This window comes from Polaromonas sp., assembly GCF_012927485.1.
Classification (GTDB): domain Bacteria; phylum Pseudomonadota; class Gammaproteobacteria; order Burkholderiales; family Burkholderiaceae_C; genus Polaromonas.
In genome coordinates this window covers 57,260-111,703 of record NZ_JABBPC010000020.1, presented here as the reverse complement: position 1 = coordinate 111,703, position 54,444 = coordinate 57,260, and the positions used below count along the sequence as shown (strand labels likewise).

General features: G+C 57.1%; 62 protein-coding genes (2 of these 62 only partly in view). 20 read left to right on the top strand and 42 right to left on the bottom strand.

Annotated features, from left to right (window positions below; genetic code table 11):
• Positions 1-263, bottom strand: partial view of an oxidative damage protection protein gene (locus tag HHJ16_RS08620; RefSeq protein WP_293642190.1) — the 5' portion only. Its footprint begins 10 nt before the window's first position; 263 of the gene's 273 nt are visible here — the first part of the coding sequence; the start codon lies at positions 261-263; its stop codon lies beyond the left edge, outside the window.
• A gap of 466 nt (positions 264-729) precedes the next feature.
• On the opposite strand from HHJ16_RS08620, the gene HHJ16_RS08615 reads away from it, so the two are divergent.
• The 4 genes from HHJ16_RS08615 (at position 730) to HHJ16_RS08600 (ending at position 2,426) form a co-directional block, all read left to right on the top strand.
• The gene (locus HHJ16_RS08615) at positions 730-1,062 is read left to right on the top strand and encodes a hypothetical protein (RefSeq protein ID WP_293642189.1); all 333 of its coding nucleotides are present in this window, start codon (positions 730-732) and stop codon (positions 1,060-1,062) included.
• Between the two features lie 19 nt (positions 1,063-1,081).
• Complete coding sequence (locus HHJ16_RS08610) at positions 1,082-1,324, top strand: hypothetical protein (protein WP_293642188.1); 243 nt, start codon at positions 1,082-1,084, stop codon at positions 1,322-1,324.
• A 108-nt stretch (positions 1,325-1,432) separates the two neighbouring features.
• The gene (locus tag HHJ16_RS08605) at positions 1,433-1,981 is read left to right on the top strand and encodes a thioredoxin domain-containing protein (RefSeq protein ID WP_293642187.1); all 549 of its coding nucleotides are present in this window, start codon (positions 1,433-1,435) and stop codon (positions 1,979-1,981) included.
• 124 nt (positions 1,982-2,105) lie between these two features.
• Complete coding sequence (locus HHJ16_RS08600; protein WP_293642186.1) at positions 2,106-2,426, top strand: DUF6172 family protein; 321 nt, start codon at positions 2,106-2,108, stop codon at positions 2,424-2,426.
• A 25-nt stretch (positions 2,427-2,451) separates the two neighbouring features.
• On the opposite strand, the gene HHJ16_RS08595 is transcribed toward HHJ16_RS08600, so the two are convergent.
• Complete coding sequence (locus tag HHJ16_RS08595) at positions 2,452-3,720, bottom strand: DEAD/DEAH box helicase (RefSeq protein ID WP_293642185.1); 1,269 nt, start codon at positions 3,718-3,720, stop codon at positions 2,452-2,454.
• A 563-nt stretch (positions 3,721-4,283) separates the two neighbouring features.
• Between HHJ16_RS08595 and trxC the strand changes: the two genes are divergently transcribed.
• On the top strand, positions 4,284-4,721 hold the full coding sequence (trxC, locus tag HHJ16_RS08590) for a thioredoxin TrxC (RefSeq protein WP_293642184.1): 438 nt from the start codon (positions 4,284-4,286) through the stop codon (positions 4,719-4,721).
• Positions 4,722-4,746: 25 nt separating this feature from the next.
• Here the strand turns inward: trxC and HHJ16_RS08585 are convergent, their stop codons facing one another.
• The 7 genes from HHJ16_RS08585 to HHJ16_RS08555 all read right to left on the bottom strand — a co-directional run bounded on the left by HHJ16_RS08585 (position 4,747) and on the right by HHJ16_RS08555 (position 11,360).
• Positions 4,747-5,250: a disulfide bond formation protein B gene (locus tag HHJ16_RS08585; RefSeq protein WP_293642183.1), complete on the bottom strand. Its 504-nt coding sequence runs from the start codon at positions 5,248-5,250 to the stop codon at positions 4,747-4,749.
• Positions 5,250-6,350, bottom strand: a complete 1,101-nt coding sequence (locus HHJ16_RS08580; protein WP_293642182.1) for a sulfate ABC transporter ATP-binding protein — start codon at positions 6,348-6,350, stop codon at positions 5,250-5,252. The genes HHJ16_RS08585 and HHJ16_RS08580 overlap by 1 nt, the downstream gene beginning before the upstream one ends.
• Before the next feature lie 10 nt (positions 6,351-6,360).
• Positions 6,361-7,284, bottom strand: coding sequence for a sulfate ABC transporter permease subunit CysW (gene cysW / locus HHJ16_RS08575; RefSeq protein ID WP_293642181.1), 924 nt, complete (start codon positions 7,282-7,284; stop codon positions 6,361-6,363).
• Positions 7,281-8,177 (bottom strand): sulfate ABC transporter permease subunit CysT, encoded by an 897-nt coding sequence (gene cysT / locus HHJ16_RS08570; RefSeq protein WP_293642180.1) that lies wholly within the window; start codon positions 8,175-8,177, stop codon positions 7,281-7,283. The genes cysW and cysT overlap by 4 nt, the downstream gene beginning before the upstream one ends.
• 3 nt (positions 8,178-8,180) lie before the next feature.
• Positions 8,181-9,173: a sulfate ABC transporter substrate-binding protein gene (locus HHJ16_RS08565; RefSeq protein ID WP_293642179.1), complete on the bottom strand. Its 993-nt coding sequence runs from the start codon at positions 9,171-9,173 to the stop codon at positions 8,181-8,183.
• Between the two features lie 120 nt (positions 9,174-9,293).
• Entirely contained in the window at positions 9,294-9,935 is a 642-nt protein-coding gene (locus HHJ16_RS08560) for a peroxiredoxin (RefSeq protein WP_293642178.1), read from the bottom strand.
• Positions 9,936-10,325: 390 nt separating this feature from the next.
• The gene (locus HHJ16_RS08555; protein ID WP_293642177.1) at positions 10,326-11,360 is read right to left on the bottom strand and encodes an NADP-dependent oxidoreductase; all 1,035 of its coding nucleotides are present in this window, start codon (positions 11,358-11,360) and stop codon (positions 10,326-10,328) included.
• Between the two features lie 166 nt (positions 11,361-11,526).
• Between HHJ16_RS08555 and maiA the strand changes: the two genes are divergently transcribed.
• Entirely contained in the window at positions 11,527-12,165 is a 639-nt protein-coding gene (gene maiA, locus HHJ16_RS08550) for a maleylacetoacetate isomerase (protein WP_293642176.1), read from the top strand.
• An 18-nt stretch (positions 12,166-12,183) separates the two neighbouring features.
• Entirely contained in the window at positions 12,184-12,996 is an 813-nt protein-coding gene (gene pgeF / locus HHJ16_RS08545; RefSeq protein ID WP_293642175.1) for a peptidoglycan editing factor PgeF, read from the top strand.
• Here pgeF and HHJ16_RS08540 read toward each other — a convergent pair.
• Positions 12,904-13,272, bottom strand: a complete 369-nt coding sequence (locus HHJ16_RS08540) for a hypothetical protein (protein ID WP_293642174.1) — start codon at positions 13,270-13,272, stop codon at positions 12,904-12,906. The two genes, pgeF and HHJ16_RS08540, sit on opposite strands and share 93 nt — an antisense overlap.
• A 98-nt stretch (positions 13,273-13,370) precedes the next feature.
• On the opposite strand from HHJ16_RS08540, the gene phaC reads away from it, so the two are divergent.
• The 3 genes from phaC to phbB all read left to right on the top strand — a co-directional run bounded on the left by phaC (position 13,371) and on the right by phbB (position 17,290).
• Entirely contained in the window at positions 13,371-15,134 is a 1,764-nt protein-coding gene (gene phaC, locus HHJ16_RS08535; protein WP_293642173.1) for a class I poly(R)-hydroxyalkanoic acid synthase, read from the top strand.
• A gap of 124 nt (positions 15,135-15,258) precedes the next feature.
• Positions 15,259-16,437 (top strand): acetyl-CoA C-acetyltransferase, encoded by a 1,179-nt coding sequence (locus HHJ16_RS08530; RefSeq protein ID WP_293642172.1) that lies wholly within the window; start codon positions 15,259-15,261, stop codon positions 16,435-16,437.
• A gap of 115 nt (positions 16,438-16,552) precedes the next feature.
• A complete protein-coding gene (gene phbB, locus HHJ16_RS08525; protein ID WP_293642171.1) occupies positions 16,553-17,290 on the top strand; it encodes an acetoacetyl-CoA reductase in 738 nt (245 codons plus the stop codon).
• A 239-nt stretch (positions 17,291-17,529) separates the two neighbouring features.
• Here the strand turns inward: phbB and HHJ16_RS08520 are convergent, their stop codons facing one another.
• Positions 17,530-18,111, bottom strand: coding sequence for a DUF3455 domain-containing protein (locus HHJ16_RS08520; protein ID WP_293642170.1), 582 nt, complete (start codon positions 18,109-18,111; stop codon positions 17,530-17,532).
• A 121-nt stretch (positions 18,112-18,232) separates the two neighbouring features.
• Complete coding sequence (locus tag HHJ16_RS08515) at positions 18,233-18,880, bottom strand: DUF924 family protein (RefSeq protein ID WP_293642169.1); 648 nt, start codon at positions 18,878-18,880, stop codon at positions 18,233-18,235.
• Between HHJ16_RS08515 and HHJ16_RS08510 the strand changes: the two genes are divergently transcribed.
• Together HHJ16_RS08510 and HHJ16_RS08505 are read left to right on the top strand one after the other, a co-directional pair.
• Positions 18,879-19,079 carry a hypothetical protein gene (locus tag HHJ16_RS08510; RefSeq protein ID WP_293642168.1) on the top strand — a complete coding sequence of 67 codons (201 nt, stop codon included), beginning with the start codon at positions 18,879-18,881 and terminating at the stop codon, positions 19,077-19,079. The two genes, HHJ16_RS08515 and HHJ16_RS08510, sit on opposite strands and share 2 nt — an antisense overlap.
• Positions 19,080-19,219: 140 nt before the next feature.
• Positions 19,220-20,053 (top strand): undecaprenyl-diphosphate phosphatase, encoded by an 834-nt coding sequence (locus HHJ16_RS08505; protein ID WP_293642167.1) that lies wholly within the window; start codon positions 19,220-19,222, stop codon positions 20,051-20,053.
• A 23-nt stretch (positions 20,054-20,076) separates the two neighbouring features.
• On the opposite strand, the gene HHJ16_RS08500 is transcribed toward HHJ16_RS08505, so the two are convergent.
• From HHJ16_RS08500 to HHJ16_RS08445, 12 genes are all read right to left on the bottom strand, one after another.
• Positions 20,077-20,910: an alpha/beta hydrolase gene (locus HHJ16_RS08500; protein WP_293642166.1), complete on the bottom strand. Its 834-nt coding sequence runs from the start codon at positions 20,908-20,910 to the stop codon at positions 20,077-20,079.
• Positions 20,911-20,982: 72 nt separating this feature from the next.
• A complete protein-coding gene (locus HHJ16_RS08495; protein ID WP_293642165.1) occupies positions 20,983-21,810 on the bottom strand; it encodes a proteasome-type protease in 828 nt (275 codons plus the stop codon).
• A 29-nt stretch (positions 21,811-21,839) separates the two neighbouring features.
• Positions 21,840-24,452: a DNA mismatch repair protein MutS gene (gene mutS / locus HHJ16_RS08490; RefSeq protein ID WP_293642164.1), complete on the bottom strand. Its 2,613-nt coding sequence runs from the start codon at positions 24,450-24,452 to the stop codon at positions 21,840-21,842.
• 349 nt (positions 24,453-24,801) lie between these two features.
• Positions 24,802-25,362 (bottom strand): carboxymuconolactone decarboxylase family protein, encoded by a 561-nt coding sequence (locus tag HHJ16_RS08485; protein WP_293642163.1) that lies wholly within the window; start codon positions 25,360-25,362, stop codon positions 24,802-24,804.
• Positions 25,363-25,522: 160 nt separating this feature from the next.
• Positions 25,523-26,356, bottom strand: a complete 834-nt coding sequence (locus HHJ16_RS08480) for an AraC family transcriptional regulator (protein ID WP_293642162.1) — start codon at positions 26,354-26,356, stop codon at positions 25,523-25,525.
• 122 nt (positions 26,357-26,478) lie between these two features.
• The gene (locus tag HHJ16_RS08475; RefSeq protein ID WP_293642161.1) at positions 26,479-26,730 is read right to left on the bottom strand and encodes a GDCCVxC domain-containing (seleno)protein; all 252 of its coding nucleotides are present in this window, start codon (positions 26,728-26,730) and stop codon (positions 26,479-26,481) included.
• A gap of 20 nt (positions 26,731-26,750) precedes the next feature.
• Entirely contained in the window at positions 26,751-27,308 is a 558-nt protein-coding gene (locus HHJ16_RS08470) for an RNA polymerase sigma factor (protein ID WP_293642160.1), read from the bottom strand.
• A gap of 3 nt (positions 27,309-27,311) precedes the next feature.
• On the bottom strand, positions 27,312-27,521 hold the full coding sequence (locus HHJ16_RS08465) for a DUF2892 domain-containing protein (protein ID WP_293642159.1): 210 nt from the start codon (positions 27,519-27,521) through the stop codon (positions 27,312-27,314).
• Between the two features lie 98 nt (positions 27,522-27,619).
• Positions 27,620-28,141 carry a hypothetical protein gene (locus tag HHJ16_RS08460; protein ID WP_293642158.1) on the bottom strand — a complete coding sequence of 174 codons (522 nt, stop codon included), beginning with the start codon at positions 28,139-28,141 and terminating at the stop codon, positions 27,620-27,622.
• 37 nt (positions 28,142-28,178) lie between these two features.
• Positions 28,179-28,907 (bottom strand): cytochrome c biogenesis CcdA family protein, encoded by a 729-nt coding sequence (locus HHJ16_RS08455; RefSeq protein WP_293642157.1) that lies wholly within the window; start codon positions 28,905-28,907, stop codon positions 28,179-28,181.
• Positions 28,907-29,293 carry a thioredoxin family protein gene (locus HHJ16_RS08450; RefSeq protein ID WP_293642156.1) on the bottom strand — a complete coding sequence of 129 codons (387 nt, stop codon included), beginning with the start codon at positions 29,291-29,293 and terminating at the stop codon, positions 28,907-28,909. Before HHJ16_RS08450 ends, HHJ16_RS08455 begins: the two co-directional genes overlap by 1 nt.
• Positions 29,294-29,320: 27 nt before the next feature.
• Positions 29,321-29,740, bottom strand: coding sequence for a cytochrome c peroxidase (locus HHJ16_RS08445; protein WP_293642155.1), 420 nt, complete (start codon positions 29,738-29,740; stop codon positions 29,321-29,323).
• 524 nt (positions 29,741-30,264) lie between these two features.
• Here HHJ16_RS08445 and HHJ16_RS08440 point away from each other — a divergent pair.
• Positions 30,265-30,936, top strand: a complete 672-nt coding sequence (locus HHJ16_RS08440; RefSeq protein WP_293642154.1) for a hypothetical protein — start codon at positions 30,265-30,267, stop codon at positions 30,934-30,936.
• A 438-nt stretch (positions 30,937-31,374) separates the two neighbouring features.
• Here the strand turns inward: HHJ16_RS08440 and HHJ16_RS08435 are convergent, their stop codons facing one another.
• Positions 31,375-31,980 carry a hypothetical protein gene (locus tag HHJ16_RS08435; RefSeq protein ID WP_293642153.1) on the bottom strand — a complete coding sequence of 202 codons (606 nt, stop codon included), beginning with the start codon at positions 31,978-31,980 and terminating at the stop codon, positions 31,375-31,377.
• Positions 31,981-32,550: 570 nt separating this feature from the next.
• On the opposite strand from HHJ16_RS08435, the gene HHJ16_RS08430 reads away from it, so the two are divergent.
• Entirely contained in the window at positions 32,551-32,928 is a 378-nt protein-coding gene (locus HHJ16_RS08430; RefSeq protein WP_293642152.1) for a hypothetical protein, read from the top strand.
• The gene (locus HHJ16_RS08425) at positions 32,925-33,098 is read left to right on the top strand and encodes a hypothetical protein (protein ID WP_293642151.1); all 174 of its coding nucleotides are present in this window, start codon (positions 32,925-32,927) and stop codon (positions 33,096-33,098) included. Before HHJ16_RS08430 ends, HHJ16_RS08425 begins: the two co-directional genes overlap by 4 nt.
• 466 nt (positions 33,099-33,564) lie before the next feature.
• On the opposite strand, the gene HHJ16_RS08420 is transcribed toward HHJ16_RS08425, so the two are convergent.
• The 3 genes from HHJ16_RS08420 to HHJ16_RS08410 all read right to left on the bottom strand — a co-directional run bounded on the left by HHJ16_RS08420 (position 33,565) and on the right by HHJ16_RS08410 (position 36,703).
• Complete coding sequence (locus HHJ16_RS08420; protein ID WP_293642150.1) at positions 33,565-35,229, bottom strand: NRAMP family divalent metal transporter; 1,665 nt, start codon at positions 35,227-35,229, stop codon at positions 33,565-33,567.
• 153 nt (positions 35,230-35,382) lie between these two features.
• Positions 35,383-35,568, bottom strand: a complete 186-nt coding sequence (locus HHJ16_RS08415) for a hypothetical protein (RefSeq protein ID WP_293642149.1) — start codon at positions 35,566-35,568, stop codon at positions 35,383-35,385.
• Positions 35,569-36,169: 601 nt separating this feature from the next.
• Positions 36,170-36,703, bottom strand: a complete 534-nt coding sequence (locus tag HHJ16_RS08410; RefSeq protein ID WP_293642148.1) for a GAF domain-containing protein — start codon at positions 36,701-36,703, stop codon at positions 36,170-36,172.
• Positions 36,704-37,328: 625 nt separating this feature from the next.
• Here HHJ16_RS08410 and HHJ16_RS08405 point away from each other — a divergent pair.
• The 3 genes from HHJ16_RS08405 to HHJ16_RS08395 are packed head-to-tail and all read left to right on the top strand — an operon-like array spanning position 37,329 to position 40,337.
• Positions 37,329-38,681: an NAD(P)/FAD-dependent oxidoreductase gene (locus tag HHJ16_RS08405; protein ID WP_293642147.1), complete on the top strand. Its 1,353-nt coding sequence runs from the start codon at positions 37,329-37,331 to the stop codon at positions 38,679-38,681.
• Between the two features lie 23 nt (positions 38,682-38,704).
• Positions 38,705-39,520, top strand: coding sequence for a lysophospholipid acyltransferase family protein (locus HHJ16_RS08400; RefSeq protein WP_293642146.1), 816 nt, complete (start codon positions 38,705-38,707; stop codon positions 39,518-39,520).
• A 43-nt stretch (positions 39,521-39,563) separates the two neighbouring features.
• Complete coding sequence (locus tag HHJ16_RS08395) at positions 39,564-40,337, top strand: glycosyltransferase family 2 protein (protein WP_293642145.1); 774 nt, start codon at positions 39,564-39,566, stop codon at positions 40,335-40,337.
• Positions 40,338-40,411: 74 nt separating this feature from the next.
• On the opposite strand, the gene fabG is transcribed toward HHJ16_RS08395, so the two are convergent.
• The 14 genes from fabG to HHJ16_RS08330 form a co-directional block, all read right to left on the bottom strand.
• Positions 40,412-41,131, bottom strand: a complete 720-nt coding sequence (gene fabG, locus HHJ16_RS08390) for a 3-oxoacyl-ACP reductase FabG (protein ID WP_293642144.1) — start codon at positions 41,129-41,131, stop codon at positions 40,412-40,414.
• Positions 41,128-41,547, bottom strand: coding sequence for a 3-hydroxylacyl-ACP dehydratase (locus tag HHJ16_RS08385; protein ID WP_293642215.1), 420 nt, complete (start codon positions 41,545-41,547; stop codon positions 41,128-41,130). Before HHJ16_RS08385 ends, fabG begins: the two co-directional genes overlap by 4 nt.
• A gap of 41 nt (positions 41,548-41,588) precedes the next feature.
• Positions 41,589-42,386: a beta-ketoacyl synthase chain length factor gene (locus HHJ16_RS08380; protein ID WP_293642143.1), complete on the bottom strand. Its 798-nt coding sequence runs from the start codon at positions 42,384-42,386 to the stop codon at positions 41,589-41,591.
• Between the two features lies 1 nt (position 42,387).
• On the bottom strand, positions 42,388-43,593 hold the full coding sequence (locus HHJ16_RS08375) for a beta-ketoacyl-[acyl-carrier-protein] synthase family protein (RefSeq protein WP_293642142.1): 1,206 nt from the start codon (positions 43,591-43,593) through the stop codon (positions 42,388-42,390).
• A 64-nt stretch (positions 43,594-43,657) separates the two neighbouring features.
• A complete protein-coding gene (locus HHJ16_RS08370) occupies positions 43,658-44,350 on the bottom strand; it encodes a phosphatase PAP2 family protein (protein WP_293642141.1) in 693 nt (230 codons plus the stop codon).
• The gene (locus HHJ16_RS08365; RefSeq protein WP_293642140.1) at positions 44,347-45,150 is read right to left on the bottom strand and encodes a polysaccharide deacetylase family protein; all 804 of its coding nucleotides are present in this window, start codon (positions 45,148-45,150) and stop codon (positions 44,347-44,349) included. Before HHJ16_RS08365 ends, HHJ16_RS08370 begins: the two co-directional genes overlap by 4 nt.
• A complete protein-coding gene (locus HHJ16_RS08360; protein ID WP_293642139.1) occupies positions 45,143-47,488 on the bottom strand; it encodes an MMPL family transporter in 2,346 nt (781 codons plus the stop codon). The genes HHJ16_RS08365 and HHJ16_RS08360 overlap by 8 nt, the downstream gene beginning before the upstream one ends.
• Positions 47,488-48,105 carry a LolA-related protein gene (locus HHJ16_RS08355; protein ID WP_293642214.1) on the bottom strand — a complete coding sequence of 206 codons (618 nt, stop codon included), beginning with the start codon at positions 48,103-48,105 and terminating at the stop codon, positions 47,488-47,490. The genes HHJ16_RS08360 and HHJ16_RS08355 overlap by 1 nt, the downstream gene beginning before the upstream one ends.
• 29 nt (positions 48,106-48,134) lie before the next feature.
• Positions 48,135-49,106 (bottom strand): acyl-CoA synthetase, encoded by a 972-nt coding sequence (locus HHJ16_RS08350; protein ID WP_293642138.1) that lies wholly within the window; start codon positions 49,104-49,106, stop codon positions 48,135-48,137.
• On the bottom strand, positions 49,103-49,426 hold the full coding sequence (locus tag HHJ16_RS16885; protein ID WP_366557479.1) for a 3-hydroxyacyl-ACP dehydratase: 324 nt from the start codon (positions 49,424-49,426) through the stop codon (positions 49,103-49,105). Before HHJ16_RS16885 ends, HHJ16_RS08350 begins: the two co-directional genes overlap by 4 nt.
• Positions 49,416-50,777 (bottom strand): AMP-binding protein, encoded by a 1,362-nt coding sequence (locus HHJ16_RS08345; RefSeq protein ID WP_366557478.1) that lies wholly within the window; start codon positions 50,775-50,777, stop codon positions 49,416-49,418. Before HHJ16_RS08345 ends, HHJ16_RS16885 begins: the two co-directional genes overlap by 11 nt.
• Entirely contained in the window at positions 50,774-51,400 is a 627-nt protein-coding gene (locus HHJ16_RS08340; protein ID WP_293642137.1) for a hypothetical protein, read from the bottom strand. The genes HHJ16_RS08345 and HHJ16_RS08340 overlap by 4 nt, the downstream gene beginning before the upstream one ends.
• 41 nt (positions 51,401-51,441) lie before the next feature.
• On the bottom strand, positions 51,442-51,738 hold the full coding sequence (locus HHJ16_RS08335; RefSeq protein WP_293642136.1) for a phosphopantetheine-binding protein: 297 nt from the start codon (positions 51,736-51,738) through the stop codon (positions 51,442-51,444).
• Positions 51,739-51,875: 137 nt separating this feature from the next.
• The gene (locus HHJ16_RS08330; protein ID WP_293642213.1) at positions 51,876-52,844 is read right to left on the bottom strand and encodes an inositol monophosphatase family protein; all 969 of its coding nucleotides are present in this window, start codon (positions 52,842-52,844) and stop codon (positions 51,876-51,878) included.
• Between the two features lie 144 nt (positions 52,845-52,988).
• Between HHJ16_RS08330 and HHJ16_RS08325 the strand changes: the two genes are divergently transcribed.
• Together HHJ16_RS08325 and cysE are read left to right on the top strand one after the other, a co-directional pair.
• Positions 52,989-53,804, top strand: coding sequence for an RNA methyltransferase (locus tag HHJ16_RS08325; RefSeq protein ID WP_293642135.1), 816 nt, complete (start codon positions 52,989-52,991; stop codon positions 53,802-53,804).
• A gap of 9 nt (positions 53,805-53,813) precedes the next feature.
• Positions 53,814-54,444 carry the 5' portion of a serine O-acetyltransferase gene (gene cysE, locus HHJ16_RS08320; protein WP_293642134.1) on the top strand. 149 nt of this gene lie beyond the right edge of the window, so 631 of the gene's 780 nt are visible here — the first part of the coding sequence; the start codon lies at positions 53,814-53,816; the stop codon falls past the right edge of the window.

Here is a 54,444-nt window from a genome sequence, read left to right as displayed (position 1 = left end):
GGAGGCACGTAGCCTTGCACCACATCGGCGCCGTCACCAAAAAAGTGCTTTTCCATCTGCCGCGCCAAGTACTGGCGCGCGCGCGCATCCGCCAGATTGAGTCGGTTTTCATTCACCAGCATGGTTTGCTGTTTCATCCAGTCAGCCCAGGCCTCTTTACTGACCTCTTCCCACAGGCGTTTGCCCAGTGGACCGGGATACGGCGGAAAGTCCAGACCTTCCGCTTCTTTGCCGAGTTTGATGCATTTAACGAGGCGTGCCATGTGTGTTGTACTTCCGTGAAAATGAGGTTTTAGGTGTTTTCAATATAAAGAACTGAAGTTTTATTCGTTCTTTTCTTGGGTGGACGATTCAAGAATCCCACGGTGAATGACTTCCCCGTAAGTGCAAAAGAAAAAACTAGATCGAGAAAGTCAATCCTGACCACACACCGCCATTTTATGAAGGTTTCCAGTCCCCGAGCCTGTGCTGATGTTATGGCAGGGTTTGCGCGGAAGAACGAGCCCCTGGCAGGTGCAAAAGATCTCTCCAGACACGAGACAAACACGAAAACCGTTTTGGCGGTAAAATACCGTTCCAAGCATAGAGAGTAAGCGCAACTAGCTATAGAAATTATAGCGGTTATTGCTGCCAAGCCGGGCTGAAAGCAGGCTCGGTATGACCGTAACGATAGCAAGCTTCCCGCTCCTAAGTGCTTGTATTTTGGGAAAAAAGCCCCAGATCCTGTTTATGAATGCCATCAAACCACACTCTCACAAAACTGATCTGACAGTGACCCACGTACTGGCCGAGTTGCTGGAACGGCTGGAGCGCAGTGCCGAACCGGTCGGCGCAGAACAGTATCGCTCTGTGGTCCTGCACCTAGTCAACGAGCTAGGCGAGGTTGAGTCCGGCAAGGCGCTGGGTGCCTTGCTGGATACCCATCCGGCCGCCGCAGAGTTGTACGAAAACGTCAATTATGAGTATGCGGGTCTTTGCCGCTCGGCACTGGATGTATCTCTTGCTGCAGAGCGGCAGGCTAAAGAGGCCATCGACAAGGCCATGAATCGTTCAACCACTTAATCCAAGGAAGATCCAAATTATGGCAAGAGCTGATGCAAAAACCGCCGTCCTCGCCGACGGCCTGCGCTACAAATCAAAGGTATCAGGTTCGCCGTTTGCTGCAACCACTTCTTTTGGCGCAGCCACCATGTCGTGTTTTATGTGCGGCAAACATCGCGCCCGCTCCCTGATGGGCACGCGAAAGGTGTTGGGCAAGTCCCAAGCCGTGTGCTCGCCTTCCTGCAAAGCGCTGGATGAAGCGCTGGAAAATCCCGCTGGCTAATCGTTAGAGCCGGATTTACCGATCCTGGTTGTGACCGATTGATTCCAATGCGGCCAAAGCGCATACTTTGTTGACTGCCTCTAAAAGTACAGTTGAAAGGTAATCTTCATGACCGCTCCCGCCAAGCAGGAACCCCTGCTAAAGCCTGACGAGGCCACTGATCACATTCGTGGCCCCGCGTCCGCCCGTGTCACACTCCTTGAGTACGGCGACTTCGAGTGCCCATCCTGCCTTCAAGCCTATGTGGCGTTGAAGGTCATGCTTCCGCATTTTGGCAGTCAAGTGCGGTTTGTCTTTCGACACTTTCCATTACGGGAGGCGCATCCTCATGCTGAACTTGCGGCCGAAGCAGCGGAAGCCGCGGGCGCCCAAGGTAAATTCTGGCCGATGTACGAGCTACTTTTTACCCATCAACAACATCTCAAGGAAAAGCAGTTGCTGGACTATGCGGGGCAGGTAGGACTGGATATGCCGAGTTACCAGAACGCGATGAGCGACCACGTTTACTTGCAGCGCGTGCAGGAGCACCTGCTCGGCGGGCACCATCTGGGCTTGCGCTCGACACCAGCGTTTTATGTCAACGGCGTGCTTACGGATGTTTCGTTTGGCTTGCAGCATTTGCACGAGGCGATAGAAAAGGCGCTGGCGGGCAGCTAGCGGCCGCGTGCACCGCCGGACGCGGGCTTGGCTTGATAATCGAGTGCTTCCGAATCACCTCTGCAAGGGGTGCGATCGCAGACACCAGCCCGCACTGACCCCTCAAACACTTTAGGATTTCTCCGTGAGAAAAACGTATCGATTGAATATTGAAGGCAAGAATCGTGACCGCTTGCTGGAAGCCAGTAAACACGATATCCGCAAGTACGTTAAACGGGAACGCAGCCGGGCGTTGCCGGCAGGCGCTGACTTCTGGGACTTCGATTGCAAGTTCGGCACCAGCGAAGCCACAGCGGAGGTGGTCCATTTCGCCGCGCTCATCGGCTTAATCGACACGCTAGCCCAGGATGGTGGTGAGCAATTTTATGTCGAGGTTGTGACCAAACACGGCCAGCGGACAGCCAGGCCGCGCGAGGTTGCTGACAGCGAAGTGGATAGTGACTAGGGCCCAGCATAGGACGCTCGGCGACCTACCCTTTGTGCTGTAGTTGGTCGCGGGCCGCAGCTTCGCGCAGTTTGTCTTTTTTACTTGGACGTTTGCCCTTGATGCCACCATTCGATGCAGGCGCGCCCAAAAAATTCTCGGTGTCAACAGGTTCAAAACCAGCAATTTGTTCTCGTGGCACGCTGATGTGCTGCCGCTTTTCGATCAGCCGAAAGTGAGCTGAAGTGTCGGCACTCAAGAAGCTGACAGCCACGCCGCTTTCGCCCGCCCGTCCCGTTCGTCCAATGCGATGCGTATAGTCAACGGCGGAGCGCGGGAGGTCGTAGTTCACCACCACGGGCAGTTGTGCAATGTCAAGGCCGCGGGCGGCAACATCGGTAGCCACCACTACCTGCAAGATTTCCAGCTTGAAGTCCTGCAAAACTTGGTTTCTTTTTCCTTGGCTCAGCTCGCCATGAAAAGGCTCCGCCTCAATGTCGGCTTTGCGTAGCTTGTCGGCCACTATTTCGGCGGCATGCTTGGTCGCTACAAATACCAGCACTCGGCTCCAGCCTTCGCTTTGTATCAAATGGCGCAGTAACTGGGTTCGCCGTGGAGCATCGACTTCAATAGCTCGCTGCACGATATCCGGGACAGTTTGCGGCTCCGCCCGTACTTCAATTCGGAGAGGGGTGCGCAGCATGCTTTCCGCCAGCGACTCAATGGCAGGCGGAAATGTGGCCGAGAAGAACAGGTTTTGGCGCAGCACCGGCAATAACCCAATAATGCGGCCCAACTCCTCACCGAAACCCAAGTCCAGCAGGCGGTCGGCTTCGTCCAGCACCAGCGTGTTGACTGTCGCGATATTCAGGGCGTTGTGGTCGATCAGATCCAACAGACGGCCTGGTGTGCCCACCACAATGTCGGCACCACCGCGCAGGTTCATCATTTGCGGATTAATGGACACGCCGCCAAACACTACGGCAACCTTCACCCGTTGTGGCAAATATTTGGACAGGCTGACGATGGATTCCCCTACCTGCGCCGCTAGCTCGCGCGTCGGCACCACGACCAGCCCGGAGACGCGTCGCGGTGCTTGTGTCGGCAGCTCCGCCAGTCGTTGCAGCATAGGCAAGGCAAAGGCGGCTGTTTTGCCAGAACCCGTTTGAGCCGAACCCACCACATCGCGCCCGTCCAGAATCGCGGGAATTGCCGCCGACTGAATGGCGGTGGGTGCGAGGTAGCCTTTTTCAGCAAAGACGCGCAGCAAGGCGGGTAATAACGCGGGCGAAAAGCCCAATGAAGAAAATGGCATAAGCGGGGGCTTTGAAAAAAGGTGAAGTGAGCGCGCTTCAAGACCGTGAACGCGATGGCACAAGCAAACTGGGCAATCGTTGTCTGATAGAGAATGCGTAAGTTGCGAGATGAGCCGCACTCCTGCCAGAATCTGTAATTTTAAGCCCCGAGCTTGATGCTCGCTACCGGCCCGAAGAATCTGCGGGGGCGAAAAATTTGAAGGTGAGGAATTCCCGCCGCTAACGCTAGGCGCAGAAAACAGATCGAGTGGTACGGTTTGGTGGTGCGGCATTCGGCGGGCGAACTTCACGGCGTAGAGTCTGACACGGCGTTACAGGCCTTGCCTGATAGCTACACGGCCGCGACGGAGTTGCATGAGAATGTGGTGTCCACCAACGTTCTGGACCGGGCGGTGAGCCCTGAGTGTCGAGTCAAGAAAGCGATGAGCGCGCCATGCGCCAACCCTATAAAGGATTTTTCAATGATCAAGGCTGAATCGAAAACTGCTGTCATCCTGGGCGGGATGCGACGCAACACTCAAACAAGCTGCCCGATGACTTCAGGTTTGACCCGGGATGCGCGATGACTGATTCTTTGCATATTGTCTGCCCGCACTGCCACACCACGAACCGCGTGAAACGCGCCGACTTGGCGAATACACCCGATTGCGGCAGCTGCCACCGGCCCTTATTTACGAAACATCCAATAGGGCTTGATGAAGCGGCGTTTGAACGCCACATTTCGCGCAATCAGATCCCGGTGCTAGTCGATTTCTGGGCGCCGTGGTGCGGCCCGTGCCTGCAAATGGCACCCGCTTACGAGCAGGCTGCGGCTCAGCTGGAGCCAGAGGTTCGCGTTGCCAAGGTAAATACCGAAGAAGCCAAAAGTCTGGGCGCCAAGTTCAATATTCGCAGTATTCCCACGCTGGCCCTCTTTATCGGTGGCCGCGAAGTGGCGCGCCAGGCCGGTGCCATGGGCGCAGCAGACATCGTGCGCTGGACGCGTTCGCACTTGCCTTGAAGCGTGCGGGAGTCGGAGCGGCTGGCTATCGCTTCTGCGTAAGGAGCACTATTTGGCTCAATGCAATCAGGCCGATTACGACAAAGCACACGAAAGACCAGTTGGCAATAGAGCCGCCCAAAAAGGTCCAATCCACTTTGATGCAATCGCCGCTGCCCTTGAAAATCATGGGAATGGCGCGCTGCAGCGGAAAAGTTTCGATCATTCCGTAAAAGTCCCTGCCACAGGATGCAAATTCAGGGGGGTACCACTGTAGCCAGCTTTGGCGGGCCGCCACAAACCCACCAAAGCCCGACAGCAACACCAGCAGGCCAGAACCTGCGATCAACGCTGATTTTTTATTCGTCATGGCGGTAACGCCTGAAACAAGGGCAATCAGCACCAACGCGTAACGCTGCACGATGCACATGGGGCAGGGCTCAAGACCCGCCACATGCTGTAAATACAGTCCAAAAGCCAGCAGTGCCACGCAGGCTAAAGCGACCAGTGCCAACACGCGACGCGGCGCACCTAATAAATTTAAAAGCATCAAATTCCTTCCCCAGCATCAATAAACACGCGGGCTTTGCGCGGCGTCAGTACTAGCATATCGCCCTCGCTCAGACCCATTTCCCTATATTGTTGCGCAGGAATTTGCGCTTCAATTAATCGATCATCAATCGAATTGTCCGGCTGTTGGTAAGGTTCGGAAGGAATAAGTTCCAGTCTGGCAATGGGCCCGATCACAATCGCACGGCTGAGCTGTGCGTTGATGCCCTGCGCCCCTGGAGAATACCGCTCCACCTTGAAGTCGTGCGGGCGCACGTAGGCAAAGGCTTTGGCGTTTTGCGCACCGCTGTTCTCAGGGGAATCCAGCCGCAGGCCTTCGATAAGCACCTCTCCCTCATGAGCCCGGGCATGAAACAAGTTCACGTCACCCAGAAAGCCATAGACAAACGGGCTGGCCGGATGGTCCCACACCTGCTGAGGAGAACCGATCTGCTCCACCTTGCCTGCGTTCATCAGCACCACGCGGTCGGCCACTTCCAGGGCTTCCTCCTGGTCGTGGGTCACAAAAATGCTGGTGACATGGAGGTCGTCATGCAAACGGCGTAACCAGCGGCGCAGTTCCTTTCGCACCTTGGCGTCGAGCGCGCCAAAAGGTTCGTCAAGCAACAGGACCCTGGGCTCTACGGCCAACGCACGGGCCAAAGCAATCCGCTGGCGCTGGCCACCGGAAAGCTGGGAAGGAAACCGGTCGGCCAACCAGTCCAACTGCACCAGGTTGAGCAGCGAATGCACTTTCTCCTTGATCTGCTTTTCACTTGGGCGCTGTCCACGGGGCTTGACGCGCAAGCCGAAAGCGACGTTCTCAAACACCGTCATATGCCGAAAGAGCGCGTAATGCTGGAACACAAAACCGACGTGTCGCTCACGCACATGCACATCCGTAGTGTCTTGCCCATTGAACAGGATGCTGCCCTGATCTGGTGTTTCCAGGCCGGCGATGATGCGCAGCAGCGTGGTCTTGCCGCAGCCTGACGGCCCAAGCAACGCGACAAGTTCGCCTGCTTCAATATCCAGGCTCACGTCACTTAGCGCTTGAAAGTGGCCGAAGTTTTTGCTGACGTTCCGAATTTCGATACCCATGATGGTTCCTTTAGTGGGCAATCGCAACGGGGCTGTGCACGGCCGGTTGCGGCCGCTCTGGCGGCACAGCCGCCGCAGCTTTCATTTCAGCTTCTTGGCGCCATTCAGCCACTGCCTTGATGACTAGCGTGACCAGCGCCAGAATGGCCAACAGCGACGCCACGGCAAAGGCCGCGACTGACTGGTAGTCGTTGTACAAAATCTCCACGTGCAGAGGTAAGGTGTTAGTTTGTCCGCGAATGTGGCCTGAGACCACTGACACCGCGCCAAATTCACCCATGGCGCGCGCGTTGCACAAGATCACGCCGTAAATCAGGCCCCATTTGATGTTGGGTAGGGTGACATGCCAAAAAGTCTGCCAGCCTGTGGCGCCCAGCACAATGGCGGCTTGCTCTTCGTCATTGCCTTGCGCCTCCATCAGCGGAATAAGCTCCCGGGCGATGAAGGGAAAGGTCACAAACACAGTCGCCAGCACAATGCCCGGAACGGCAAAAATAATCTTGATGTCATGCGCTTGTAACCATGGCCCAAACCAGCCCTGCGCGCCGAACAGCAGCACATACATCAGGCCGGCTACAACCGGTGAGATCGAAAATGGCAGATCGACCAATGTGGTCAGGAACGACTTGCCGCGAAACTCGTACTTGGCGATAGCCCAGGCCGCCGCCACACCAAACACCAGATTGAGCGGCACAGAAATTACTGCAGCAAGCAACGTAAGCTGGATCGCCGACCAGGCGTCGGGTTCTTTCAGGGCGGCTAGATAAGCGCCGAAGCCTTTGCGCAAGGCTTCGGTGAATACGGCTGCTAGAGGGAGCACCAGAAATAGCAGCGCAAAAAGAAGCGCGACTGCAATCAATGCATAGCGCACCCAAGGCGCCTCGGTCGTTCCGGCCTTCCCATGGCCCATTGGTGGTGACGACGAACCACTCATGCCACAGATCCGGTTTTGCGGCGCTGCCAAGCTTGCAATGCGTTGATGACTAACAGCAGAAGGAAGGACATTACCAGCAGCACCACCGCCACCGCCGTAGCCCCCGCGAAGTCGTACTGCTCCAGTTTGCCGATGATGATGAGCGGCGTGATTTCAGAGATCATGGGCATATTGCCAGCAATGAAGATTACCGAGCCATACTCGCCGATGGCGCGTGCAAACGCCATCGCAAAGCCTGTCAGCAAGGCCGGCGCAATGTGTGGAAAAATCACCTTGGTAAAGATCTGCAAACGCGTGGCGCCTAACGAAGAGGCTGCTTCCTCCAGTTCTTTTTCGGCATCTTCAAGCACGGGCTGAACGGTGCGCACCACAAATGGCAAACCAATAAATATCAATGCGATCACGATGCCTGCAGGCGTGAACGCCAGTTTGATGCCCAACGGTTCCAGATACTGGCCGATCCAGCCATTCCCTGCCAGCAGCGCCGTGAGGGAGATGCCGGCGACGGCGGTCGGCAGCGCAAACGGCAAGTCCACCAGCGCGTCCAGCATCTTTTTACCGGGAAACTTGTAGCGCACGAGCACCCACGCCAAGAGCAGGCCAAATACGAGGTTGACCAGCGCGGCGATCAGCGACGCACCAAATGTGAGGCGATAAGACGCCAGCACACGCGGCGACGTGACAGCCAACCAGAATTGCTCCCAAGTAAGGGTGAAGGTTTTGAAAAAGAGCGCCGAGATCGGGATCAGAACAATCAGGCTGAGGTACAACACCGTGTAGCCCAGCGTAAGCCTGAAGCCGGGCAGCACGCGTTTTGTCGGTCTTTTAGCGGCTTTACCACCCAAGCCCGCTGGCGCCGTATGAGGCGGCGCACCAGAAGACAGAGTCGTCATGCCTTACTTGACGGTATAGAGCTTGTCGAATTGCCCGCCGTCGTTAAAGTGGACTTTCTGGGCTTCGCTCAACGAGCCGAACATCTCTTGTACGGTAAAAAGCTGTACAGGTTTAAACGTGCTGGCATATTTTTTTAGTACCGACTGGGAACGCGGCCGCATCGCGTGTTTGGCCGCGATTTCCTGGCCTTCATCCGAGTAGAGGTAATCCAGGTAAGCTTTGGCCAAAGCCGCCGTGCCTTTTTTGGCAACGGTGCGCTCCACGACTGCCACGGGATTTTCAGCCAGAATACTGATGGACGGGTAGACCGCATCCACCTTGCCTTCGCCAAATTCTTTGTTGACCGACACCACTTCAGATTCGAACGTGATCAGCACATCGCCAATATTGCGCTGTAGGAAAGTGGTGGTCGCATCGCGACCTCCCTTGCCCAGAACGGGCACGTTTTTGTACAACTTACCCACAAACTGGGCGGCCTGGAGGTCGCTAGCGCCTTTCTTCTTGGCATAACCCCAGGCCGCAAGATAGGTGTAGCGACCATTGCCGCCCGTTTTTGGGTTGACCACAATCACCTGAATACCGGGCTTAATCAAATCGTCCCAGTCCTTGATGCTTTTGGGATTGCCCTTGCGCACCAAAAACAACATGGTCGATGTGGTGGGCGAGGCATTATCCGGAAAGCGCTTGGCCCAGTCTTTGGCCACCACCCCAGCGTTAGCCAGAAACTCTACATCGGTAGAGGTGTTCATGGTCACCACATCCGCGTCCAGTCCGTCGGCCACAGAGCGTGCCACTGCGCTTGATCCGGCGTGAGACTGGTCGATCTTCACATCCTTGCCAGTCGTTTTCTTGTAATGGGCAATGAAGGCTGCGTTGTAGTCTTTGTAAAACTCGCGCGCCACGTCATACGATCCGTTGAGTAACGTTTGTGCGGAAGCGATGCTGCCGGTGACTAGAACAAGCGCTGCAAACGCGGTCTTTAATTTTGAGGTCATGTAGATTGAAAGTTGGAGACCAGGATGACTGGATGCTGCGTGATGCAGCACGGCCCCGCGCCGGGCCACTATTCGCGCTGCCCAAGTTCAAATGAGTAGCCGGGTGTCTATGCGCTGCAATTACTTATTAGGTTGAGGCGTTATGCGCAGATAGGGGCGCACTGTCTTGAAGCCTTTGGGAAAGCGCTGTGCAAGTTCAGCCGGATCCTGAATGCTGGGCACGATGACCACGTCGTCTCCGTCTTTCCAGTTGGCGGGCGTAGCGACTTTGTGGCTGTCGGTCAGTTGTAGCGAGTCGATCACGCGCAGAATCTCGTCGAAATTGCGGCCTGTGCTGGCAGGGTAAGTAAACGTCGTGCGAATCACCTTCTTCGGGTCGATGATGAATACGCTGCGTACGGTGGCGGTTGTAGATGCCTTGGGGTGAATCATGTCGTAGAGATTGCTGACGGTCTTGTCGGCATCCGCCAGGATAGGGAAGTTGACCGTGGTATTTTGCGTCTCGTTGATGTCGGCGATCCACTGGCCATGTTTGTCGAGCGGGTCTACGCTGACAGCTATTGGTTTGACATTGCGTTTGGCGAATTCACTGCTCAACGCTGCCGTCTTGCCGAGTTCAGTGGTGCAAACTGGCGTGAAATCGGCGGGATGGGAAAACAGGACTACCCAAGAATCACCGGCCCATTTATGGAACGAAATTTTGCCAGCGGTGGAGTCCTGCGTGAAGTCGGGGGCGGTGTCGCCGAGTCTTAAAGTCGCCATGAATTACTCCTTGAATTACTGAGGATAAAGGGAACTACTTCATTGTGAATGAGTAATTGTTAAAACTCAAAAGAATATATCGCTCTTAATTTATCTCGATAAGCGAATAAAGCGCAAAGCAAGGGGAGAAAGTCGATTTTTGACCTTAGCTCATCGCAGTACTCGGGCGTCGAAAGACCAGGAAGAAGCTATGCTTTTAATAGCAAACTAGACCGTTTTTAACGGGCTTCTGCCTAGTGATTTTTCTGGGTGAACCTCTACTGAATAATCCTGCGCTGGTCGAACTGCTCTGGGGCATCAAGCAGGCGGGCACCCGCTTCGGCGCGGCAGTCTAGTTTCATCACGCTGGTCTGGCTGCCGTAAATCAGCAAAAGAAAGTAGCGTGAAAATTTACTCTCGGCCCACCTGCAATACCAGCTTGCCAAAGTTCTCGCCATTGAAGAGTTTAAGCAGGGTCTCCGGGAATTTTTCCAGGCCATCCACCACGTCTTCCTTGCTTTTCATGGTGCCGTCTTTTAAGTAGCCTGCCATTTCTGCCACGCCGAGAGGGTAGCGGTCTGCGTAGTCGAATACCACAATGCCTTCCATGCGTGCCCGGTTTACCAGCAGCGACAGATAGTTGGCAGGCCCTTTCACCGGTGCGGTGTTGTTGTACTGGCTAATGGCGCCACAAATGATGACGCGTGCGCCTCTGGTAATTTTGGCCAACACCAGATCGAGAATCTCGCCGCCTACGTTGTCGAAGTAAATATCGACCCCCTTCGGGCATTGCTCTTTGAGTCCCGCCCGGACGTCACCGTTTTTATAGTCGATGCAGGCATCAAAACCCAGTTCCTTGACGACCCAATCGCACTTTGCTTTGCCGCCGGCGATACCGACCACACGGCAACCTTTGAGTTTGGCGATCTGCCCCACGGTCTGACCGACCGCACCAGCCGCGCCCGACACCACCACGGTTTCACCGGCTTTCGGTCGGCCCACTTCCAGTAAGCCAAAGTAACCCGTCATGCCAGGCATGCCCAGCACGTTGAGCCACGGCGTCAGACCAAGGCTTGGGTCAATCTTGAATATTCCGCTGCGCTTGATGGCCTCCTCCGGGATCAGGCAATATTCCTGCACATCTAGTCCTGCATTGACATAGTCACCCACGGCAAAGTCCGGATTGCGCGACGCCATCACTCTGCCCACACCGCCTGCCCGCATGACAGCGCCGATCGCCACCGGCTCGATATAGCTCTTGCCTTCGTTCATCCAGCCGCGCATGGCCGGATCGAGTGAAAGGTACAAGGTTTTAACCAATACGCCGCCGGGGCCGGGTTCGGCCACCGACTCACTGGTGAAGTTCCAGTTGGCGCGGGTGGGCAAGCCTACAGGGCGGCTAGCCAGGCGGACTTGATGGTTGGTCAATGCGGTGAGGACGCTCATGGGATGTCTCCGGGAATTGGGGTGTTGTCGAATGTCGGGATGGTAGCGGCGCCGACCTTGGCGGTCAGTCGCAAAGGCGATTCGGCGCGGCGTGATTGCGAGTGGCGCTAGCCAACAAAGGGCTTCGGGGCGCAATTCCTAGACTGTTTCAGTTTATGCTTTCGCCATGAAGCTGCACAACTATTTCCGGTCTTCCGCGTCTTTTCGGGTCCGAATAGCGCTTGAGCTCAAAGGGCTAAGCTACGAGTACATTCCCGTGCACCTCGCGAAGGGTGACCACACTAAAGAGCCCTACGCTACTTTGGCGGCTGACAGGCTGGTGCCGCTGCTCGAGGTAGACGGTGAAAAGCTGTCTCAATCCATGGCCATCATTGAATATCTTGACGAAAAGCACCCCGAGCCGGCCTTGTTGCCCGCCACTGCGATGGGTCGCGCCAAAGTGCGGGCGCTGGCCCAGACGATTGCCTGCGAACTTCACCCGCTCAACAACTTGCGCGTGCTCAAGTATTTGGTGAACGAACTCAAGGTTGCGCAAGAGGCGAAAAACATTTGGTACCGCCATTGGTGCCGCAACGGGCTGGAGGCCTTTGAGCGTCAGCTCAGCCAGCTTCCTGCCGCCCGTTATTGTTACGGCGACATCCCCACCCTGGCGGACTGCTGTCTGGTGCCGCAAATCTTCAACGCCCGGCGTTTCAATGCGGACCTTGACGGGCTGCCGCGCACCATGGCCTGCTTTAACGCTTGCATGACACTGCCCGCTTTCCAGAATGCGGAGCCCTCTGCCTGCCCAGACTATGAAGCGTGAAAAGCCAGGGTTTGTGTTGTGAACGCTAATTGGCTCACTCCGGACTGGCCCGCCCCTAAAAGCGTTCGGGCGGTGTTCACAACCCGAGTTGGCGGCGTGTCTGATGGGCCGTACGAGAGCCTGAATCTGGGCGATCATGTGGGTGACTCGGCCGGACAGGTGGCTGAAAATCGCGCCATACTGCAGCGTTCAATCGGGATCAAACCGGTCTTCCTCAAACAGGTACACGGTAGCGAAGTGCTCCTGCTTAACGCTGATTCCTCCAATAATCAGTCAGCCGACGCCTGCGTCACAGTGCAGCGCGGTCTCGCGTGCACCATCCTGGTGGCAGATTGCCTGCCGGTACTTTTAACCACTGAGGACGGCGCTGTGGTGGCCGCCGCGCATGCTGGTTGGCGCGGTCTGGCGGGCGTCGGCGGGGAAAGTGGCGAGAGTGTTCTGACGTCTGTTTACAAGTCATTTAAGGCTCAGGCAAGAATATACCGGGGACACTTAACGGTTAAAACAATCGCTTGGATGGGGCCTTGCATCGGGCCCTCGGCCTTTGAGGTCGGCCCCGAAGTCAAGGCGGCGTTTGAGACGGCACAACCCGGTGCAGAGCGCTTTTTTGTAGAAATTGGAGGCGGCAAGTACTTGGCTAATTTGCCGGCATTGGCCAGAATGCGCCTGCAGGCCCTCGGCATTACACAGATCTACGGCAACGATGGCAGCGCGTCCTGGTGCACCGTGAGCAACCCTTCAAAGTTTTTTTCCCACCGGCGCGACGCCGGCGTCAGCGGCAACGGCTTCGGGACCACGGGGCGACTGGCTGCCTGCATCTGGCTGGCCTGACGGGGCTTCACCCGCTGGTTCGATTGCGCCCGAGGCCTGCGCGGCCTCGATGCTCCCCTCATTTGCCGCTCGTTTGGCAACTTCCGCGGCCTCGCGTTTCTTGATCGCCTTGCTGCGTGCGGGTGCTCGCATTAGGTAAACCACCAATGCCACAGGCCCCGCGCCATAGAGTACAAAGGTGACCAGCGCCCCCAGCACCGTTCCGTTGCTGTTAGTGGCTTCGGCAACGCTCATCATGAGCACAACGTAGATCCAGGCAATAACGATCAAATACATAAAACTCTCGGCCTTGTCAGGAATTAAAAAGTAAATCCCACGATACTGAAGGTGAATGTCAACAGTCACCAAGGTTCTCAACGATTGAGGAAGTAATTATGAATTCTGACGCAAACTGGGCGCAAGCGGCCCAACGCATGCAAGAAACCTTCGGTGCGGGCTTGCAGCAAGCCATGGGATCTCTTGGAATGGCGGGACAACCCGTCGGATTTCCTCCAATGGAACTTCCCAAGCTGACCCAATTTAACCAGGCTCATCCACCGATCCGGTTCGATGCAGACAAACTTAAGGCCCTTCAGAACCGTTACATCGAAGACGCCACGGCTTTGTGGAATCAGGGACTTCAGGCCAGCGCAGCAGCACCGGCAATTTCTGACCGTCGATTTTCCGCTGAGGCCTGGAAGGTCAATCCGGTTTCGAAGTTTTCGGCCTCCGCTTACCTGTTGAACGCCCGCACCCTGATGGGCTTGGCCGACGCAGTTGAGGGCGATGACAAAACCCGAGCCCGTGTGCAATTTGCGGTAGAGCAGTGGATGGCGGCTTCAGCGCCGAGTAATTTTCTGGCGTTAAACGCCGAGGCCCAGCAAAAGGCCATTGACAGCAAGGGGGAAAGCATCGCCAAGGGGCTTGTTAACCTGATGCACGACATGAAACAGGGTCATGTGTCAATGACGGATGAGAGCCTATTTGAGGTAGGAAAAAACGTCGCTACTACCGAAGGTGCGGTGGTGTTTGAAAATGAATTTTTTCAGTTGCTGGAATACAAGCCCCTTGGGTCAGGGCCAGTGGTCAAAGTCTATGAAAGGCCTTTTTTACTCGTTCCGCCTTGCATCAACAAGTTCTACATCCTGGACCTGCAGCCCGAGAATTCCTTGATCCGCTATGCAGCAGCCCAAGGACACCGTACGTTCGTGGTGAGTTGGCGCAACCCGGATGAGTCCATGGCTGACAAGACCTGGGACGATTACATTGAGAACGCTGCGATCAAGGCGATTGCGGTCGTGCGAGAAATCACGGGTGCCGAAACCATCAACGCATTGGGTTTTTGCGTGGGGGGCACGATTTTGGGAACGGCCTTGTCGGTACTGGCAGCGCGCGGTGAAAAGCCCGTCGCGAGTGTCACCTTGCTGACGTCGCTGCTTGACTTTACCGACACCGGAATACTGGATATTTTTATTGACGAAACTTCCGTCAAATTCCGTGAGGAAGAGATGGGAAAGGGCGGTTTGCTGAAGGGTCGAGACCTCTCCTCCACCTTTAGCTTCTTACGCCCCAACGATCTGGTCTGGAATTATGTGGTCGGCAATTACCTGAAAGGCGAGACGCCACCGCCGTTCGATCTCCTCTACTGGAACAGCGATTCCACCAACCTGCCAGGACCGTTTTACGCCTGGTACCTGCGCAACACCTACTTCGAAAACAACTTGATCAAGCCCGGGAAAACAGTAGTCTGTGGCGAAAAGGTTGATTTGGGAAAGATTGATATTCCGGTCTATATCTACGGCTCGCGTGAAGACCACATCGTGCCGATTGGCGGCGCCTATGCGTCCACCCAGCAGTTGCCGGGAAAGAAGCGTTTTGTGATGGGGGCTTCGGGCCACATCGCCGGTGTGATCAACCCACCAGCTAAAAATAAACGCAGTTATTGGACCAACGACAAGCTGCCGCAAGGCAAGTTTCCCGCAGCGCACGCGGACTGGCTTAAAGGTGCGACAGAACACCCCGGCAGCTGGTGGACCGATTGGTCTGGCTGGCTCAAATCACACGCAGGCAAGCAAATTGCCGCCCCTAAAGGCTATGGCAGTCGTCACTACAAACCCATCGAGGCAGCACCCGGCCGTTACGTCAAGGTAAAAGCCTGAAGCGTTTTCAATGATTTATGGGGCTCAGGTATCGAAAAGGCCCTCGCAGACGTTCCCCCTTTGATACCTCCGGGAGAACGTTACAACAGGACGTCACGAAAAGCCGTGACAACAAGGAGACATTGTGGAAGACATCGTTATCGTTTCGGCCGGCCGCACCGCCGTTGGGAAATTTGGCGGCTCATTGGCGAAAATACCGGCGACTCAACTGGGTGCTGCTGTGATAAAGGCCGTGCTTGAGCGCTCTGGTCTGAACGCTGAGCAGATCGGCGAAGTCATCATGGGCCAGGTGCTTGCCGCAGGCGTCGGCCAAAACCCCGCCCGACAGACCGTGATCAAGGCGGGCTTCCCACATGGCATTCCAGGGTTGACGATCAATGCGGTTTGCGGCTCCGGGCTCAAGTCCGTCATGCTCGCGGCGCAGGCTGTGGCGACCGGAGACAGCGAAATTGTGATCGCCGGTGGGCAGGAAAACATGAGCGCCTCCCCTCACGTGTTGAACGGCTCGCGAGAAGGCCAGCGCATGGGCGACTGGAAGCTGGTCGACACCATGATCGTGGACGGCCTCTGGGATGTCTACAACCAGTACCACATGGGCATCACGGCAGAAAACGTCGCGAAGAAGTACGGTATTGACCGTGCAGCCCAAGACGCTCTGGCGTTGTCCAGCCAGACCAAGGCCGCTGCTGCGCAGGATGCGGGCAAGTTCAAAGACGAGATTATTCCTATTCATCTGCCGCAGAAAAAAGGTGATCCGGTGGTGTTTGCGGCCGACGAGTTCATCAACCGCAAAACCAGTGCGGAGGGTCTGGCTGGCCTGCGCCCGGCGTTTGACAAAGCCGGTAGCGTCACGGCAGGCAATGCGTCGGGCCTCAACGACGGCGCTGCCGCCGTTATGGTCATGACGGCTAAAAAAGCGGCGGCGCTCGGCCTCAAGCCTTTGGCGCGTATTGCCAGTTATGCCACCGCGGGGCTGGACCCCGCTTATATGGGCATGGGGCCGGTACCGGCTTCGACCAAAGCACTGGAACGCGCCGGCTGGAAAGCGCAGGACCTTGATTTGCTTGAAATCAACGAGGCGTTTGCTGCGCAGGCTTGCGCGGTGAATAGTGAAATGGGGTGGGATACCAGCAAGGTGAATGTCAATGGCGGCGCGATCGCTATCGGCCATCCGATCGGCGCGTCCGGTTGTCGCATCCTGGTGACGTTGCTGCACGAGATGGTGCGCCGTGATGCCAAGAAAGGCATTGCCAGCCTGTGCATTGGCGGCGGTATGGGGGTTGCCCTCACACTGGAACGCTAAATTTCAGATAGATTCATGGGGGAATAGCTATCTGCGCTCGTCCGTCGTGCGAAGGCAGCTATTGAATCAGTAGCAAAACGGGCTTCAAAAGAATTACCAAATCAAGGAGATAGCAATGACAACACGAGTAGCTTATGTAACCGGTGGTATGGGTGGCATTGGAACCGCGATTTGCCAGCGGCTGGCCAAAGACGGGTTCACCGTGGTGGCGGGCTGTGGTCCAACGCGGGACTTCAGCAAGTGGATCGATGAGCAGAAGGCCTTGGGTTATACATTCCACGCTTCGGTTGGAAATGTAGGTGATTGGAATTCAACGGTGGCGGCGTTCGACAAGGTGAAGGCAGAGTACGGTCCGGTCAGCGTGCTGGTCAACAACGCCGGCATCACGCGTGATGGCCAGTTTCGCAAAATGAACAAGGCTGACTGGGATGCCGTGATTTCGACCAATCTCGACAGTATGTTCAATGTGACCAAGCAGGTCATTGAAGGCATGATCGAAGCGGGCTTCGGGCGCATCATCAACATATCCTCGGTCAATGGTCAAAAGGGCCAGTTTGGACAGGTGAATTATTCCACTGCCAAGGCCGGACTGCACGGTTTCACCATGTCGTTGGCGCAGGAAGTTGCGAGTAAAGGCGTGACGGTAAACACGGTGAGCCCGGGCTATATCGGTACGGACATGGTCAAGGCTATTCGCCCCGACGTGCTCGAGAAAATCGTTTCGGGTGTTCCTGCCAAGCGGTTGGGCTTCCCGGAAGAAATCGCTTCCATTATTTCCTGGATTGCTTCCGAAGAAGGCGGCTATGCGACGGGTGCAGATTTTTCGCTCAACGGTGGCCTGCACATGGGTTGAGTGCCAGTAAATGAGTGCACGTTAGAGACTACGTGCAGCAGAAAGCCCGCTTCGGCGGGCTTTCTTTATAGCTGTGACTGTAAGCCCCAACTTATCACTCATCAACTTAACTGGTGCCATCACACGGACAAATGAAAAAACAAAAAAAATCCCGCGTATCGGATGGGCGGGATTTTCTACCGTGGCTGCTTGACAGCAATGGATGAGCGCGGTTTTCAAGCGCGCATGAGGTGGCGACCTTAGCCGGCCTTCCAAAAAATATAGTCAGCCTGGTAAGGCAGAGTCAGTTTGTCACCAATATCTGCTTGCGTGCAGGCCTTGCTCAGGTCTTGTCCACCCTTGGTTTTGATGCGCTGAATGTAGGTGACGTTTTGCAACTCACCAGCCGTCGGGCCGGGTGTACCCTTCGACAATTGGTAGGCCAAGTTGGTGGCGCCAGGGCGTGGTCCTGTAGCGACTTGCTCGCCCACCACACTGGAGCCATCCATGTGGGTCCAGGTAGCAGGGGGGCCGGAATATTTGATAACCTGTTTACCCGTTCGGTCGACCAGATCGGCCTCTGGACTCATCAATACCCAGCCGACGGAACCTGCGTTGGCTCTGCATTCGTACTTGAGCAGGCCGGTCGCGGTGGTTTCAAGCGTCACAACGTTTCCTGGCGGCACCTGAATTTGATCGTCCAGCCGGTCTTGGCTGTATTCCTTGGGGGGCCGTTTGACACCGGAACAGGCAGCCATCAAGGCGGCTGTACCGGTGATTATTGCGAGTGCGATTGCAGCGCTTTTGACGTACGCCCAGCGTGTGCTGTGTGTGCTTTTCATCGGTTCCTCCGGTTGGCCTTATAAACCCCAAGTACAAACGGAAACCAACTGCGAAACTGTAGGACGCGGCGCTAACTCCTTGACGGAGCGCTCCATCGGCCAACTCTAACGCCACCTCGTATCATTGCCCGAAGCGCGGACCGCCCAGCAGAAACTCATCTTCCTCTGGTGTGCTGATTCTTCCGAGGACCTCGTTTCGGTAGGGGAAACGACCGAAACGGGCAATGATGTCCCGGTGCTGGCGGGCAAAGTCAAGGTTGCCGTGTAGGCGCTGCTTCAGCATTTCGGGTGCATCTGCGACCAATTGGGCAAAGCGGGCGACGCATTCCTCTTGCAGCGACCGATCTTCGGCATGCATCAGCGGCATGTAGGTAAACACACGCCCGACCCAAGGCAACTGCAAGTCCTCTTGGCGGGCCAGCGTCTGCAGCACCAGCCGCTGGGCGCGCGCATCGCCCTCGAAGGCTTGCCCAGTTGCGCGGAACACATTGCGGGTAAATTGGTCCAACAGGATTACCAGCGCCAACTGGCTGTGCGGCTGGCGCTCCCAATTTTGCAGCGCGCCGCCCACTGCTTGCCGCACCTGTGCACCAAACTTCGTCTTGATCTCCTGGTCAAGGGCGGCGCCTCCGCCGAACCAGCGTTTTCCGAGGTCTTGCGTAGGCCAGCCTAGCGCCATACCGTCGCCGAGCCAGAAATCAAGAATATCGACAGGGGTCGTTTGCGTGTTGGTGTGCAGCGGACGTGGGTTTGGGTCTGGCTGGATCATGACGTGCCAAGCTTATCAGCGGTCTGAACGCATCTGCAACTCCCAAACACGCCTGCTGCGTCGTCAGCGCCGCAGCCAAGGCAGCAAGCGTTTTGCGGCGCAAGGCGAAGTGCTTCACGGTGGCAAGGGGTTTGATATACGGCTGGCGCACTGTATGCCTTCCACCGCCACACGCGGTACCGGGCCCAACCTTTTCTAACTAAATGCGGAGGCTGAAGAGTTTTACCGATACTGACTGGTGACTTCCAGTTTTCGTTGAAATCAGCAGGCACCAGGGCGGCCCACTTTGGGAAGGCACAGGCTTCAAGGGGATAATCAGCGCCAATTTAAGGAGCCAGCGTGGATATTGCACTGTTGATCAAAGCCGTCATCATGGGCATCGTTGAGGGATTGACCGAGTTTCTCCCCATTTCCTCGACTGGGCACCTGATCCTGGCGGGCGCGCTGTTGGGTTTTGATGATGACAAGGCCAAGGTGTTCGACATCGCCATCCAGACCGGCGCCATCTTTGCGGTCATTTTGGTGTACTGGCAAAAAATCCGTGCGACGCTAATTGCTTTGCCGACCGAGCAGCAAGCGCGGCAATTTTCGCTTAATGTGTTGGTGGCGTTTGTGCCGGCCGTTGTGTTGGGGTTGTTGTTTGGCAAGGCTATCAAGGCGCATCTGTTCACACCCGTGGTGGTAGCCAGCGCCTTCATCATTGGTGGCTTTATCATTTTGTGGGCGGAGAGACGCCAGCAGCGCAACCCGGCTGTCGCACGCATTCACACGGTCGAGGCCATGACGGCGATGGACGCGCTGAAGGTGGGATTGGCACAGTGTCTGGCCATGATCCCAGGCACGAGTCGCAGCGGCGCCACCATCATTGGCGGCATGTTGCTGGGTTTGTCACGCAAGGCGGCTACCGATTTCTCGTTCTATCTGGCGATTCCCACGCTCATCGGCGCCGGGGTTTACAGCCTGTACAAGGAACGCGCGCTGCTGTCCCTCGCTGACCTGCCGTTGTTCGGAATCGGGTTGCTGTTTTCTTTTGTCAGCGCATGGCTGTGTATTCGCTGGCTGCTGCGCTACATTGCCAGCCACAGCTTTGTGCCTTTCGCCTGGTACCGCATTGCGTTTGGTGTCTTAGTATTGGGCACGGCCTGGAGTGGCGTGGTGACCTGGGCACCCTGAACTGAATTGATCAACAGGCGCAGTCAGCCCGACAGGTTGAGTAGCGCCGCTTCAATCGCGGCCGCCGTCGCCATCGGCTTTTCCATCGGAAACAGGTGGCTGCCATCGAGCATCATGATGCGGCCTTTGGTGACTTTCTCGGTCATGGCCATGCCCGCGTGTTTCATCTCCGCCGACTGGCGTCCACCAATGAACGCAACGGAGCACTTGAGTGGGTGCTCCTTCAGCAGGCGCTCCAGGTTGTCGGGAATGGTGTTGTAGATGGCGGTTTCCACATCGCGATCAAAGCTCAGCAGGCGCTGGCCCGCGGCGTCGTGCGTGCCATGCTCGATGTAGTCCCGCAACACCTGCTCGTCCCATCGGGCAAAAATTTTCTTTGTACGAAAATGCGCCAGCACTTCATCACGGCCCAACCATTGCTGCCGGCGTTTTCGGCTGATGGCGCCGGGCGAGATGGAGCCCACCAGCTGCGCCCGCTTAGCCACGCTGAGCGCAGTCGCTCGCCAGCCGCCCAGAATCGGCGAGTCGATAAGTAGCACGCCCCGCACGGGTTGTCCACCGAGTACCGGGTGTTCGGCTGCGCACATCACGCTTAAAAAACCGCCCAGCGAATGGCCGACGAGAAAAGCCGGCTGGCCGGATTTCTCGACTTCCCGGCTGGTGAAGTCGGCGAGCTGTTGCACCAGATTCGGCCAGTTGCTGGTAACCGGGTAGTGCGGATCGTGGCCAAACTTCTCGATGGCCTTGACTTGAAAACCACGGGTCTTCAGACTTTGGAACAGCACCCCGTAGGTGCTGGCCGGAAAGCTATTGCCGTGGGAAAAAATGACGAGGGGTTTGGAAGAGAGGGAGGGCACAGGTGTTTGGTTGGTCGCAGCGCGCTGGCTACGGCTTTTGTCCAGGGATAAGGTAATTAAGGAAGTAAAAAGTTAAATCAGTTTCTCATGAGGCGTGCTGATTTTTTTGAGCGCTTCATGGCGCGTCGCGAGCACTTTGATTGGAATGTCGGTATGCGCGTCGTCCCACACCGGATCTTCAATGCTGTCGAATACCTCGCGGAGCTTTTGCCCCCAGCTGTTGTGCATCATCTGATAGTAAGGGTTGTTGTAGTCGATACAGACAATCTTGTCGCTTTTAAAGGTGTCCGCTTCATAGACTACCAGGTCCAGCGGCAGGCCGACCGATAGGTTGGATTTGATGGTCGAGTCCATGGACACCAGCACGCATTTGGCGGCTTCGGCCAACGGTGTTTCGGGTGTAAGTACACGGTCTAGCACGGGCTTGCCGTATTTGGATTCACCCACCTGGAAGTAAGGGGTCTCGTCGGTGGCCTCAATGAAGTTACCCGCAGAATAAACCTCAAACAGGCGCATGCCCTCACCGCGAATTTGTCCACCCAAAACCAGCGAAACATTGAAATCCACATCGGATCTTCTCAATGCCTCGGCGTCGCGTGCATAAATGCGGCGAATGGCGGAACCCAGCACGCGAGCGGCGTCAAACATGCTTTTGGCATTCCAGATGGTAATCGGATCACCGCCTTCAGGGTCCTTGAGTTGTTCAACTTGCAAAATCTCGCGGACCGATTGCGAGATTGACAGGTTGCCAGCTGAAAGCAGCACCATGAAGCGGTCGCCCGGCTTTTCATACACGATCATCTTCCGGAAGGTGCCGATGTTGTCCAGGCCCGCGTTGGTTCGGGAGTCTGACAAAAACACCAAGCCCGCATTAAGTTTGGCTGCAACGCAATAAGTCATAAAGGAATTCTGGAATTTTGGGAACGGGTTCAGGCGGAAGTTGACAGCTTTTTTAACTGATAAATCGCATCCAGTGCTTCACGGGGACTCAGCGTATCAGGGTCTATGGTACCCAATGCCTTGTCCACGGCGCTCTGCTCGGGTCCGGCGGTTTCCGGCGGCGCGGCAAACAGGTCCACTTGAGCACGCGATTCGTTTTGCTGGGTTTCCAACGCATTCAGCGCATGTTTGGCATGGTTGACGACTGCGGCGGGCACGCCGGCCAACCTGGCAACCGCGATGCCGTAGCTCTTGCTGGCGGGGCCGGGTTCGATGTGGTGCAAAAAAACTATGTCGGCGCCCGATTCGACCGCGCTGACGTGCACATTGATCGCCCCATGATGCTGGGCCGGAAATTCAGTCAACTCAAAGTAGTGGGTAGCAAACAGAGTAAAGGCCTGCGCTTTGTTGTGCAGGTACGCAGCGATACCTCCGGCCAGCGCCAAGCCATCGAAGGTGGACGTGCCGCGCCCGATTTCGTCCATCAGCACCAGCGAATGTGGCGTCGCGGCGTGCAATATTTGCGCCGCTTCCAGCATTTCCAACATAAAGGTAGACTGCGCGTTGGCCACATCATCGGCCGCGCCTATGCGGGTGTGGATGGCGTCAATCGGCCCCAGTTGGCAGCGGGTGGCGGGCACATAAGACCCCACACTGGCGAGCAGCACGATGAGCGCGATCTGGCGCATGTAGGTTGACTTGCCCCCCATGTTAGGGCCCGTGATTATCTGCATGCGGCTCTTGCCGGTGAGGCTGCAGTCGTTGGCAATGAAGGCGCCGCCGGTGGTCTCGGCCAGCCGCGCTTCCACCACCGGGTGGCGGCCCTGCGCGATGTCAATACATGGCTCCCTGACAAACACAGGTGCGCACCAGTTCAGCGTTAGCGAGCGCTCGGCCAGCGCGCAGAGCGCATCAAGCGAGGCAATGGCGCGGGCCACGCGGCTCAACGCAGGAATGAAGGTTTGCAACTGGTCGAGCAGCTGCTCGTACAGCCATTTTTCACGCCCCAGCGCCCGTTCCTGCGCTGACAGGGCTTTGTCTTCAAAGGCCTTGAGCTCGGGCGTGATGTAGCGCTCTGCATTTTTTAGAGTCTGGCGTCGGCGATAGTCGTCAGGCACCTTGTCCAGTTGGCCCTGTGTGACTTCAATATAAAAGCCATGCACTTTATTGAACTGCACTTTCAGGTTGGCAATGCCGGTGCGGGCTTTTTCGCGGCCTTCCAGATCGAGCAAAAATTCATCGCAATTTGTCTGAATGGAACGCAACTCATCCAGCTCAGCGTCGCAGCCGTGGTTTATCACACCGCCGTCACGAATCAGGGCAGCCGGCTCGTCGAGCAGATAACGCTTAAGCAGTTCGGCGCAGCCGAGCGGGGGCTGCAGGTCTTCAAAAATGGTGGTTAAAAGGCTAGATGCCAATGCATCCATAGGCGGAAAGTGTTCTATTTTTTCCAGGGTTAATTGCAGTGCCACCAACTCGCGGGGTCGAACTTGGCGCAGCGCGATCCGGGCGGTAATGCGTTCGACATCGCTGCAGCCTTTTAATCGGGTGCGTAAGGTTTGCTGTGAGCCTTGGCGCAGCTGTGCAATGGCCTCCAGTCGTGCAGCGGCCTGCGCGCGGTCCCGACGCGGGTTCAGTAGCCAGCTTTTCAGCGCCCGGCTGCCCATGCCGGTGGTGCAGGTGTCGAGCAGTGAAAACAGTGTGGGCGAGTCTTCACCGCGCAGTGTTTGCGTGAGTTCCAGGTTGCGCCGAGTGGTGGACGGCAGCTCAATCAGCTCGCCCGTGCGCACTACCTGCAGACCTTGTACATGCGGCAGCGCACGGCCCTGGGTGTGTTCAGCATAGCCTAACAAAGCCGATGCGGCGGCATGCGCTTCGCTCAAACTTTCCGCGTTCCATGTTGCCAGCGAGGCTACCTTGAGTTGGGTCAGCAGGCGGCGTGCGCCCAATGCCGCATCGAAGTGCCAGGCAGCACGGGCGCTGGTGGCGCAGCGCTGCGCTTTTAGACGCTGCTCAAAGGTGGCCGTGACATCAACGTTGTACAACAGCTCGCTGGGTGCGATGCGGGCCAGCCAGGTTTCGAGTTCATTATTAGCGCATTGGGCCAAATGGATCTCACCCTGCGTGACGCTCAGCCAAGCGAGCCCGCAGGTGTTGCGGGCGCCTTGGTGCACCGCCAACAATAGGGATTCAGTTTTGTCATTAAGCAGTTCGGTGTCCGTTAGCGTGCCCGGGGTGACTACCCGCATCACCTTGCGCTCCACTGGCCCCTTAGCGGTCGCGACGTCGCCCACCTGCTCGCAAATGGCCACCGACTCACCGAGCTTGATGAGTTTAGCCAGATAGCCTTCAAGCGAATGAAAAGGTACACCTGCCATCACCACAGGCTTGCCAGCCGACTGGCCGCGTTGAGTCAGCGTGATGTCAAGCAGTCGGGCAGCTTTCTCGGCATCGGCAAAGAAGACCTCATAGAAATCGCCCATGCGGTAGAACACCAGCGTATCGGGGTACTCCGCCTTGATCGCAAAGTACTGCTGCATCATGGGGGTATGGTTAGCCAAGGCTGTCTCGCTGGGAGCTGGTGAAAAATTCTCTTTTGACATCAATGGCTTATGTGATCGTCAAAAAGTCACAACCTCGATACTTGGTGAGGACGTTGATCTGCTCAATGTGTGACTTTTTGATTTAATCGAATTACAAAAATTGTTTGTTGATAGGCACTTACGGAATTTTGACATTGTCGGACATCTGGCGACGAGGATTGATTCTCAAAAATGGATTGAAATGGGACTTTGGGGGAACTACTCAGAGTTAGAGGGACAACTTTTCAAATAGTCCTCTTTTTGGCTTCTACGATCCCCAAGACTTTTTTTCAATGAGTTGCGGATGGGTTAAAGATGCGCTTCCCCAAAAACCGGGGTGATTCAAGTCCCCACCCTCAACCCCGTCTGCTCACACGACCTTGTAGGCCGCAAAACGTGCATCCAGTTCGGTCCCAAAAGCATGGTTTGAAAAGTTGCTTAGAACCTTCACTGCGATGGCCAACACGATGTAGAGGATGTGCTTCTCCTGGTAGCCTGCGTCCAGGAATGCGGTCACCATGTCCTGGTCGGGGCGACCATTGGTTCGGACCATTTCTTGGGTCAACGCGTAAAGCGCAGCGAGTTTGGCGTCGGGAATGGGTTGTCCCTGACGTATGGCGCTGAGAACCGGAGCCGGGACGCCGGAAACCTTGTCAGCGATCATGCTGTGGGCGGCGGCGCAATAAGTGCATCCATTGGCTTGGCTCACGGCGAGAAACACTACTTCTTGCTCGGCTGGGGTGAAGCCAGACTCGCCACGGAAAAGGCCATAGCCGTGCAAGTAGGTGTTTAGCACTGCGGGCGCGTTGACCATGTTGGCGTACATGTTGGGGATAAAGCCTAGTTGCTTTAGGGCGCCATCCAGCAGTTGCTTTTGTTGGCCTTCTGCGGTGGCGTGGGCGACGGGGGTGAGAGTCTTGAGGTATGACATGAAAAGGTCCTTGGATGATGGAGTGAGATGCGTTGATTGCCGGCTCAACTGAGCCGGCAATCAACACAACTTCATCTTAGGAAATTCAGTGTCAATAAAGTTGGTTAATCGTCTCAGACCGTTGGCCCAACGTCCACAAGGGGTCGCTCGGCGGTGTTGATCACTGCGATTCAGATTGCTCGCGCAACCAACCTGAAGGGGAAACCCCCAATTTTCGAACAAATGCGCGGTGAAGCGCGCTTGAACTGCCGTACCCCACGTCCAAAGCTACCGTCTTGGCGGGCACGCCTCGGGCCAGAAGACGTTGGGCCAGCATGATGCGCCAGGATGCCAAATAGTCCGCTGGCGGCCTTCCGATAACGGCGCGGAAATAGTCAGCAAAACGCGCGCGGGACATGCCTGCTTCGGCTGCCATGGCAGGCAGGTCCCAGCCGTACGCGGGTTGTCGGTGAATCGCCTCCAAGGCTTTGGCGAGCTTGGGATCGGAGAGCCCCGCAAGCGCACCGCCAGCGGCGATGCCCTGATCCAAACAATGACGCAGCATTTTGATCATCAAAACTTCGCAAAGCCGGTCTAGCAAGGCCTGTCTCCCGCTTCGGTCGCCGAAGGCCTCGTCGAACATCAGCCCCAGGATCTCGTGGATTCCAGCCATCTGATCGAACTCGATCAGGACGGCGTCGGGAAGTGAGTCGGAGATCGGATTGCGGCCGCCACCTCCCAGCAGCACCGTCGCGCAGACAACATTGGCCCCCTCTCTCTCATCGGCTACCAGCCGGTGGGTTTCCGGTCGCGGCAAAAAAACCAGCGTCGGTCGATCCATCACGATGGCGGCTTTTCCAAGCTCAGTGAGCTGAACGGGACCGTTTTTGACCAGGTGCAAATGCCCGCGCCTTTCATCGCGCTCAAAGTCATGAAGGCCGCAGATGTTTCCGGTGTAGAAGACGCCCGCCCGCAAGGAAAATTGGGTCAGCAAATGGTCTAACGGTCCTGGCATTTAGTCTGGTCCTTGATGCGCGCCACCTTGGTTGATCAAGTTCAAGACATTTCCGATCACCAGCGAGATTCGCAATGCATTCGGGGCAATGTGCCGAGAGCAGGCCGCGCGCCATAAGTCTCTCATGTGCCCCCTGCGCACGGAAAGCCGCAATGCTGGTCTGCTTGCATCGGCGGACACTTTGCCGAGCCGTAGCTGCAAAAGACGCAACAGTCGCCTGGCAATGGACGAATCAAAACATGGCAGGCCTCGCATTCGCAGAAAAACAGGCAGGCGTCCATGGGCATTTCAAGCTCGGTGGCATGGCCACATTCGGGGCACGTCAAAGTCGAGTGCGTTTGGATTTCGTTGCCACCGGTGGAGGAAGTTGTCATCTCGTTTTAAGCCTATTCGATCAGTGCTCAATTGGACGCTTCTTGTCCGAAGCGTTAGAGCCGAGCATGTATTCGCGCACCAGCTCGCGGGCCCGGTGCAAGCGGCTTTTAACAGCGCCGGGCGGCTCGCCAAGACGCTTGGAAATCTCGGCGATGGTGAGTTCTTCGAAGTCGCGCAGCAGTACCACTTCAAGGTAGTGGGCAGGCAGCGATTCGAGGGCTGCGGCCAAGTCGATGCGCAGATCGTTGTCGCTTTTGCTTGCGATCTGATGCTCTGCCAAATCCTCATCCAGCGGATCGTGCCGGAACATGGCCCTTTCCAGCTTGCGGCATTCGCGCTTGATGACGGTGAAAAGCCATGAAGAGAAGGCCGCGGCGGCCTTGAGCCCATGAACTTTGCGGGAGATCACCAAGAGCGACTCCTGGACGGCGTCGTCCACGTCGCTGACTTGGCAATGCCGGCGGGCGTAGCGTCGCGCGTCCGATTGACAAACAACCAGCAAGCGTCCAATGGCAGCGGGATCGCCCGTTTGCGCGGCGAATATCAGATTGTCTCGTTCAGGCCCGCTGACTGTCATGGCTTAGGCTCCTTTGTCGAGTTTACGGCCCACCATTGCACACATGGGGCAAAAGCCAAACAGGCCGCTCATGGATAGCATGGCGCCCACAACGCCTACGCCGATGGCCAGTGCCGAACCACCCCAATTTGTGGCCGCGAAACCCAGAGCCATCAGGCCCATGACGATGCGAAGAACGCGCTCCCAGGACGGGATATTTTTGACGTAAAACATAGTAATCTCCTTTGATCCGTTGGTGTGTGAGGACAACCCTCGGTAACTAAGAGGGGAGATAACACCGAAACAGTTCGCGGGAGTTGAAATAGACATGGTCAGGGCTGGAAAGGCGCCAAATTGCCGTCAAGGATGAAGATGGGATCGGTGGGGCTAGCCGATTTGATGTGCAGGGTCCCGGCACCTTTGAGGCCCTTGAAGCTCCCTGTGCCGGAAACGACTTCCCAGAATCCGTTGTCGTTGAGTTCAGGCTTGCCATTCTTGCCCGGCAGAAAGATCGCGCGCACGGTCCACTTGATATAGGCCACGTTTCCTTCGCCTTTGGTGGCGACCAGATAGCCCGACGGGTCGCCCGATACGCCGGGGATGATGTCGTGGCGGCCGAATTCGACGATGGAGGCTTCATTAAGAAGACCTGTCCCAGTCGCCGTGCCTTCGCGGCGTACCATCAGGACAAAGTGTCCCGAGCCATCTTTGAAGTCGAGCTTGATTTGCTCTTTGGGGACCATGGTGGCCTGCACGTTGAGCGGTTCGGCCATTGCGGTGCCGCCAAAGGCGAGCGTGGCTGCCACAACTGTGGCGGAGGCAAGTCGCAGGATGCTGGAATTTTTAATGTGCATGGAGATGTCGATTCGGGGTGGTGTACAGATATAACGACTAGAAGCGAGTTGTCAATTTCGTGAGCCAGGCAGGCGAGTGATCCACCAGCCAAGTCTCGATCGGTTTGTCCGCCCCCGAGAGGATCATGACGGCCAAGGCGATCATGATCGTGCCAAGAATCATCTTGCCGGTCTTGCCCGCTTGCACAAGTTTGCCGCGCATCTTCATCATGGCACCGCGAGAGACGTAGGCCAAGGCTACCACCGGCAAGGCCGCGCCCAAGCCGAAAATGCCCATGAGCAATGCAACCTGCGGCAGGTGGGAGCCCTGGCTCGCCAAAACGACTGCAGCGCCCAATGTGGGGCCCACGCAGGGGCTCCACACGATGCCTAAAACGAGGCCGATGGCGAATTGCCCCCACAGGCCGTCCAAGCGCATGCGCGAGATCAGATTGTTTCCGGCATCGCCGAGGCTGGAGGTCGCCGAGGCGAAGCGTTGCTGCAAGCTGCCCGAGATCAGCACCAGGCCCAGCAGTCCCAGGATGACGGCTCCGACATTTCGGAATATTGAGGCGTCGATATCCAGAGCCGACCCGGCCCACGCCAGAGTCGTGCCGATGACTGCATAGGAAATGGCGAGGCCTCCCGCCAAAGCCAAGGGCGCCCTAGGGTGGGCGTTGGTCGCCGACCCAAGCAGGATGGGGATGATGGGCAGCACGCACGGCGAGAGCGTCGAAAGCAGCCCCGCCAGAAACCCAAAGCTGTAGGCGCCCAGTCCAAATTCCATTAGTTGGCCGACTTTTTGATCAAGCTTTCAAGTCCTTCCTGTGAGGTGTCGCCAACGGAGCGGCCGACTTCCTTAACGCCCTTGAAGGCCACAAGCGTGCTTTGCATGGTCACCTTGAACTTTTTCAACGTGGGCTTGTTGGCGTCGAAGTCGATGGTCATGAGCGTCACGTCCTTGTAGGCCGGCCGCTTCATGAGTCCGTCGATGATGGGCTTTTGTTCCTTGCAGGTCGGGCACCACGTTGCGCTGATATCGAGGACGACGGATTTGCCGGAAGACGTGAGAGTGTCGAAGTCCTTTTGGTTGAAAGGCTTGATCTCTCCTGCCATCGCCAAGGACATTAGCGAGGACAGGGCGATCAGAACGGTGGTTTTTACGAAATTCATGAGGAGACTCCTAAAAGTGGGTGGGCGTTAGTGGGATGGTTTGAAAGACTTTTGTTGAACTTGGAGGTAAGCCACGAGACCGGCGAGCTCCTTGGAATCCCAAGCCAGGGGCTTGGCGGCCATGGGCATGACCATGCAGCCTTGGATCATTTCGTCCAGATAAACCGTTTTGCGTCCAAATTGCTCCTTGGCCATCGCCACGGTATGCGGATAGGGTTTGGCGAAACTGGCTTGGAAGGCGCCATGGTTGGCGTGGCAGGTCGCGCATGACATGCCGTTGGTGGACAGCTTGACGTCGTTGAAGAGCTTTTCTCCGAGCCTGGCGTCCCCGGCTATAGGCTTGTATCCCGCGGGCCGGGTGATTAGAGCTCCCGCGTCGTCGGCCGCGAAGGCGGCGGGGGCGGCAACGAAAAGGGCAATAAGCAAAGCTAGGGTGGTTTTAGGCATGGCGGTCCTTGGTTTTGGGCGATTCCTCGACTAAGAGGTGGCGAGTCGTCAAAACGGTTCGCAGAAAGCCAACTATTTTCATGGGGCGCGTCGGGCGGCGATTTCTTACACCCGAGGTCGTAAAGAAATATTTACGTCTTCGCGAACCCAATCCATGAAACGGCCCCTCTTAGCTCTCGAGGACGCCAGCAGCGCCTCATATCCAAACACCATCAAGGAAACCCCATGAAGACATCTTTAAAGTTCGCCACTCTCGCGGCTCTGACGGCTGCAACCTTGTCGTTGCCCGCCGCTGCTCAAGATATGAAAGATCCTGTGAAGTGCCAGTCCAAGGCCGGCATGTCAAAGTGCGGGGCGAAATGCAACGTAAAAGCTGGCGCCAAGAAGCACATGAAAAGTCCTAAGTGCGGAGCAAACAAAGCAATGAAGGACGCCAAATGCGCTCCCAAATGCGCTCCCAAATGCGCTCCCAAATGTGGCGCAAAATGCGCGGTCAAAAACTGATCAGAGTGTCGTGAAACGGGATGGCGAAACAGGCATCGAGCGTCTCCACGCGCGCCGCAAGTCTGCGTCTGCTTGAAATCTATGCGGATCTGGCGCAGCGCAGGGAGCATCTCCTTGGAAGCCTGTTGGCTGGGCAGCCGCCCAAGCAATGGGCGCATTATCCGGAAGACGATGCGATCGACTCAGAGAGTGGCTTTCAGTGGTTCTATCACTCTCATGCACCCGAGGATCGGACGGGTTCTGGCGAGCACGGGCACATCCACCTGTTCGCGCGGAGAAGGCTCTGGTCCCGCAGCCTGCGCTCGGCGAGGGAAATCCAGTTCGCCAAACTCTTAGGCGATCCAGCGGGCGACTTCAATACTAGACACTTGCTGGGCATTGGCTTTGATGCCAAGGGCCTGCCCACCAGCCTATTCACGGTCAATAGTTGGGTGACGGGTGATTTGATGCTTTCGGCCCAAACCACCGCAGATTTGCTTGGCCAGCTGACCGTATCCACCGACAACGCTGATGTTGATGCCGTGGTGGAATCGCTCGTCCGCCTCTACCGAAAAGAAATCCAAGCCTTGCTGGATGCTCGCGACGCGTGTCTTTTTGGCTTTCAGAGTTGCAAGGTTCTGGCCGACGAATCGCTTGAGATCTTGTCTGAGCTTGAAATCAATGTCGATGAAAAATCAGCCTCCGAGCTGTAAGGCGGGGGCGATATGGCGAGCGGCGAGGGCGCCCTCATGTGTCGTCAAGTTCTCACACGAGGGTTGGGGAGCAGAGGGGGACTTGGGAAGTAACTTATGGGTGAATCTTGACGATTCATGCGCCTTTGAGAGTAAGGCGCGAGCAGTGCTGCGCCCAGGGGGGTGCTTCGATGGCTGTTTAATTTCTCTTTGCGAGCTGACCGGATTTTCGTTATCTATCACCAAAGTAAACCTTTTGTTTGACAACCCTCAGTACCGACTGGACTGTCTCGCATGCCAGCCGCCAAATCGGAGACAACGCAGCCCAGATACGGTTGGTCTGAGTTCAAGAACGGCTAGATAATTTCAGGGAGCTGAAACGCTGGAGTCAGTGCAAACGGGGCGGCTCATCGGTCCGTCGCGTCCAGTGCCTGAAATCGTGATTGGCAGATACACGTTTTACAACAAACGATAGGTCCCTTTATTTCCTTCTCGCACCGCGCCCCCTGCAACCAACCTGCGCAGAGCCAGCCCGACCGAGCCCACCGGAATTCCCGCCATCTTGGCAATTGTGGCTTGGGTCAACGATTTCCAGCTACGCCGATCCAGCACGCTCTTCAGATAGCCCAACACCTTTTCATCGTTATGGCTCAGACGTTGCGGCTGACCCGATTTGACGTTCTGGCGCTTCAGCAGGCTCGACGCTGTCGGCTTGACAATTGCATCTTCTGCGCCTTCGTTGCTTTTAACCGCGCGCGGCCTGGCATGTCCTCCATGGTTTGGCAAGGCGACCAGGATCGGACTTTCTGGCGTCATTAGTTCAGCGGCAGAGATATAGAGAACCTTCAGCTGCTCTTCCATGGCCTGCAGTTCGTGGGACAGCCGTGCCGCAGAACGCAGCTTTGTGTAGGCCAGATCGTTTTCGGGACTGAACGGTTGGCTCGCCACATAGGCGACCACCCGCTCTGCATTGGTCTGGACTGCATCCGCCACAGCCTGGCGAGCTGCATGAAGCCCCTGGCCTGCTTGCTGAATGGACAAAAGAGCCGCTGGGGATAGGGACATGAAATCTCCTGAGAATGCAAATGCGATTGTTGGCACAACAACAACGCGGTGGTTGAGAAAAAAATCTAGATTAGGTTCAGTAACTGAGCTGGCCCCCATTTACACAGCGCTGTAAGCCACAAGGTATGGGTTTTCTTGACCCTGATGTTGTGCGGCAACCCGATATTTTGCGGACGCCAAAGAGAGACAAGTCGCCAAGGCATTGATGCTACATCATCTGGCATTGGCGTCGAAGAGGTCAGTCGGGGTCTTACTTTGGCTGACCACAAGTGGCCGTTATCGGTCTTGTCTTACATCGCATCGCGGATGAAAACACTACCGTGCATTGACGCCTGATGAATAAACTAAACAGTAACTTGTAGCTGCTCTTTCTGGCGGTCGGGCTATAAAAAATTAGCGCTATTAGTGACGATGAATCCAGTAATAATCACGCCGCTTGGAGCAGTATTCTCATCCGCGGCGCACTCCAATAGGTGAGATGGTTTATCTGCAAATCCCCTGCTGGACTGATAGGGTCCATTGATTCAGCAGGCATTTGATATGACGGGCATTTTAAAAGGACCTTGTTTCATGAGTTATCCCATGCTGGTTAAAGCGCAACTCCACGCAACCTTGCGTACATTGGCCCTGACGGTTGAAGAAACTGGCCCTGGCGAATTTCGCTGGCGAATTCTTGAAGGTCACGGCAGTCCTCCGGTGTTTGAGTCGGTTTCCGGGGCTGACCTGAATTTTGCGGCCTACGACAACGCACTGGCTACCGGCTACGGCGAGTTGCAGCGCATGATTGGACACAACCTCCAGTATGGTCCCCGCAAGGGGATGGGCTATGAATCAGACGCCATTGCCGACCCTGTCGCGCCCGGGTTCAACGCGGCTGCGGCCAACGATACGCGAAAGAACCGGGTTATCCTTGGCAGCGGCATCAAGCCGGAAAGGGCGCCTGCATGAAGCCCGACCCGGAGTCCGATTACGCCCAGTTGCGATGTCTGCTGGAGGACTTACTGGCGAGACCGGTCAAGGATTTTCCAAGGATTGACCACATCATCGACCAGCTTGCGCACCTTCAGCTGGCCATCAAAGATGAGCATGGCTACAAAGGCAACAACCCCAATGAATAGGTGTGAGAGTGGTTTTCTAATTGCTTGCTATTGGGCAGTGGTCCGAAGTGATTTTCACAGGGACCGCGCTTCGGTCTAATTGGTTGAGTAGCCAATCCAAAAGCCTAACAATTGTTGTCGTAATTTTGCGGCGGTTTGAAAGCATGACGTCATTCAGACTGCTTGCCCGATGACTTGATTAGCCAGCAGCAACGCGTAGCATTTTGTGACCTCGCTTGTCTTACGCCACAGTGGGTAGCAAGCCGGCGCAACCCGCTAACTCAAGCTGACCACAACTAGATCAGACTGACGTTCATTCTGGTGTGCAGTGGAGCGGCAAACATTGGTTGACATCCCCTTTCGTTGCGGCTGTCCTCCGAACAGGCTGGGTGCGACTTGGCCGGAGCCTTGCTCGGGAACGAGCGCTGAATGCCGATCAGGTGCCCGCCCGGGGTTGGGGATGATAGCGGCCCCAAGCCCGTTCAAGTCACCCCGCAGGCGCAATCGCAAGCTGGACCATTTTGTACAAAAGCATTCCCGCCGCCACCACCAGATAGCCGCGCAAGACTGCCATCCACAACCGATTGAGCAAGCTCAGCTGGGCCGGTGGCAACTCACTTGTAGGGGGCATGCGCCAGGTCGAACGCAGGGCGGGATCAATCTCCTGGGTTTGCACCGCAGTGATGCCCCGCAGACGCTCATAAATCTTCACGCCAACCGTGACAAGCACCGTCGCCAGCACGCCGCCACCCAATATCGCCAGGATCTGCGTTTCGGTAATGTTCGGGAAAAGGACCGAGGCCGTCAGGATGATGGACAGCATCACCAGTGCTGCGACGATAGCGCCCGAAAAATAGTTGACTTTGCGTGAGTTGACCCAGGGCCCCAGCACCGCTTTGTCATTGCACAGCAACAGCAGGAAAACGGTGGCACTCGGCAGCAGCACGCCGGCCAGTGTCTGAACCAGATTGGTCAGCAGGCCCAACGGCGCACCCGGGGTCAGCACCAATGCGGCTGCCAACACGATCAAGCAGAAGTAAACCGCATAAAAGCCCTTGGCTTCAGTCGGCTTGCGGTGCAGGGAGTGGCGCATCGACAGCACATCGCCCAGGGCGTACGCGGTCGATAGCGATACGGCCGAAGCGCCGATGATGCTCGCGTCAATCAATGCGATGGCAAAAAAGACGCCTGGCATCCGCCCGAAATACTTTTCTATCCCCGAGGCGACGGCCCCCGCATCGGCAAAGTTACCGAATTCAGGCTTTCCGCTAAAGGCGGCGGCACTGAAGGCCATCATCGCGACCGCCCCAATAATCACTATCACAATGCCGAGCCAGAGATCGGCGCGTTGGTAGCGGATGAAGCGCGGAGTAATCCGCTTGTCGATGACGTAGCTTTGCTGGAAGAACAACTGCCAGGGTGCGATAGTGGTGCCCACAATCGCGATGATGAGCAGCATCACCTCACTCAACTTCCCGCCTATGGGCATCTGCGGGATGAAAAAATCATGCGCCATTTGCGTCACGGGCGGATGAATCATGATGAACACGGGCAGCACGAACAAGCTGCCGAGTACCAGCAGCATGGAAAAGCGTTCAAAGCGGCGGAAGTTGCCGGTACTGGCTACGCCCATGATGATGAGCGCTGAAATGGCGATACCCCAGAACTTGGACACGCCCAGGTAGTCCAGGCCGAGGCTGATGCCGATGAACTCGGTCACGATCGTCAAGGCGTTGAGGATAAACAAATCGATAACGCTGAAGGCTCCCCAAAATTTGCCAAAGCGCTCGAAAATCAAACGTGCGTGGCCCACGCCCGTGACGGCGCCCAGACGCAAGACCATTTCCTGGTTGATATACAGCACCGGCACCAACATCAAGAGGGTCCATAGCAGCGTGGTGCCGTAATTCTGTCCGGCTTGGGTGTACGTGCCGAAAGCACCGGCATCGTTGTCGCCGACCATGACGATCAACCCGGGGCCGAGGATCGCCAGCAGGGTGGTAAAGCGGCTCTTCCAGGTGCGCCGGGGTGCGACATCGCCGCGCCGGATCGACCCAAAGGCGCCGTGAATATCGCCAAGATGCGCTTCGTCTAACACGGCGCTCACCGGCTCGACGGGCAATCTGTCGGCCGTAGTGGTTGAAGATGACATCTTTTTCTCCTAATTAGATTCCGGAATCTGCCGCAACGCGCTGCACGTCGCAAGCTCGAAATCCGTGTTGTAGGCCGGTTGGAGGTACGCAGGCACTCCCGTAACAAAGTAGTCTTGCCTGTCCTCTCAATCGGCCTCTCGGCATTGAGCTTCTTAACGTGGCCGGAAGCCGGCCAGTAGTCCGTAGGCGCCCGGAAAGGGCCTCTGATTCTTGTCGCCTTGCGTGGTGCGAACCACCGTGCGCGTCGCTTCGCGGGAAGTCCAGCCCAAAGGCCACTGTTTGACTGTGGTGGGAACTTGGCCGGCACCGAGCCGGCTGTTGAGGGTTTTGAAGATCATTTTGAGCACTCCTAAGTTCGACATACAGCCTCAGGCTGAAGCCAACGTCAACGGAAATGCCAGATGGTCCAAATCAAGGATGACCGTTCAACTGGTCAAACCAAAATCTGTACATTGCAGTTCGTTTGCGGCTCGCCAAAGCGAAGCGCAAATCACCGCAGTCCGGCGAACAATAGGAAGGAGGTCAAACATTCGCCCGAGGGGCGAGGAAACTGCTTTGATTGACGCACCGTCCCGCTTTGCAGCGAGACGGCGGTATGAGAATAGACTCGTGCCGCGGATCCCGCTAATTACTTGCTAGGTCTACTAGGGCAACTGTCCATGGTGGGTAAAACCCGGTTGTTAAGATGTCGCGAATTATGCATGGGGTCACAAGCGATGTCAACCGCCCTTGTGCTAAATTTGTTTGTCGGCACCTTGGTCGTACTGCAGTCGATCAGACAATCTTGCAAGGCACAACCACGTCTCGGTCGACAGCGAAAACCGCGCACAACCGATGAAAGCCGTCGGCCACGATCAATTTACGGGCGCTTTTTTCTCTGACCAGCAAAAGCGGCGAGAGCGGCGTGCCTTGCTCTATCTCACAATGACATTCCTATCGCTATTGAGAAGGAATAGGGGAAATAGGGGAAATAGGGGGAATATGTGCTTTGCTCTTTTCCAGCATCTCGGTAACCTGCTTCCCCAGAAATTTAAGGGTTTCGAGCTGCTGAGATTCCAGCTTTTTGGGCCTTGAGTCCAATACGCACAAATTTCCCAACACCTGTCGCGTCGAAGTAACCAAGGGTGCGCCAACATAAAACCGAATGCCAAGGGGGCCCGTGACAAGCGCATTATTGGCAAAACGAGGATCTTTCGCCGCATCTTCAACGACAAAAACGCGGTCGCAAAATTGCATGGCCCATTCGCAGAACGAAGCTTGCTTGGGAATCTCGGTTATCTCCAGACCCACGCGGGTTTTGAACCACATGGAGTCACCATTTTGCAGAGAAATGAGTGCAATGTTTGCATCAAAAAGATCAGCGGCTGCGCAAGTCAGGTCGAGGTAGGCTTGTTCGTCTTTAAAGGACTCCGCTAAAGCCAATGACAATTGTTTAAGTTTTGTAACTTGCGAGTTTGTTCGTGTGTTAGGCATTGAGCAACTCCAGCAGAACTAACAAGGGGTGCCCGTTCAGACGGTCGCTGGTGGCAGCAGCCAATAAAGTCTGTGTGGCATTCCTCGCTGGGCTACCGCAAACGACAGGCTCCGCAACGTCTATCCTTGTGTGCTTGAATCTCTGGATCATGTCTATTGAGTCCTCAGGGGATGCCCAGGTTTTGCTTTACTGTATTTTTTTCCTCGCACCGCGAGCTTCACCGCTATCGCCGCAGATTCCAGAACGCTACTTAGTATTCCAGTTTCTGCAGATTACGTGCATTCGCTAAGTTGCTCTGTGCGCTAGGCAACACAGCGGCTTCAATCAATTGTTTGACCCTACCCGCAGCAGAACCGGGGAACGGGTAGGTAATCCGCACAACAAGAAGAAAGAAAGAGTTTCTGGTGGACCGTGGAATCTGAAATGGCGGTGAACTTTCGGTCGATGCGCGTTAGCCGGCCTGGCACAGGTAGATGCCTCAGAACAGCCCACAAGCCGTCAATTCGTCTTAAATCCCCAAGCCTCGCAGTAAAATCTCGGACTTAAAGCCTGAAATACACCATAACAAAGCCATAAGCTGATGCTGTACTTTTGCGGCAGGCGCGCCCCAACGAAGGACACGTAATGACCGATCAGAGTTCCCCAACCGCCTTGGCGCCCGCCGCGCTGACTGAATACGATGTAGTGGTGATTGGCGGTGGCCCGGCGGGTTCTACGGCGGGAGCACTGCTGGCGCAACAGGGTCACAAGGTCGTAGTGCTTGAAAAAGACCATCACCCGCGATTTCACATCGGCGAGTCGCTCTTGCCGGCCAACTTGCCACTGCTGGAAAAACTGGGAGTGGCAGATGCCGTCAAGGCTATCGGCATGGAGAAATGGGGTGCCGAATTTGTCTCGCCATGGCATACCAGCAAAAGCCAAACCTACAAGTTCAGCGATGCCTGGGATAAATCCATGCCGTTTTCCTACCAGGTACGGCGGTCAGAGTTCGACGAAATCCTGATCCGCAATGCCACCAGGCTGGGGGCTGAAGTGATTGAAGGGTGCAGAGTCAAGAAGGTGGCTTTTGAGCCTGACCACAGCGGCGCCATCGTTCATGCCCAGCACGAGGATGGCAGCAGCCAGCAGCTGCGCGCCCGCTTTGTTGTGGATGCGTCGGGGCGCGACACCTTGTTAGGCAAGCAGTTCGACGTCAAGCGCCGTAACGCCAAGCACAACAGCTCGGCACTTTACGCGCACTTCACGGGCGTCACCCGGCATGCGGGCCAGGACGCGGGGAACATCACGATCTTCTGGTTCGATCACGGCTGGTTCTGGCTGATCCCGCTGGTTGACGGCGCCACCAGCATCGGTGCCGTGGTCTGGCCCTATTATTTAAAGAGCCGGTCTAAACCGATCAAGGACTTTTTCGCCGACACGATGGCGATGTGCCCGGCCTTGATCGAGAGGCTTACCCATGCAAGGCAGTCCTCCGAGGTCGAGGTGACGGCCAATTTTGCATATGCCTGCGATCATACGCACGGACCCAACTATCTGCTGATTGGCGATGCCTTCGGCTTCATCGATCCGGTGTTTTCATCCGGCGTCATGCTGGCCATGCAGGGCGGCTTTGTCGGCGCGGAGACAGTAAATACCTGCCTGCGCGAACCCGCCAAAGCCGCCTCGGCGCTGGCGCATTTTGACCGCCAGGTGCGGCTCGGACCCAAGGAGTTTTCGTGGTTTATTTATCGGCTGACGGACCCGGCCATGCGTGACATGTTCATGGGGCCGAGCAATGTATGGCGTGTAAAGGAAGCGCTGTTGTCGATGCTGGCCGGTGATATTTTTGGAAAAACACCGATCTGGCGATCAATCACAGCGCTCAAGGGGATTTTTTACATGGCATCAGCTTTGAATTTCAAACGTTCATGGCGGGCCATGCGGCAACGCAAGGTCAACATTCACGTCGTCGAGGACGCTGAGCCGGCCGCACGCTAACCGGCCGAAAACGCACTCAAATTATGGAAACCAAGGTAGCTACCGTCCTGAATAAATTCGACACGCTGAATACCCTTCGTCGGACGCTGTATGAAACCATCCGGCTGCATGTGGGCTTCACGGTGTTGGGTCTGCTGTGCCTCGCCTTCTCGGTGCTGGCGATCCCGATGTTCGCGATCTTGCCGCGCGGGCTGAGCAAGCGAATTGGTCGCAAGCTCATCGCCGGGATGTTCCGAGTTTATTTGCGCTTGTTGGTTGTGATGGGCGCATGCCGCTTCGACCTGACCGCGCTCGACGCGCTGAAGAACGGACCGGCCATGATCATCGCGCCTAATCATCCGTCATTGCTCGATGCCGTGATGATTTTGTCCCGGCTGCCAGATGCGGCTTGCATCATGAAAGCCGACATCGTTAACAGCGTCTTTTTTGGCGCCGGTGCGCGGCTGGGAGGCTACATCCGCAACACCCCGCTTCGAACCATGGTGCAGTTGGCGGTTGCCGATTTGCACCAAGGTAGCCATTTACTGCTGTTTCCCGAGGGTACGCGCACCATGCGGTTTCCTGTGGGTCCGATGCAGGGAACGACCGGCTTGATTGCCAAGTATGCCGATGTGTCGGTACAGACGGTTTTCATTGAAACCGATTCAGGCTTCCTGGGCAAAGGCTGGTCCGTTTTGTGGACTCCAAAAATGCCCATCACTTACCGAATACGGCTCGGTAAGCGCTTTGATCCGCCAAGGCATACAGCAGATTTTTCCAGCGAGCTCGAGCGCTACTTCCAGTCGCAGCTGGCGCATGCCCAGTTGCCCGACTTTCCCATCTCGGGTCCACCGGCGTGACCAGGACTTGTCTTCGGTATTCTTTCTATGTGGGTTCAGGCGAATGAATGGTTCCTTTCCCGCCGTGTCCCGCACGCACCTTGTCCTGATTCCCAGCTACAACCCCGGTCCCAAGGTGTATGAAACGGTGCGTTCGGCACGCGCGCAGTGGACGCCGGTCTGGGTGGTGGTGGACGGCAGCACCGATGCCAGCCTCAAAGGCTTGCAGGACATGGCGACGCGGGATGATGGTTTGCGCGTTCTCGTGCTGCCGCACAACGTAGGGAAGGGCGCTGCCGTTTTGCATGGCCTGGATTCGGCTGCGGCGAAGGGCTTCACGCATGTGTTGACGATGGACTCGGATGGCCAACATCCAGCCCCGCTGATTCCCGTTTTCATGGCCGCCTCGGCGGCGCAGCCTGCTGCTATGGTGCTGGGTAAGCCGGTGTTCGCTGCCGACGCGCCCCGCTTACGCGTCAACGGCCGCAAAGTATCCAATTGGTGGGCTAATCTCGAGACCCTGTGGGCCGGCGTTGGGGACTCCTTGTTCGGCTTTCGCGTCTATCCGATCGCACCCTTGCGCGAGGTGATGGCTGGTCAGCGCTGGATGCGACGTTTCGATTTCGATCCCGAAGCCGTCGTGCGCATGTGCTGGCGTGGCGTGAAGCCGGTCAATCTGCCTGCCACGGTGCGCTACTTTCGCGTCGATGAAGGCGGGGTTTCGCACTTCAATTACCTGCGCGACAACCTGCTGCTTAGCTGGATGCATGGCCGCCTTTTTGCGGGCTTTGTGTTGCGCCTGCCGCTGCTCATCGCGCGGCGAATCAAAGGGACTTGAAACGCGCACGGTGAAGCAGGGGCGGCATTTCGCGTCCAGCATCTCCTGGCAATGGAGACGCACCAAGGTCAGTTTTAAATCATTCCCCCATTGATGGAGATGACCTGGCCGCTGATGTAGGCCGCGCGCTCGGAGGCCAAAAAACCGACGAGGTCAGCGACTTCCTCGGGCTGACCGGCGCGCTTCATCGGAACCAGCTTCGCAATGGTTGCCGCATCAAAGCTAGCTTGGCTCATGGACGTCGTGATGATGCCGGGCGCAACGGCATTGACCGTGATGCCTCTGCTGGCCACCTCCAGCGCGAGCGACTTTGTGGCTGAATGCAGTGCGCCCTTGGCTGCTGCGTAGTTCACCTGGCCGCGGTTGCCGGTAATGGCGGCCACCGACGTGATGCTGATGATACGGCCCCAACGGGTGCGGATCATCGGCATCATCAAGGGTTGGGTGACGTTGAAAAATCCGTGCAGCGACACGTCGATGACACGATGCCACTGCTCGGAACGCAGGCCCGGAAATACCGCATCGTCATGGATGCCTGCATTGTTGACGAGAATCTGAATCGGGGTGTTTTCTAAAAGCGGGTTGAGTGCGTCGGCCACCGCCGCACTGTCAGTGACGTCAAATACCAGCACCTGCGCGCTGCCACCCTGTGCGGTAATACTCTCGGCAAGCGCTTGCGCTGCGGCCACTCCATGATGGGCGTGGATCAGTACGTGGCAGCCATCCGCTGCCAACCGCCGACAAATGGCGGCGCCGATACCGCCGCTGCCACCAGTGACCAAGGCGTGTTTCATGATGCATTTCCTGAGGGGTGTGCGCGGGCTCTCTGGTCGGCGTTGACGACCACGGCCGCACGACCATCGAGCAGTAGTTGCCCACCTGCCTGGACACTGAATTGATACAAAATATGGGCGGCGCTGCTGCTGATACACCGTGCTTCGATATCAAGATCGTCGCAGATGTCGTCCAAACGCGGTACGTGAAGGGTAGTACCGCGCACGCTCACAAGGTATCCTGCCCGTGGCCGACTAGTGTCGGCGGGTGCCAGCAATGCGCCGTGTACTGCCATGGCTTGTGCGGCATATTCAATCCCGCATGCGGTGCCAAGCTGATCGTGTGAACGCAGCGGGTTATCTTTGTTGCGGTGGCTGCTGGCGCGACACTGAATACGCTGGCTATCCCAATGCACCACGTGATCCAGCAGGCACATGCTGCCCTGATGCGGAATATGAGCGGCGATCCAGGCGTTATCTAGCACGGTGTAATGTCTATCGCCAAACGCACGCAGTCAAGATAATCCAGCACCACGTGGGCGGCCTGGCGTTGCGCAACGCGGCGTAGCAAGGGCAGACTGCGCGCTGCAGGAATAGCTAGCCGCAATGCTTCCAGGGCGGCATTGTCCAGTGACTCGGCGGCTGTATCGGTCAGGCTGACGCTGATTTTCGACAACGCCCGAGCACTGCGCTGGGGCGCCAGCACCAAGGCCACGCCAAACGAGTCCGGGATAGTGCGGGCGCTGTTCAGTGGCTCCGGATAAGGGGTATCGCATGCCAGCAACAAGCAACGGTTGTTGTCCACGATGACTTGGGTCAGCGCCTCCAGCAAACCGGCGCCGAAGCTCGCGTCGAACGCGCACAGCACCGACGATGCGGTCATCGCGCCAGTGGCGATACTCCAGTAGCCTGCGGCTGCGTTATGTACCGAATTGTGGAAGCGGGTCGGCGAAATTTGGCGATCGTCTGACGCCAGCATCTGGCAGATCTCGTGGCAGTTGTAGCCGTCGCTACTAGAAGCAGAAAATACGCTGGGCAGGTGAGCCGCATTCAAACCGGCGGCTGTCACGGCTTCGAGTCCGGTTGCCAGGATCAGTTTAACGACGATGCTGCTGCGTCGGCGTTCAGCGGCCGGCAAGCTTAGCGGCAGAGGCAACATTGTCGGACTGGTCTGATAGGCCTGTTCCTCCGTAAGTATGGCCACGCTGCTTGGCCAGTCGTTGAAGCCAGGTCCCAACAGGCCAATGCCCTCAATGTAGGCGGTGAGTGGATTCATATCAGTTGGCACGCGGGTTCATTCGTCCAAGCAGCAGGCTGCAGTTGGTACCGCCAAAGCCAAACGAGTTGCTGAGGACATACGACACCGGCTGCTCACGATTTTCCAGCAGGTAGTTGAGGGGTAATGCCTGATCAAGCTGCTGGGTATTCAAGCCGCCCGGCAGCAGGCCGTGTTGCACTGCCAGCGCGCAGATAACCGCTTCCACGGCGCCGGCTGCACCCAGCGTGTGTCCGGTAGCGCCTTTGGTGGAACTGCATGGCGTGGTAGGTCCGAACAGCGCCGATACCGCTTTGGCCTCGGCCGCATCGTTGCTTTGGGTCGCGGTGCCATGCAGGTTGATGTAGTCAATATCTGCAGCGTCGAGTCGGGCCATTTTCAACGCACCCTGCATGGCTATTCGGGCGCCGAGCCCGTCAGGGTGGGGTGATGACATGTGATAGGCGTCGCTGGATTCCCCTACCCCCAACAGCAGCACCGCATCGGCACTCGATTGTTCCGGCACAGGTTCCAGCAGGGCGAAGGCCGCCGCTTCACCGATGGAAATGCCGTCTCGGGCGGTATCGAACGGCCGGCACGCCTGAGTGGAAATCAGGCCAAGGGAATTAAACCCATACAAGGTGGTCAGGCAGAGTGAATCAACGCCGCCGACCACCGCCGCGTCTATCAGTCCCGCCGCTATCATGCGGCGCGCCGAGGCAAACACCTTGGCGCTGGATGAGCATGCCGATGACACTGCAACAGCAGGACCGGTCAGGCCAAAATAATGGCGGGTGAAATCGGCAACAGAAAAGGTATTGTGGGTCGTGCCGTAGATAAAGTCGGCGGGTAATGCGCCGCTCACCGGGTCGCGCCGGCGGTAGGCCAACTCGGTTTGCAGAATACCGGAGGTACTGGTACCGATGAATATGCCAACGCGTTGGGCGCCGTATTTTATTTTGGCGGCCGCGACCGCCTCAGCGAAGTCGTCCTGAAGCAATCCCAGCAACGCAAGCCGGTTGTTGCGGCAATCGAAATGGGCCAGTTGCGGCGGCAGCTTCACGGCATCCACACCCGCGACCTCCCCAATGAAGGTGCGCAAATCAACCGTATCAAAGGCGCAGGGCACCAACCCGCCGCGATGTTGGCGCAGGGCGGAGAGGGTTTGTTCGAGGCCGCGACCCATGCCGCTGGTCGCTGTGAAATGGGAGAGCCAGAGCGAGTTCAAAGAAACAATCTAATGAGGTTGAATTTTAGCAATTTCAGGTAGTCGGTTTGATTCGAATGATCCGTTAAAGGGAGAGACGCCGTTCTTGCCCAGCGCTCTCGGCATGCGCCCGATGACGCAGTGACAGATAAGCCGTCAACCCGCCCAGTGCGACACCCCCCCACATATCCACTGCCACGTGCTGGCGTGTCGCTAATGTGGAATAGATGATGCCGACACACCAGATCCAATTGACCAAGAGTATCCACTGCGGCCCGCCGAAGCGCCGCAGCAAGTGATGTAACCAGATGCCCGAAAAAATGGCGGTAGCGACATGAAGTGACGGGAAGGCATTGCCGGATGCATCCATGTTTTTAAGGAAATCCACGCCAGGATAGCGGGTCCAGTCGATGTCGGCTACCGGCACAGCCGTGGGCCAGAAGTAGAAAACGATCAGTGCCGCAAGGCAGGTCCCCGCCATTGCCAGGCCGTACGCGTAGAGTTCCCGCCGAGTCGCAAGCAAGATCGGGGGCAAGGAAACATAGACCCACAATGAAATATACAAGGGCATGGCCAGTGGTTGGAAGCTGATCAGCCGATCCAGTAAGGTGTAGGGCATCACCGTGATCGGATAGGCAGGGAATTTCAGCAAGTAGAAGTAGGCACCAAAAAACAGGCCGATGAAAAGCAAGGTTCCGGCACCTTTAAGACACACGTGTTGGGGTATCACCGCTGCGGCTTGCCGGTACCAGGGCGGCTGCGCGTCGGGAATTCTCATACCAAAGCGTGCCGCAAGGTGACAAACTGCAGGCCGGCAGTCACAGCGGACTTCAACACGGCGGGCAGGACTTCGAGAATAACCGGGGTACCGAGGGCGGTGCGTGCAGCATTGCCGTCGTGCAACAGCAAAATCGCACCGGGTCTGAGGCCTCGTAATAATTTGGTTTTCACGCGCCCGGCGTCGCCAATCCGAGTGTCAAATCCGCGCACTGACCAACTGGCAAGTTGCAAGCCGAATCGAGCAAGCACCGGGTCGAGAAAAGGATTGCGCAAGCCGGCTGGCGCGCGAAAAAACGACGGGCGTTGTCCTGTAATTGTCGTGAGTGTGTCTTGTGCCGCTTGTAATTCACGCTTCAAAGCGCGCGTTCCCATCAGTGAAAAATAATGCCGATGGTGCTGGCTATGGTTTTCCACAACATGGCCGCGGCGTACGATTTCGCGGCACAAATCCGGGTACTGGGCCGCTTTCTCGCCGATGCAGAAAAAGGTGGCCTGGACCGCGTAACGATCAAGCAGGTCCAATACCTGAGGGGTAACGATGGGATCGGGGCCATCGTCGATAGTGAGGGCGATCTCATTTCTGCTGGTGGCGGCCGCCGGTAATCGTGTCCAGTTCGATCCTAGCCAGTGGCTGCGTGGCCACAAGCCGATCGCCGTAATCAGCAAATGATTGCCGACCACGGCACCGATCGCCCAGCGCCATTCTCCTGGCTCCGCGATCAGTAGCAACACCGCCAAAACGTGCAGCAGCACGGATAAGCGGATTAGCCGCGTGGCTTGCCAGCGCGTACTAGACATGGGCTTTCTTTGCAAAGATGGCGGAATAAATCAGCGCCAGAATCACGCCCGGAGCGACGGTGACCCCCATCGCTTGCAGTATGGAGACGTTGGAAAATGCAAGCAGCCCAAACCCCGCGACCGTGGTGAGGCTGGCAAAAAACATCGACGCAAGCGTGCGGGTGGAAATAGGCCGGTGTGGATCAGGCCGATCAAAAAACAATGCGTAATTCGAACCCACCGCGACCACCAGGAGCAAGCCCACCAAATGAAGAATAATCAGCTGCTGGCCAAAAACCGCCAATCCGGCCGTGACGCTTATGACCGCAGCTAGCAGTGGCGCGAGAATGCGCAATACCCGCTTAGGCGAGCGAAAAACCCAGAGCAGTAGTCCAATAATAGCGACCAGTCCGCCGAGCGACAGCAGAACGACTTCGTGCAGGTAGCCGGAATACAGGTGGTCGGATTCGGTTTTCATGTCTACGAACAGCACATCCGGCAATCCTGTGCTGCCTAACGCGGTGCGAATATGACTGGCGTTGATGCCGATGCCCTCCGGTGCGGTCAGTGGCAACAAAGCTGTCCAATGATGGTTTTTCTGCAGCAGCAACGCATCTACGGCCATGGCCATCGAGGTCTGCTCGACAGCGGAAGCCTGCAGCAAGGGCTGGCTGCGCGCGGCCGCTACGTCGGCTAGAAACGGAGCAAACAATTCTGCGCGCACTGGCAAGCCTTTGAGCGCTTCTGAAAGACGTGCTTTCAACACGTCGGGAGGGGGCAAGCTGGCCTGTCGCGCGCGCTGTGTCGCCGTGCTGGGAAGATACCGGCTGGGACTTTCGAAGCCAGCGAGTTCCCCTTTATCAACTTGCGTTTGCAACAGTGCAGAGACTTGCTCGGAAGAGTTCAATACGGCTTCCCGGCTCGCGCCGGACACTACCACCAGATAACGGACATCGGGTGCGCCCATGTCCGCGCGCAGACTCTCATCAAGCGCCACATCGGCCTGAGACACCGGGCTCAATGAGGCTATCTTGTCATTCAACAGGTTGGAATGGTTTTGAACGAGAAAGGCGCAGGCCAGCAGCAACATTAGCGCGACCGGCCAGCGCAATACCGCAGCGCCCTGGGCCAAACGCGCAAGCACGCGCCCGATAGCCGAGACATCATGGATGCGAAAGTTGGCGGGCAACAAATGAGGCAAGACGAAACGGGTCACTGTGGCGGCGGCGATCAGACCGGCAATTGAATACAGCCCGAGTTGCGCCAGACCTGGAAAGCCAGACATTAAAAGCGATGCGAAGCCGACTATTGACGTCAGCACGCCGAGTCGGACGGTAGGCCAAAAGCGCTTGATCCAGTTGTCTTGGTCCGCATCATTCTGCTCTGATTGCACAAACAAATAGATTGAATAATCCACCGCTTCTCCGATCAACGCGGTGCCGAATCCCAGCGTGATACCGTGCACCGACCCAAAGCCCAGACTAACTGCCGCAACCCCCGCCAACGCACCGCTGACAACCGGCAAAAAACCCAGTGCCAGGGCGGTAAAAGACCGATAGACCAGTAAAAGCAGCGTGGCAATGAGTAGGACGCTCATGAGGGAAAGGCGACTGACCTGACTTTTGATGCTGTTGCGTGACGTCACGGAAAACACGCCAGGGCCGGTCATCACGAGCCGGGCTGTAGGGGCTGCGCTGGCGGCGGCGTGGAACGCTTGAGAGATCGCGGCCATGGCGCTCTGCTGGGCATCGGTGTCGGAGCCCGCGGCGCGCGTTTGCATGAGCAGCAATGCGCGTGCGCCGTCGCGAGAGGCCCAGGCGCCGTCCACGATCCGTGGCGGGCTAGCGTGATTGAGCTGATCGAGCAGTTGCACCATTTCCCCGGTCGGATCGCGTGGCAGCATGGCCTTGACCAACAGGCCCGCAGGCGAGGCGAGCAGATCGATACTGTCGCTGACGGCTGCATGCAGACCGTCCACGCTGAAGCGCGCCGGCGTCACCGCAGCGCTCAATAGGTAACGATTGGTGAATAGAAAAGTACGGTCACGCTCGGTGTTGACGGGCTCGCCATTGTTGACAGTAACAAACGACGTGTCGGCGCGCAGTTGCTGGGCGATTTGTTTGGAAAGCCGAGCGCGGCCAAGCCCGTCCGCTCCCTCGATACCCACCAGAATGAGGCGGGAGGCCAGGCCCTCACGCAGTTGATCCATGAGCAGCTGCTGCTCAGGCGTGGGGGTACGCGGCAAAAAGGCCGACAAGTCGGTCGTGAAGTGCGTACGACTAATAATGACGCTGCAGCTTAGCAAAAACGCCAGCCACAGGGCGACTACGGTGATGCCGCGACGGCGAGTGGTCATCATTACGGCAGCGCTGATTTTTCAATGGTCATCAGCGAGCTGTCACCATCCGCCTGGGTCGTTTCAATGCTGCGCACCTGGTCGCGGACACCGGCGATGCGAATGCGCTGAATCACAGCCTGCATTTTTTGATCCAGCGGCAGCAGTTGCAAGGTCCAGCGTTCGGCCGTGCCATCCAGGCTCAGTCGGTAGTTGCGTTCCAGCGCTGTGCGGTCGCCCGCCAGGGTGCCACGAATGCTGCCGATGAAAGCGGCCAACTCCGGGTAAGCCTGCAATTGAAGGCGATATTTCTGCCGGCCTCGTTCAATCAACAGCTCGCCGCCGTTGACAACCATGGATTCAGGTTTGGGTTTAAGCGTGCGTTTTTCAAGCCGGTCCGGCGCAGTGTAGAAAAGCTCTCCCGATGACTCGACCGGCTTGTCGAGCAGCGCGATGTATTTTGTGTCGACAAAAGTAGCGCGGCTGGATTTGTTTTGCGCCAGTGAATCCATCAGCTGCTGAAGGTCCCAGGCCGCGAAGGCGGCTGGGCTCAGCACTGTAAGTGTCAGTCCGGTTGTTAATGCGAGCAGCGTGAATGCCAAACGCTTTGGGAGCCCACGTAGCCTGCGCGTCCGCATCATCGCGAAGAAGGAAGAGTGAACAGGAAAGGTCATGTGATTTCTGCGGGAGGCTTGACCTGGGGCGAAACGGAGGCTCGCCAAAAGTCAAAAAAATTGAACCAGTTGTAAGGCGCCCGGTAGCAATATTGCTCCATCAGCGCAGCATAGCGCGTCATGGCCGCATGTACCGCGATCGTTCTGCCGCGCGGGGCCAGCGCTGAAAAATCAGCGAGACTTTCAAAGTGAATATCGTAACGATTGCCGCCGCGGTACAGCCCGGCCATGAAGACCACTGGGCGTTTCATGATGGCGGCCATCCTGAACGGACCCAGCGGTAGCGCAGCCGGGTCCCCTAAAAAATCAACGGCATAGGTATCGTCTTTACCCAATGAGCGGTCGCCCAGCATACCGACGACGGTACCTTGGGCTAGCAGCTCGTGGACCTGAATCATTGAATCGATGTGGCCTAGCGCAATGATGTCCTGCTGTGCCTTGGGGTTGATGGCATTTAACGCTGCGTTGATCTTGCGCGCGTTGTCTTCATACATGACCATCGCCACGCGCAGGCCAGGTTGCTTGCGGCCAATGGCTCGAAGCACTTCGAAGCTTCCCAAGTGAGCGCCGATCAGGAATACGCCTTGGCCAGTGGCCACGATATCGTCTATGAGTTGGTCGTTATGAACTCGAATATCGAACAGCTCAAAGCGGTCGTTGACGAGGTAGACACGATCGTGGATCACCGACGCAAAACTGAGGAAGTGTTGAAACAGATGTTGCCAGCCTACTGCACTGTGCGATCCCAGTTTGAGTACCCGGCGCAAATAGCTTCGCGACATGCTGCGCGCCGCAGGCGCGAAAGCCAGAAAATACGCCGCAATTCCATAGAGCACGATGCGGCTCAGGTGCCGGCCCAGGCGCAGCGAAATCCACGTCATCACGCGCAGCCAAAACATATTGCTGCGCTCGGGTCGTTGCTTCCATTCAGCGCTTCCTGGTAGCGCGGCGTTGCGCTTTGTCGTCATGGGAACGAGGGCAGCACCAGCGTGCCGGTGGCTACTTTGCGGCTACCGCTCGAAATGTCGAAACGCGTGCTGCCCGAGGCGTTGGTGGTATGGGAAATGGTCAGGAACTCGCCCGGACCGACCGGACTGAGAAATTTGGCGGAACTGATCTGGCAAATAGTCCCGGCGCTGTCTCCATCTGTTGAGGGACGCCGTGATTCCAGCACGGTGTGTATGGCAGCGTCCAGCAATACGACCCCCGGCAGAATCGGAGCGCCTGGGAAATGACCCGCAAAAGCGGGATGGTCTGGTGCAATGAAGAGCGTGGACTCACCGCGCATGGGTGGTGCCCCTGTGCTTGTGCGCAAGCGCTAAAAGGGAGCTACGCGGCAATTTTCCCGTGCTAATGCGAGGCAATGCGTCCAGAATCACGAGGGGTCTGGGAATGAAAATGGCGTCAATGCGCTCGCGCAACGCTGCTAATAGAGTGGACGCCTTCATGCCTGGAGCGACCGCAAAGGCCATCAGGCGAGTCACGTTTTTACCCTCGTCATCGGTAGGCATTAAAAACGCCCCGTCGATCACGCCCGGCACCGCGTTGAGCTGGTAATTCAGGTAGTCGAGCGAGCTGCGTTTACCGGCAATATTGATGAGATCAGCGGTGCGGCCATGCAAAAGAAAGCGCTCGGCAGTCACCAGCTCAAGCTCATCCGCCAGGGGGAGCGCCTGTTCAATATGTCCGCCCGAGGCCCAGACGCGCCCTTGCTCAGCGCGGAGCTTGACTTCCGGAAACAGTGTCCACTCTGCCGTTTCGGTCGTGCGGCGGGAGGCGATCTGGCCGGTCTCGGTCGAGCCGTATATCTCGAGCAGTGGTGCCTGCAGGCGGGTCTCGGCGGCCAGGGCCAGTTGGGGCGGCATCGGTGCCGTAGCCGACAAAACGAGATCGGGCGAAGGAATGACGAGGCCCGAATCAAGCAGTACCTTCAGGTGCATTGGCGTGATCACCAACATGCAAGGGCGGTGGGCGGAGGCCAGTGCGGCGCAGATGTCGGCCGGGTAAAACGGACGGGAGGCACTCATTGCGGCACCACTCTGAAAGGCAATCAGCACGCTCGACTCAAAGCCATACATGTGTTGCGGCGGCACCGTGGCCACGATCGTGTGGCGTCGTCCGTCGAGCAAGCCGAGCCGGGCCGCCTCGGCACGCACACTTTGCACCAGGCCACCCCAGCTCTTATAGTGGGCAACGGGGGTGCCTGTCGAGCCTGAAGTGAACACGATGGCCGCCGTTCGCGCGGCGGGAATTTGCGGGATGTCGTGCAACTCGATTGGTGCTCCAGCCAGAGAGCGAGAAGTCGCTGCATCGGTCCATGCAAATAGCGGTAAATCGATCGACTGCGGCTGGTCCGTCAGACAAAACACGTCAGGGGCGAAGCGCTTGATCTGGCGGACCATTTCCGGCGTCAAGGTGGGCGGAAGCAGGCTAATCTTGTCGGCCAGCAATGCCGCAGCCATGCCGACGGCAAATCGGTAGCGATCGCCGCAGGCATTGAGGACATGCCGACCGGCGGGCAACGCAGCAGCCAGATGCCTGACGTCGGCGAGAAAATGCGCCACAGTGATGGGCTGGCCCAAACTGTAGGCGAATATATCCTCGGCGTGAGAATGCGTAACGAGCGGGAAGGTGGTCATGGCTGGCGCGCCGGTTTTTTTGAAGATGCTTGCCGGTAGGCACGAATTGCGTCAAGTGGTCCAGCCCGGTCTGCGGGCGGCAGCACGAACCAGCGCACGGCATACTCGCCGACGAACATTAATACCAGCAGAGGAATTCCCAAGAGGTTGGCAAATGCAGACCAAATGTAAATGGGTGCGAGCCAGAATAGCAATAGGGAGAGCCCTGTAATGCTGCCAAAGTACACAGTCCACGCCCATGTGGCGGACCGCGTGTAGCGAATCAGCGCAGGCGAGAGGCTGCCGTGCACGATGCTGGCAAAGCGTGAAATCATAGGCGTTTGTCCGCGCTGCAAGGTCCGGCCGAAGGCGCCGCACAGAAGCGCATACATGCCCGCATGCTGGAGTAAAAATAGCCAGTTGTAATGTGCAACCAGCCAGCCGCTCATGCTAAAAAGCACGGCGCAGGTCGCCAGCCACAGGGCCAGCATCGCCACGCGCTGCGGAGAACGCCAAGCCATAGCGAACGCCAGACCGACCAGCGGCATTACGGCGACCAGGGCGTTGAATAAATTCGGGGTGGCTGACGAGGCGGCCAGATGTGAGAGTGCCGAGTAGCCTATGCCTAATGTGATGAGGGCCACCCAACGAGAGGCCTGCCTTAGCCGTGTTGTCAGCTCGACTTTCACTTGGTTCGTTGGGCAGCGATATGGTCGCTCAGGCTACGCAACGAATGAAATATGGTGTGGTTGTCTTCCTGGTCCGCACGCAACTGCAGTCCATAGCGTTTGGAGACCACGAGCGCAATTTCAAGAATATCGATGGAGTCCAGACCCAGGCCGTCGCCGTACAAAGGTTCGTCAGCCTGCACGTCGGCTGCAGAGACTTCCAGATTCAGAGCGCTCACCACCAGCTCGGCAACTTCAAGCAGTAAGGCGGCATCGGCAGGTGAGGAGGAAGTTTGCGCGTTCAGTTCGGACATGAAGAATCAGCAGTAGGGGGATGACGGGTTGACAAGGCCGGCGCGAGGATGGTTGAAGTTCTTTGAGGGCCGATGATGTTAGCTGAAGCGGTTCAAAAATGAACCTGCGACTTCAGGGCTTGATCCACTAGGTCGGCCTAGAACGGCGCGTCTTCCGTGCCGCTATGGCGAGGCATCGGCGCTTTCACTCTTTTCGCCGTGAGCGTAGGTTTTTCTTTTGGCAGGTCGGTGCCTGCGGTCTCGTTGGCGACCGCTTCCTCCTGCAAGGCCCGGCGCACGATGGCTTTGTCGCCTGCCCCTGAAAATTTACTGTACTTGGTGAGCGTCGCCACCAACTGGCCATAAATACGCGGGTTGCCGGCGACGCATTCGCCGTGGTCGATAAAGTCCGCTTCACCGGTGAAGTTGCCAATCAGGCCGCCGGCTTCGGTCACCAGCAGCGAGCCGGCGGCGACATCCCAGGACTGGAGGCCAGTCTCGAAAAATCCGTCGCTGTGGCCCGCCGCCACGTAGGCTAAATCGAGTGCAGCGGCGCCGGGGCGGCGCACGCCTGCACACTGGCTCATGACTTCACCCAGCATGTTCAGGTAAGGTTTCAACTTGTCACCGGGACGGTAGGGAAATCCGGTACCAATCAGGCATTCCTGCAGGCGGGTTCGCTTGCCTACACGCAGGCGGCGGTCGTTCACGTAAGCGCCCCGGCCTTTGCTGGCGCTGTAAATGTCGTTGCGAGTAGGGTCGTACACCACCGCCTGCTCAATCTTGCCCCGAACGGAAAGCGCGATGCTGACGCAGTAAAAGGGAAAACCATGGATGAAGTTGGTGGTGCCGTCCAGCGGGTCGATGATCCACACAAATTCGGAATCTTTAGCGCCATGTTCAGAACCCGATTCTTCGGCCAAAATGCCGTGGCCAGGGTAGGCGGTGAGCAGCTCTTCAATGATTGCAGCTTCCGCGGCCTGATCCACTTCAGTGACGAAATCGTTGGTCTGTTTGACCGAAACGCGGACCGCTTCGACATCGAGGGCGGCGCGGTTAATGATGGCGCCAGCGGCGCGAGCAGCCTTGACGGCCATATTGAGCATGGGGTGTAGATTGCTGGACATAAAGGGTATGAAAGAGCGGGCAGGGCCTGCGGCCCGGTAACCGGAGGCAGGTGACAATGGGTTCATTTTACCGGCTTCCTTTGCGCTGCCAGAAATCACCTTGAAACTTAAGGTACGTGGCAGGATTGAAGCTCCAATTTACCGATGAAAACCCGTTTTATTCTGATCAACACCAGCCACGCAGGCAATGTGGGCGCCACCGCCCGTGCCATGAAAGTCATGGGGTTTGACGATCTGGTGCTGGTGGCGCCGCGCTGGGCCAACGTGCTGAACCGTGAAGAAACCATCCAGAGAGCCAGTGGAGCCCTTGATGTGCTGAAAAACGCGCGGGTTGTGACCACGTTGGATGAAGCGGTCGACGGCATGGTTCATCTGTGTGCAACCGCCATGACCCCGCGTGATTTCGGGCCGCCTACCTGCGCGCCGCGTGCGCATTTCGCCGACTTGCTGCGGACGCCCGATGAGCGACTGACACAAGAGCCGGTAGCCTCGGTAAAACAAGCACAACCACCAAATTCGGTTGCCTTTTTGTTTGGTTCTGAACGTTTTGGGATGCAAAACGAGGATGTGTATCGTTGCCACGTGGCCTTAAGCATTCCGAGCGATCCGAAGTTCGGTTCGCTCAATCTGGGTGCTGCGGTGCAGCTCATTGCGTATGACTGGCGTGAGGCTTTGGGGGGCTTTACGCTGCAGCCGGCAGCTTTCGAGCACCACCTGGCTGATGCCGCCGCAGTGGCGGGCATGCTCAAGCACTGGGAGCAGGCGCTGACCAGCATCGGTTTTTTGGACCCGGATTCCCCCAAGAAACTCATGCCGCGCTTAAACCAGCTTTTTAACCGTGCCCAGCTCAGCCCCGAAGAAATCCACATCCTGCGCGGGGTTGCCAAAGCCATGTTGCAAAAAGCTTTGCAGGCTGCGGGCAAAACGTCTTTTTCAGCAACGACCTCGGTCGACCAGTAGACTTGACCCATGTTCTCTCGACTCCGCTCCGATATCCAGTGCATTCTCGAACGCGATCCCGCCGCCCGCACGGCCTGGGAGGTGCTGACCTGCTACCCCGGTCTTCACGCGCTGGTATTGCACCGACGAGCCCACTGGTGCTGGACCCACGGCTACAAGTGGCTAGGTCGCTTTATTTCGCATCTTTCACGCTGGTTGACCGGCATTGAAATTCACCCGGGCGCCAAAATCGGCCGGTGCGTTTTTTTTGACCATGCCATGGGCGTTGTCGTCGGTGAAACCGCCGAAATTGGCGATGGCTGCACGATTTATCAGGGCGTGACGCTGGGGGGCACCTCGCTCTACAAAGGCACCAAGCGCCACCCGACGCTGGGGCGGGGGGTGGTGGTCGGCGCCGGTGCGCAAGTGCTGGGCGGTTTCACCGTGGGCGATGGCGCCCGGATCGGCTCGAACGCCGTCGTGGTCAAGCCTGTGCCAGCGGGCGCTACCGCGGTGGGCAATCCGGCCCGTGTAATTCAAGCCAACGCCGACTTAAAGCGCGAGCAAATCGCCAGTCAAATGGGTTTCTCAGCTTATGGAGTGACGCAAAACGACGACCCGTTGTCGCTGGCGCTGCGCGGCTTGATCGACAACGCGGCCG

Coding starts and splice junctions, on each gene's coding strand:
- HHJ16_RS08615 (WP_293642189.1), top strand. CDS start 730: ATGAATGCCATCAAACCACACTCTCACAAAACTGATCTGACAGTGACC.
- HHJ16_RS08610 (WP_293642188.1), top strand. CDS start 1,082: ATGGCAAGAGCTGATGCAAAAACCGCCGTCCTCGCCGACGGCCTGCGC.
- HHJ16_RS08605 (WP_293642187.1), top strand. CDS start 1,433: ATGACCGCTCCCGCCAAGCAGGAACCCCTGCTAAAGCCTGACGAGGCC.
- HHJ16_RS08595 (WP_293642185.1), bottom strand. CDS start 3,720: ATGCCATTTTCTTCATTGGGCTTTTCGCCCGCGTTATTACCCGCCTTG.
- trxC (WP_293642184.1), top strand. CDS start 4,284: ATGACTGATTCTTTGCATATTGTCTGCCCGCACTGCCACACCACGAAC.
- HHJ16_RS08585 (WP_293642183.1), bottom strand. CDS start 5,250: ATGCTTTTAAATTTATTAGGTGCGCCGCGTCGCGTGTTGGCACTGGTC.
- HHJ16_RS08580 (WP_293642182.1), bottom strand. CDS start 6,350: ATGGGTATCGAAATTCGGAACGTCAGCAAAAACTTCGGCCACTTTCAA.
- cysW (WP_293642181.1), bottom strand. CDS start 7,284: ATGAGTGGTTCGTCGTCACCACCAATGGGCCATGGGAAGGCCGGAACG.
- cysT (WP_293642180.1), bottom strand. CDS start 8,177: ATGACGACTCTGTCTTCTGGTGCGCCGCCTCATACGGCGCCAGCGGGC.
- HHJ16_RS08565 (WP_293642179.1), bottom strand. CDS start 9,173: ATGACCTCAAAATTAAAGACCGCGTTTGCAGCGCTTGTTCTAGTCACC.
- HHJ16_RS08560 (WP_293642178.1), bottom strand. CDS start 9,935: ATGGCGACTTTAAGACTCGGCGACACCGCCCCCGACTTCACGCAGGAC.
- HHJ16_RS08555 (WP_293642177.1), bottom strand. CDS start 11,360: ATGAGCGTCCTCACCGCATTGACCAACCATCAAGTCCGCCTGGCTAGC.
- maiA (WP_293642176.1), top strand. CDS start 11,527: ATGAAGCTGCACAACTATTTCCGGTCTTCCGCGTCTTTTCGGGTCCGA.
- HHJ16_RS08540 (WP_293642174.1), bottom strand. CDS start 13,272: ATGTATTTGATCGTTATTGCCTGGATCTACGTTGTGCTCATGATGAGC.
- phaC (WP_293642173.1), top strand. CDS start 13,371: ATGAATTCTGACGCAAACTGGGCGCAAGCGGCCCAACGCATGCAAGAA.
- phbB (WP_293642171.1), top strand. CDS start 16,553: ATGACAACACGAGTAGCTTATGTAACCGGTGGTATGGGTGGCATTGGA.
- HHJ16_RS08520 (WP_293642170.1), bottom strand. CDS start 18,111: ATGAAAAGCACACACAGCACACGCTGGGCGTACGTCAAAAGCGCTGCA.
- HHJ16_RS08510 (WP_293642168.1), top strand. CDS start 18,879: ATGACGTGCCAAGCTTATCAGCGGTCTGAACGCATCTGCAACTCCCAA.
- HHJ16_RS08515 (WP_293642169.1), bottom strand. CDS start 18,880: ATGATCCAGCCAGACCCAAACCCACGTCCGCTGCACACCAACACGCAA.
- HHJ16_RS08495 (WP_293642165.1), bottom strand. CDS start 21,810: ATGACTTATTGCGTTGCAGCCAAACTTAATGCGGGCTTGGTGTTTTTG.
- mutS (WP_293642164.1), bottom strand. CDS start 24,452: ATGTCAAAAGAGAATTTTTCACCAGCTCCCAGCGAGACAGCCTTGGCT.
- HHJ16_RS08485 (WP_293642163.1), bottom strand. CDS start 25,362: ATGTCATACCTCAAGACTCTCACCCCCGTCGCCCACGCCACCGCAGAA.
- HHJ16_RS08480 (WP_293642162.1), bottom strand. CDS start 26,356: ATGCCAGGACCGTTAGACCATTTGCTGACCCAATTTTCCTTGCGGGCG.
- HHJ16_RS08475 (WP_293642161.1), bottom strand. CDS start 26,730: ATGACAACTTCCTCCACCGGTGGCAACGAAATCCAAACGCACTCGACT.
- HHJ16_RS08470 (WP_293642160.1), bottom strand. CDS start 27,308: ATGACAGTCAGCGGGCCTGAACGAGACAATCTGATATTCGCCGCGCAA.
- HHJ16_RS08465 (WP_293642159.1), bottom strand. CDS start 27,521: ATGTTTTACGTCAAAAATATCCCGTCCTGGGAGCGCGTTCTTCGCATC.
- HHJ16_RS08460 (WP_293642158.1), bottom strand. CDS start 28,141: ATGCACATTAAAAATTCCAGCATCCTGCGACTTGCCTCCGCCACAGTT.
- HHJ16_RS08455 (WP_293642157.1), bottom strand. CDS start 28,907: ATGGAATTTGGACTGGGCGCCTACAGCTTTGGGTTTCTGGCGGGGCTG.
- HHJ16_RS08450 (WP_293642156.1), bottom strand. CDS start 29,293: ATGAATTTCGTAAAAACCACCGTTCTGATCGCCCTGTCCTCGCTAATG.
- HHJ16_RS08445 (WP_293642155.1), bottom strand. CDS start 29,740: ATGCCTAAAACCACCCTAGCTTTGCTTATTGCCCTTTTCGTTGCCGCC.
- HHJ16_RS08440 (WP_293642154.1), top strand. CDS start 30,265: ATGGCGAAACAGGCATCGAGCGTCTCCACGCGCGCCGCAAGTCTGCGT.
- HHJ16_RS08435 (WP_293642153.1), bottom strand. CDS start 31,980: ATGTCCCTATCCCCAGCGGCTCTTTTGTCCATTCAGCAAGCAGGCCAG.
- HHJ16_RS08430 (WP_293642152.1), top strand. CDS start 32,551: ATGAGTTATCCCATGCTGGTTAAAGCGCAACTCCACGCAACCTTGCGT.
- HHJ16_RS08425 (WP_293642151.1), top strand. CDS start 32,925: ATGAAGCCCGACCCGGAGTCCGATTACGCCCAGTTGCGATGTCTGCTG.
- HHJ16_RS08420 (WP_293642150.1), bottom strand. CDS start 35,229: ATGTCATCTTCAACCACTACGGCCGACAGATTGCCCGTCGAGCCGGTG.
- HHJ16_RS08415 (WP_293642149.1), bottom strand. CDS start 35,568: ATGATCTTCAAAACCCTCAACAGCCGGCTCGGTGCCGGCCAAGTTCCC.
- HHJ16_RS08410 (WP_293642148.1), bottom strand. CDS start 36,703: ATGCCTAACACACGAACAAACTCGCAAGTTACAAAACTTAAACAATTG.
- HHJ16_RS08405 (WP_293642147.1), top strand. CDS start 37,329: ATGACCGATCAGAGTTCCCCAACCGCCTTGGCGCCCGCCGCGCTGACT.
- HHJ16_RS08400 (WP_293642146.1), top strand. CDS start 38,705: ATGGAAACCAAGGTAGCTACCGTCCTGAATAAATTCGACACGCTGAAT.
- HHJ16_RS08395 (WP_293642145.1), top strand. CDS start 39,564: ATGAATGGTTCCTTTCCCGCCGTGTCCCGCACGCACCTTGTCCTGATT.
- fabG (WP_293642144.1), bottom strand. CDS start 41,131: ATGAAACACGCCTTGGTCACTGGTGGCAGCGGCGGTATCGGCGCCGCC.
- HHJ16_RS08385 (WP_293642215.1), bottom strand. CDS start 41,547: ATGTGCCTGCTGGATCACGTGGTGCATTGGGATAGCCAGCGTATTCAG.
- HHJ16_RS08380 (WP_293642143.1), bottom strand. CDS start 42,386: ATGAATCCACTCACCGCCTACATTGAGGGCATTGGCCTGTTGGGACCT.
- HHJ16_RS08370 (WP_293642141.1), bottom strand. CDS start 44,350: ATGAGAATTCCCGACGCGCAGCCGCCCTGGTACCGGCAAGCCGCAGCG.
- HHJ16_RS08365 (WP_293642140.1), bottom strand. CDS start 45,150: ATGTCTAGTACGCGCTGGCAAGCCACGCGGCTAATCCGCTTATCCGTG.
- HHJ16_RS08360 (WP_293642139.1), bottom strand. CDS start 47,488: ATGATGACCACTCGCCGTCGCGGCATCACCGTAGTCGCCCTGTGGCTG.
- HHJ16_RS08355 (WP_293642214.1), bottom strand. CDS start 48,105: ATGATGCGGACGCGCAGGCTACGTGGGCTCCCAAAGCGTTTGGCATTC.
- HHJ16_RS08350 (WP_293642138.1), bottom strand. CDS start 49,106: ATGACGACAAAGCGCAACGCCGCGCTACCAGGAAGCGCTGAATGGAAG.
- HHJ16_RS16885 (WP_366557479.1), bottom strand. CDS start 49,426: ATGCGCGGTGAGTCCACGCTCTTCATTGCACCAGACCATCCCGCTTTT.
- HHJ16_RS08345 (WP_366557478.1), bottom strand. CDS start 50,777: ATGACCACCTTCCCGCTCGTTACGCATTCTCACGCCGAGGATATATTC.
- HHJ16_RS08335 (WP_293642136.1), bottom strand. CDS start 51,738: ATGTCCGAACTGAACGCGCAAACTTCCTCCTCACCTGCCGATGCCGCC.
- HHJ16_RS08330 (WP_293642213.1), bottom strand. CDS start 52,844: ATGTCCAGCAATCTACACCCCATGCTCAATATGGCCGTCAAGGCTGCT.
- HHJ16_RS08325 (WP_293642135.1), top strand. CDS start 52,989: ATGAAAACCCGTTTTATTCTGATCAACACCAGCCACGCAGGCAATGTG.